Annotated in this window: 53 protein-coding genes (1 of these 53 running past the window's edge); 25 read left to right on the top strand and 28 right to left on the bottom strand. The window is 50.3% G+C overall.

Going from position 1 to position 57,671, the window contains the following annotated elements; translation table 11 throughout:
- Together addA and EKM70_RS07115 are read right to left on the bottom strand one after the other, a co-directional pair.
- Positions 1–1,999: the 5' portion of a helicase-exonuclease AddAB subunit AddA gene (addA, locus tag EKM70_RS07120; RefSeq protein WP_125546532.1), read on the bottom strand. 1,772 nt of this gene lie to the left of the window's left edge; 1,999 of the gene's 3,771 nt are visible here — the first part of the coding sequence; the start codon lies at positions 1,997–1,999; its stop codon lies off the left edge, out of view.
- A complete protein-coding gene (locus EKM70_RS07115; protein ID WP_125546530.1) occupies positions 1,992–5,600 on the bottom strand; it encodes a PD-(D/E)XK nuclease family protein in 3,609 nt (1,202 codons plus the stop codon). The genes addA and EKM70_RS07115 overlap by 8 nt, the downstream gene beginning before the upstream one ends.
- A 189-nt stretch (positions 5,601–5,789) precedes the next feature.
- Here EKM70_RS07115 and EKM70_RS07110 point away from each other — a divergent pair, with 189 nt between their 5' ends.
- On the top strand, positions 5,790–6,932 hold the full coding sequence (locus tag EKM70_RS07110) for an ArgE/DapE family deacylase (protein WP_125546528.1): 1,143 nt from the start codon (positions 5,790–5,792) through the stop codon (positions 6,930–6,932).
- 72 nt (positions 6,933–7,004) lie between these two features.
- Here EKM70_RS07110 and EKM70_RS07105 read toward each other — a convergent pair whose 3' ends face one another.
- The 3 genes from EKM70_RS07105 to EKM70_RS07095 all read right to left on the bottom strand — a co-directional run bounded on the left by EKM70_RS07105 (position 7,005) and on the right by EKM70_RS07095 (position 9,196).
- Complete coding sequence (locus tag EKM70_RS07105) at positions 7,005–8,018, bottom strand: polysaccharide deacetylase family protein (protein ID WP_225416398.1); 1,014 nt, start codon at positions 8,016–8,018, stop codon at positions 7,005–7,007.
- A 121-nt stretch (positions 8,019–8,139) separates the two neighbouring features.
- A complete protein-coding gene (locus EKM70_RS07100; protein ID WP_225416397.1) occupies positions 8,140–8,517 on the bottom strand; it encodes a hypothetical protein in 378 nt (125 codons plus the stop codon).
- Between the two features lie 76 nt (positions 8,518–8,593).
- Positions 8,594–9,196 (bottom strand): NAD(P)H-binding protein, encoded by a 603-nt coding sequence (locus EKM70_RS07095; RefSeq protein ID WP_125546522.1) that lies wholly within the window; start codon positions 9,194–9,196, stop codon positions 8,594–8,596.
- Positions 9,197–9,516: 320 nt separating this feature from the next.
- Between EKM70_RS07095 and EKM70_RS07090 the strand changes: the two genes are divergently transcribed.
- Positions 9,517–10,827, top strand: a complete 1,311-nt coding sequence (locus EKM70_RS07090; RefSeq protein ID WP_125546520.1) for an NCS2 family permease — start codon at positions 9,517–9,519, stop codon at positions 10,825–10,827.
- A gap of 119 nt (positions 10,828–10,946) precedes the next feature.
- Here the strand turns inward: EKM70_RS07090 and EKM70_RS07085 are convergent, their stop codons facing one another.
- Both EKM70_RS07085 and cls read right to left on the bottom strand, forming a co-directional pair.
- Positions 10,947–14,036 (bottom strand): YfhO family protein, encoded by a 3,090-nt coding sequence (locus EKM70_RS07085; protein ID WP_125546518.1) that lies wholly within the window; start codon positions 14,034–14,036, stop codon positions 10,947–10,949.
- A 374-nt stretch (positions 14,037–14,410) separates the two neighbouring features.
- The gene (gene cls / locus EKM70_RS07080) at positions 14,411–15,868 is read right to left on the bottom strand and encodes a cardiolipin synthase (RefSeq protein ID WP_125546516.1); all 1,458 of its coding nucleotides are present in this window, start codon (positions 15,866–15,868) and stop codon (positions 14,411–14,413) included.
- Positions 15,869–15,987: 119 nt separating this feature from the next.
- Between cls and EKM70_RS11385 the strand changes: the two genes are divergently transcribed.
- Complete coding sequence (locus EKM70_RS11385; protein WP_164506349.1) at positions 15,988–16,140, top strand: hypothetical protein; 153 nt, start codon at positions 15,988–15,990, stop codon at positions 16,138–16,140.
- 109 nt (positions 16,141–16,249) lie between these two features.
- Here EKM70_RS11385 and EKM70_RS07075 read toward each other — a convergent pair whose 3' ends face one another.
- Positions 16,250–17,086, bottom strand: a complete 837-nt coding sequence (locus EKM70_RS07075) for a DNA/RNA non-specific endonuclease (RefSeq protein ID WP_125546514.1) — start codon at positions 17,084–17,086, stop codon at positions 16,250–16,252.
- A gap of 262 nt (positions 17,087–17,348) precedes the next feature.
- Between EKM70_RS07075 and EKM70_RS07070 the strand changes: the two genes are divergently transcribed.
- The 3 genes from EKM70_RS07070 (at position 17,349) to EKM70_RS07065 (ending at position 18,515) form a co-directional block, all read left to right on the top strand.
- Entirely contained in the window at positions 17,349–17,891 is a 543-nt protein-coding gene (locus EKM70_RS07070) for a hypothetical protein (RefSeq protein WP_125546512.1), read from the top strand.
- Between the two features lie 73 nt (positions 17,892–17,964).
- On the top strand, positions 17,965–18,132 hold the full coding sequence (locus EKM70_RS11380; RefSeq protein WP_164506348.1) for a hypothetical protein: 168 nt from the start codon (positions 17,965–17,967) through the stop codon (positions 18,130–18,132).
- Between the two features lie 77 nt (positions 18,133–18,209).
- Positions 18,210–18,515 (top strand): transposase, encoded by a 306-nt coding sequence (locus EKM70_RS07065; RefSeq protein ID WP_125546510.1) that lies wholly within the window; start codon positions 18,210–18,212, stop codon positions 18,513–18,515.
- A 79-nt stretch (positions 18,516–18,594) separates the two neighbouring features.
- Here EKM70_RS07065 and EKM70_RS07060 read toward each other — a convergent pair whose 3' ends face one another.
- The 5 genes from EKM70_RS07060 to lepB all read right to left on the bottom strand — a co-directional run bounded on the left by EKM70_RS07060 (position 18,595) and on the right by lepB (position 22,653).
- On the bottom strand, positions 18,595–19,134 hold the full coding sequence (locus EKM70_RS07060) for a TetR/AcrR family transcriptional regulator (protein WP_125546508.1): 540 nt from the start codon (positions 19,132–19,134) through the stop codon (positions 18,595–18,597).
- A 96-nt stretch (positions 19,135–19,230) separates the two neighbouring features.
- Positions 19,231–20,562, bottom strand: a complete 1,332-nt coding sequence (locus EKM70_RS07055) for a C1 family peptidase (RefSeq protein WP_125546506.1) — start codon at positions 20,560–20,562, stop codon at positions 19,231–19,233.
- A gap of 187 nt (positions 20,563–20,749) precedes the next feature.
- Positions 20,750–21,205, bottom strand: coding sequence for a MarR family winged helix-turn-helix transcriptional regulator (locus tag EKM70_RS07050; RefSeq protein ID WP_125546504.1), 456 nt, complete (start codon positions 21,203–21,205; stop codon positions 20,750–20,752).
- A 59-nt stretch (positions 21,206–21,264) separates the two neighbouring features.
- A complete protein-coding gene (locus EKM70_RS07045; protein ID WP_125546502.1) occupies positions 21,265–21,936 on the bottom strand; it encodes a YczE/YyaS/YitT family protein in 672 nt (223 codons plus the stop codon).
- Positions 21,937–22,068: 132 nt separating this feature from the next.
- A complete protein-coding gene (gene lepB / locus EKM70_RS07040; protein WP_125546501.1) occupies positions 22,069–22,653 on the bottom strand; it encodes a signal peptidase I in 585 nt (194 codons plus the stop codon).
- Positions 22,654–22,921: 268 nt separating this feature from the next.
- On the opposite strand from lepB, the gene EKM70_RS07035 reads away from it, so the two are divergent.
- Both EKM70_RS07035 and EKM70_RS07030 read left to right on the top strand, forming a co-directional pair.
- The gene (locus tag EKM70_RS07035; RefSeq protein WP_225416396.1) at positions 22,922–24,118 is read left to right on the top strand and encodes a multidrug effflux MFS transporter; all 1,197 of its coding nucleotides are present in this window, start codon (positions 22,922–22,924) and stop codon (positions 24,116–24,118) included.
- Positions 24,119–24,484: 366 nt separating this feature from the next.
- A complete protein-coding gene (locus EKM70_RS07030; protein ID WP_164506347.1) occupies positions 24,485–26,200 on the top strand; it encodes a DUF5776 domain-containing protein in 1,716 nt (571 codons plus the stop codon).
- Positions 26,201–26,245: 45 nt separating this feature from the next.
- On the opposite strand, the gene EKM70_RS07025 is transcribed toward EKM70_RS07030, so the two are convergent.
- Complete coding sequence (locus EKM70_RS07025; RefSeq protein ID WP_125546496.1) at positions 26,246–27,457, bottom strand: phthiocerol/phthiodiolone dimycocerosyl transferase family protein; 1,212 nt, start codon at positions 27,455–27,457, stop codon at positions 26,246–26,248.
- 157 nt (positions 27,458–27,614) lie between these two features.
- Here EKM70_RS07025 and EKM70_RS07020 point away from each other — a divergent pair, with 157 nt between their 5' ends.
- Positions 27,615–28,139: an acyl-CoA thioesterase gene (locus EKM70_RS07020; protein WP_125546494.1), complete on the top strand. Its 525-nt coding sequence runs from the start codon at positions 27,615–27,617 to the stop codon at positions 28,137–28,139.
- A gap of 159 nt (positions 28,140–28,298) precedes the next feature.
- Here the strand turns inward: EKM70_RS07020 and EKM70_RS07015 are convergent, their stop codons facing one another.
- The 4 genes from EKM70_RS07015 to EKM70_RS07000 all read right to left on the bottom strand — a co-directional run bounded on the left by EKM70_RS07015 (position 28,299) and on the right by EKM70_RS07000 (position 32,254).
- A complete protein-coding gene (locus tag EKM70_RS07015) occupies positions 28,299–29,795 on the bottom strand; it encodes a zinc ribbon domain-containing protein (RefSeq protein ID WP_125546492.1) in 1,497 nt (498 codons plus the stop codon).
- A gap of 17 nt (positions 29,796–29,812) precedes the next feature.
- Positions 29,813–30,253, bottom strand: a complete 441-nt coding sequence (locus tag EKM70_RS07010) for a zinc ribbon domain-containing protein (protein ID WP_125546490.1) — start codon at positions 30,251–30,253, stop codon at positions 29,813–29,815.
- An 18-nt stretch (positions 30,254–30,271) separates the two neighbouring features.
- Positions 30,272–31,390 carry a TcaA second domain-containing protein gene (locus tag EKM70_RS07005; protein WP_125546488.1) on the bottom strand — a complete coding sequence of 373 codons (1,119 nt, stop codon included), beginning with the start codon at positions 31,388–31,390 and terminating at the stop codon, positions 30,272–30,274.
- 318 nt (positions 31,391–31,708) lie between these two features.
- On the bottom strand, positions 31,709–32,254 hold the full coding sequence (locus EKM70_RS07000; protein WP_125546486.1) for a GNAT family N-acetyltransferase: 546 nt from the start codon (positions 32,252–32,254) through the stop codon (positions 31,709–31,711).
- Positions 32,255–32,381: 127 nt separating this feature from the next.
- Between EKM70_RS07000 and EKM70_RS06995 the strand changes: the two genes are divergently transcribed.
- The 3 genes from EKM70_RS06995 (at position 32,382) to EKM70_RS06985 (ending at position 34,929) form a co-directional block, all read left to right on the top strand.
- Positions 32,382–33,032 carry an NAD(P)-dependent oxidoreductase gene (locus EKM70_RS06995; RefSeq protein ID WP_125546485.1) on the top strand — a complete coding sequence of 217 codons (651 nt, stop codon included), beginning with the start codon at positions 32,382–32,384 and terminating at the stop codon, positions 33,030–33,032.
- A gap of 103 nt (positions 33,033–33,135) precedes the next feature.
- Entirely contained in the window at positions 33,136–34,473 is a 1,338-nt protein-coding gene (gene brnQ, locus EKM70_RS06990; protein ID WP_164506346.1) for a branched-chain amino acid transport system II carrier protein, read from the top strand.
- Positions 34,474–34,656: 183 nt separating this feature from the next.
- A complete protein-coding gene (locus EKM70_RS06985) occupies positions 34,657–34,929 on the top strand; it encodes a hypothetical protein (protein ID WP_125546481.1) in 273 nt (90 codons plus the stop codon).
- Between the two features lie 60 nt (positions 34,930–34,989).
- Here the strand turns inward: EKM70_RS06985 and EKM70_RS11375 are convergent, their stop codons facing one another.
- A complete protein-coding gene (locus EKM70_RS11375; protein ID WP_164506345.1) occupies positions 34,990–35,154 on the bottom strand; it encodes a hypothetical protein in 165 nt (54 codons plus the stop codon).
- A gap of 102 nt (positions 35,155–35,256) precedes the next feature.
- Here EKM70_RS11375 and EKM70_RS06980 point away from each other — a divergent pair, with 102 nt between their 5' ends.
- On the top strand, positions 35,257–35,943 hold the full coding sequence (locus tag EKM70_RS06980) for a YjjG family noncanonical pyrimidine nucleotidase (RefSeq protein WP_125546480.1): 687 nt from the start codon (positions 35,257–35,259) through the stop codon (positions 35,941–35,943).
- On the opposite strand, the gene EKM70_RS06975 is transcribed toward EKM70_RS06980, so the two are convergent.
- The 8 genes from EKM70_RS06975 to rpmH form a co-directional block, all read right to left on the bottom strand.
- Complete coding sequence (locus EKM70_RS06975) at positions 35,940–36,149, bottom strand: hypothetical protein (protein ID WP_125546478.1); 210 nt, start codon at positions 36,147–36,149, stop codon at positions 35,940–35,942. The genes EKM70_RS06980 and EKM70_RS06975 overlap by 4 nt on opposite strands.
- A 17-nt stretch (positions 36,150–36,166) precedes the next feature.
- Positions 36,167–36,547: a hypothetical protein gene (locus tag EKM70_RS06970; RefSeq protein ID WP_125546476.1), complete on the bottom strand. Its 381-nt coding sequence runs from the start codon at positions 36,545–36,547 to the stop codon at positions 36,167–36,169.
- 285 nt (positions 36,548–36,832) lie between these two features.
- A complete protein-coding gene (gene mnmG, locus EKM70_RS06965; protein WP_125546475.1) occupies positions 36,833–38,743 on the bottom strand; it encodes a tRNA uridine-5-carboxymethylaminomethyl(34) synthesis enzyme MnmG in 1,911 nt (636 codons plus the stop codon).
- Positions 38,744–38,800: 57 nt separating this feature from the next.
- On the bottom strand, positions 38,801–40,195 hold the full coding sequence (gene mnmE, locus EKM70_RS06960) for a tRNA uridine-5-carboxymethylaminomethyl(34) synthesis GTPase MnmE (protein WP_125546472.1): 1,395 nt from the start codon (positions 40,193–40,195) through the stop codon (positions 38,801–38,803).
- Positions 40,196–40,406: 211 nt separating this feature from the next.
- Complete coding sequence (jag, locus tag EKM70_RS06955) at positions 40,407–41,195, bottom strand: RNA-binding cell elongation regulator Jag/EloR (protein ID WP_125546470.1); 789 nt, start codon at positions 41,193–41,195, stop codon at positions 40,407–40,409.
- A gap of 148 nt (positions 41,196–41,343) precedes the next feature.
- Positions 41,344–42,177 (bottom strand): membrane protein insertase YidC, encoded by an 834-nt coding sequence (gene yidC, locus EKM70_RS06950; protein WP_404819863.1) that lies wholly within the window; start codon positions 42,175–42,177, stop codon positions 41,344–41,346.
- An 11-nt stretch (positions 42,178–42,188) separates the two neighbouring features.
- Complete coding sequence (gene rnpA, locus EKM70_RS06945) at positions 42,189–42,545, bottom strand: ribonuclease P protein component (protein WP_057878224.1); 357 nt, start codon at positions 42,543–42,545, stop codon at positions 42,189–42,191.
- A 98-nt stretch (positions 42,546–42,643) separates the two neighbouring features.
- Positions 42,644–42,778, bottom strand: coding sequence for a 50S ribosomal protein L34 (gene rpmH, locus EKM70_RS06940; RefSeq protein ID WP_011668979.1), 135 nt, complete (start codon positions 42,776–42,778; stop codon positions 42,644–42,646).
- A gap of 536 nt (positions 42,779–43,314) precedes the next feature.
- On the opposite strand from rpmH, the gene dnaA reads away from it, so the two are divergent.
- From dnaA to gyrA, 6 genes are all read left to right on the top strand, one after another.
- The gene (gene dnaA, locus EKM70_RS06935) at positions 43,315–44,688 is read left to right on the top strand and encodes a chromosomal replication initiator protein DnaA (RefSeq protein ID WP_125546468.1); all 1,374 of its coding nucleotides are present in this window, start codon (positions 43,315–43,317) and stop codon (positions 44,686–44,688) included.
- Between the two features lie 269 nt (positions 44,689–44,957).
- Positions 44,958–46,097 carry a DNA polymerase III subunit beta gene (gene dnaN, locus EKM70_RS06930; protein ID WP_125546466.1) on the top strand — a complete coding sequence of 380 codons (1,140 nt, stop codon included), beginning with the start codon at positions 44,958–44,960 and terminating at the stop codon, positions 46,095–46,097.
- A gap of 355 nt (positions 46,098–46,452) precedes the next feature.
- On the top strand, positions 46,453–46,680 hold the full coding sequence (gene yaaA / locus EKM70_RS06925; RefSeq protein ID WP_057878221.1) for a S4 domain-containing protein YaaA: 228 nt from the start codon (positions 46,453–46,455) through the stop codon (positions 46,678–46,680).
- The gene (gene recF / locus EKM70_RS06920; protein ID WP_125546464.1) at positions 46,680–47,834 is read left to right on the top strand and encodes a DNA replication/repair protein RecF; all 1,155 of its coding nucleotides are present in this window, start codon (positions 46,680–46,682) and stop codon (positions 47,832–47,834) included. Before yaaA ends, recF begins: the two co-directional genes overlap by 1 nt.
- Before the next feature lie 3 nt (positions 47,835–47,837).
- Positions 47,838–49,784 (top strand): DNA topoisomerase (ATP-hydrolyzing) subunit B, encoded by a 1,947-nt coding sequence (gene gyrB / locus EKM70_RS06915; protein WP_125546462.1) that lies wholly within the window; start codon positions 47,838–47,840, stop codon positions 49,782–49,784.
- A 75-nt stretch (positions 49,785–49,859) separates the two neighbouring features.
- A complete protein-coding gene (gene gyrA / locus EKM70_RS06910; RefSeq protein ID WP_404819862.1) occupies positions 49,860–52,349 on the top strand; it encodes a DNA gyrase subunit A in 2,490 nt (829 codons plus the stop codon).
- A gap of 50 nt (positions 52,350–52,399) precedes the next feature.
- Here gyrA and EKM70_RS06905 read toward each other — a convergent pair whose 3' ends face one another.
- A complete protein-coding gene (locus tag EKM70_RS06905) occupies positions 52,400–53,803 on the bottom strand; it encodes an aminotransferase-like domain-containing protein (protein WP_125546458.1) in 1,404 nt (467 codons plus the stop codon).
- A gap of 120 nt (positions 53,804–53,923) precedes the next feature.
- On the opposite strand from EKM70_RS06905, the gene thiD reads away from it, so the two are divergent.
- The 6 genes from thiD to rpsR all read left to right on the top strand — a co-directional run bounded on the left by thiD (position 53,924) and on the right by rpsR (position 57,338).
- Positions 53,924–54,721, top strand: coding sequence for a bifunctional hydroxymethylpyrimidine kinase/phosphomethylpyrimidine kinase (gene thiD, locus EKM70_RS06900; protein WP_125546456.1), 798 nt, complete (start codon positions 53,924–53,926; stop codon positions 54,719–54,721).
- A complete protein-coding gene (locus tag EKM70_RS06895; RefSeq protein WP_125546454.1) occupies positions 54,718–55,221 on the top strand; it encodes an ECF transporter S component in 504 nt (167 codons plus the stop codon). The genes thiD and EKM70_RS06895 overlap by 4 nt, the downstream gene beginning before the upstream one ends.
- Positions 55,222–55,234: 13 nt before the next feature.
- Positions 55,235–55,792: a TIGR01440 family protein gene (locus EKM70_RS06890; RefSeq protein ID WP_125546452.1), complete on the top strand. Its 558-nt coding sequence runs from the start codon at positions 55,235–55,237 to the stop codon at positions 55,790–55,792.
- 376 nt (positions 55,793–56,168) lie between these two features.
- Positions 56,169–56,465, top strand: coding sequence for a 30S ribosomal protein S6 (gene rpsF, locus EKM70_RS06885; protein ID WP_125546450.1), 297 nt, complete (start codon positions 56,169–56,171; stop codon positions 56,463–56,465).
- Between the two features lie 41 nt (positions 56,466–56,506).
- Complete coding sequence (ssb, locus tag EKM70_RS06880; protein ID WP_125546448.1) at positions 56,507–57,073, top strand: single-stranded DNA-binding protein; 567 nt, start codon at positions 56,507–56,509, stop codon at positions 57,071–57,073.
- 28 nt (positions 57,074–57,101) lie between these two features.
- Positions 57,102–57,338 carry a 30S ribosomal protein S18 gene (rpsR, locus tag EKM70_RS06875; RefSeq protein WP_057878211.1) on the top strand — a complete coding sequence of 79 codons (237 nt, stop codon included), beginning with the start codon at positions 57,102–57,104 and terminating at the stop codon, positions 57,336–57,338.
- The last annotated feature ends 333 nt before the right edge of the window (positions 57,339–57,671 follow it).

Raw genomic sequence — 57,671 nt, 5'->3', positions numbered from 1 at the left:
GATTAATCCGCAACAACGCCAGTTCGTTTTCGTCGAGACCCACGATGGGTGACCGTAGCACAGCGGCGAGTGGAATATCTTGGTAAGGATTGTCGATTACCTGTAGGAGCGCCATCATGATCTGAATTTCAGTCGTCTTGAAGTAATTCTGCGCATCATTGACCACGACCGGAATCCCCAATCGACGGAGTTCATCCGTGATAATCAGGTTATTACTCCGAGTGGGTGTCAGTAGCGTAATGTCCCCATAGGTCATGGGCCGAATACACTTTTTATCACGATCATAGATCGGCGTTTCGTCAGCGATGAGGGCTTGGATCTTCTTCCCAGTCATCAAGACTTCTCCTTGATGTTTATCGTCCACCTGGAAGGTCTCGTCCATCGCCTCGCCATCTTGGTCGTCCGACTCAGTACCCCCGGTCAGATAAACCAATAACTCAGCGGTACTGGTGACTTCTTCCGGATAGTAGGTAGCTCCAAAGGCCAACTCAGCATCCCCGGTATAAGCCACTTCCCCCAGTTCGCGATTCATCAGTTGTTTAAAAATTAAGTTCGTAAAATTATCAACATTTGCCATCGAGCGGAAGTTCTCGGCTAGGGTAATTAATTCCCCCGCCTGCGGATCCTGACCGTAGTGGTCGGCTTTACCCATGAAGAGCGTTGGGTCGGCCTGTCGGAAGCGATAGATCGATTGCTTCACGTCCCCTACCATGAAGAGATTCCCATGAGGTGCTGGATCGGCAATCGCCGTTAAAATAGCTTCCTGTAGCCCATTAGTATCTTGGTATTCATCAACCATAATCTCGGCGTACTGCTGGCGAAGTCGCTCCGCCACCTGCTTGGACTGTTCCGTTTTGCTAGCCAAGATTTGTAAGGCAGCATGTTCGATATCCGCAAACTCTAAGACGTGCCGGCGTTCCTTTTCGACCCGGTAGGCTTCACGATACGCCCTTACGACGCGTGATAATTCCGTGATCAGTTCTCCGGAACGTTGCATGACCGCAACCAGTTGATCCTCTGGTTGGGCGAAGTACTTGTCGCAAATTTTCTTGAGTTCATCCTTAGCCGGTTCATAGTAGGCGGTCCTGAGATCGTTATAGGTTGGGTAATCCTCACTCTTTTTTGAAATGCTAGGAATCCTTCCCCAACTAAAGTCCTGGATTGCCGCCCGTAAATCATTCCAGCTCCCATGGGTCACTAATCCTTCCACTTGAGCCAACGACTTCAAGGCTTTGGACATATGATCGGCCTGTTTCTTCAACTCATGCTGTGTTGCAAATGCCTGGGCACTGGTCAAGTCCGCCTTAACTTGGTTTAATTTGCTCGTTAACAGTGGTTGAACCTGCTCTTGATAGAACGTCGTATCCGTTAACTTCGATGCGTCCAATTGATAGGCCACCGGTAGCTGCTTCAACCAAGCAACGGGATCGGGCGTGGCATTGGCGAAGGTATAGGTCCGTTGAACCAATTCGGCCAACCCATCATCGCTCCGGTCATTAGAGAAGTTTTCAGTTAACCGGGCAAATCGACCCGACTCGTCATCGGCATAAAGTTCTTCTCGCAAGTCGGCCCAAACGTCATCTCGAAGTAAACCGACTTCCGTCTTATCCGTAAGTTGGCGAAAGACGGGGTCCATATCAATAACGTAATAGTAGTGTTGCAAAAGGTGTAAACAAAAGGCATCTAGCGTGGTGATATCAGCCACTGGCAGTTGATTTAACTGGCGTAAATAGAACTGTTGTTGCTGTTCGTCCTTCGCTTCTGTCAATTCCTTACGCAACGCCTTTTGAATTCGATCCCGCATCTCGGCTGCTGCGGCATTGGTAAAGGTCACGATGAGGAACTCATCAATTCCAGTACCTTCTTTCAGTCGTTCGATCACGCGTTCTACTAGAACACGGGTCTTCCCGGAACCGGCCGAAGCCGATACTAAAAGGTTATTCCCATGTTGATGAATCGCCTGATCTTGACTCGGGGTAAATGAAAAGCCATTACTCATGATGGTCCTCCTTTCTAGTTGCCGCTGCCTGCTCGTCTTGAATCAATTTAAAGACCTCATCACGTTTGAGTGATGCCAAATCATGATAGTTATTCATGGGGAGCAAGGGGTCAAACTGCATAATAGCCTTGTACGGCGTGTACTGCATAGCCGTTTTATTCTGGCTCTTTTCTCTGACCGGAGCCAGATCCGTTTTCCCGGATAGGATCCCATTGGCCGCGCGCTTAATTAGCGTTTCCGTATGAGCTAATAGTAAATCCAATTCAGCCTGAGTGACTAACACGCCACTCCTCGAATAAAAGCCCCCAGCCTTTTTCTGGGCAATACTCTTAAAGAGTTGTGAGCTAACGCTGTAACCTTCCTGACTAAATAACACATCAATGTTCTTCAGCAGATCGGGATCGTTTAACAGCAAGCCTTGATATCTCTCGGCTTTCAACAAGGCCCCCATTGGATCAGTTGATTTTAAATCAGCCGGCTTCAAGATTGGATTTTGCAGGTGAAGATAGACAGCCCCCGCCAATTCGGCGACCTGAGCATCCTCATCCTCTAGATATTCCGATAAGTTTTGCTGAACGGCATCCAGATACGTCAGCATTTGCATAGATTGGCCGTAAAAGGCCTCCTGGAAGCTAAATTCATGGTCCGAACTCTTGTAGTCCACGATACCCAGGTAAGTCTTTCCCGCCGCTTGGAGGCCATCCAACCGGTCAATTCGCCCACGAACAGTCACCTGGCGTCCATTGTCCAGATCAAAGGACAACCCCGTCCGTTCATTCTTGGTTCCAAATTGAACCTCCGTCTTCCAGGGCCGTAACTGAGTTCGCTTACTCTGTTCCCAGAGCGTCTCGGCCATCTTCTGCATGGTCTTCTCAAGCTGTTGTTGGATGTACGTCATTCGATGAGAGCTCTGCAGAATGGCAAACTGGGGGTTCACGTCGGTATCCAAGACGTTGGCCATGACTTCCGTTGCTAACTCATGGAGTTGTTGTTGATCCATCTTGGCCAGATCCAAATGCTGGTCATGAATTTTGCGAATCAACCCATCCATCGTGGCATGGAAGAACTCCCCGGTGCTAGCCGGCGACAACTCAAAGACATCCCGTTCCTGCAGCTTCAAGCCATATTTCAGGAAGTAGGCGTACGGATTGGCATAGTATTCTTCCAGCTTCGAGATCGAGGTACTGATATGAGTGCCGTAGAGGTCGGTCACAATCTCTGGTTTTAAAGCCTTCGGGACATTGCGGTAATTCAGACTGCCCAATAATTTCACGGTCAAATCGCCATACGTCGGATCGTCCTTCAACAGGCGGTAAACCGTGATCCAGGCCGGCGACAGTGGTTGTTGCCGTTCCTGACTATCATGACTTGCCTGAACTAGGTGACGGAGCGTGGTGCGCCGAGTGCCTACAAAGGACCCGATCCCCGTTTGTTCAGCCTGGGGTGCTGCGGCTGCAATAATCGGTTTCAAATTAAAATGTTGTTGAATCCGGGCCACATAAGGTGAGACCTGCAACGTGTTGTCGTCATCACTGGTAACCGGATAACTGAAGATCACCTGTTCACTAGCACTCATGAAGGCCAGATAATTTAGATAAGGTTCTCCAGCAAGCTGCGTGGCCGCATCGTCTCTGAGGTAATGGGTCTCATCCGTTGCCTGCAATTGCGTACTCAAATCTTGACGATCATTATCCGCTAACAACGTGGTTGGCACCTGATCATCTGGCATGTTATCGGCGGTCGCGCCCATCAGGAAGGTTACCTTCCGATTGTTGGCCTGAACCAGCCCACTTTCGGAAATGGACACCTGATCCAAGGTCGACGGAATCTGGCTGTACTTGGCCCCGGCAAAACCGGACTGTAAGATCGCCTGGAAAGTTGTCTGGTTAAACGACATACTTCCTAAGATATCGTGGCATTCGTCCAGCATCTGACAGAAGGTTGACCAGGTCTGCTCGGGTTGCCCCGCACGCATCAGATCACCCTCATCGATCGCCTGATCACGCCACGTCATTAAGCGATCTGCCACGCCCGCATGATCCAAAAATTGGTAGAGAATCGCGGCGGCATCCGTATAGGTCTCGGCCTTTTTAAGCCGCTGAAAGAGCGGTGGCAAGGTGTTGCTGACAAAATGGCGAATTAAGTTAATCTGGCGAGTAATGCGTTCATCTTGTGTTGTCTGGACCTGGTCAGCGACAGAAGCGAACCGGGTATAAACCCAATCCTTCTTCTGCGTCCAGCGATGCTGACCCTCATAGCCATTTTTCAAAACCAGATTCTCCGTTAGGGCCAACGCCTGTCGATAGGTCTGTAGATCAATTGGCTGGCCTTCTGAATTTTTAGGTAAGAGGAGCTCCGATTTCAGGACCCGAAAGACATCGGCATACCGATAATTACGGCGATCGACATCAAAGAGCGCATTGATTAACTCCACAAAGGGATGATCGGCCATTTGAACATCGGCATCATCAAAGTAGGGAATCTCTTGGGACTTGAAAATGGGATCGATCACCGTTTGGTAGGCCTCGAGGTGCCGCGCCACAACCAAGAAATCCTGGTAACGATAGTCCCCAGTTGCCACCATTTGACGAATCTTAATGGCAACCTGAGCTACCTCCACGTAACGATTGGCCGCTTGTACAATTTGAATATTCGCCGGTGTTTTAACGGGTTTCGTCGGGGTAGTCATGAGTGAATTGGAGGCCTGCCAGTAAGCATCCAGCGCCTGTAGGTCGGCTGAGACTCGGGGCTGTTGCGTGAATTGGTCGGGTTCCAACCGCACCTGAGCGGCCGCGGCCACTTGGGCCAATTGAAAGTATAGCCGCCCTGATTGATAGAACAGGTTGGTGGCGTCTGGCTTCTGATTGCGGTAAGGCCGATCGAGATTTAAGGCCACGGTTACACTAGCGGCGTGTTCAATTAAAACTGCCACCAATCGGCGTTCCTGAGCACTCAACTGGGAGAAACCTTCCAGGTAGAAATGGGCCTGGCTGAGGTCGACCTTATTGGCAAGAAAGTCCGCCAACTGATTAAGCAGATCGGTATTTTCGACATACTTCCCCAGCATCTGTTGTTCAAAGGCCTCATAAATAATCATAAGGTCGTGAAGTTTGGCCTGGAGATCGGCATTAACCGTATCCATCTGTTCCACGGCCGTCATCAGATCAACTGCGGTTACCTGTCCCACCTTGAGTTCGGCCAGCTGAGCCGTCAGTTGGCTGACAAAGCCCGGACGATCAACCTCCCCACGAAAGATGGTCAACTCATCCGCATGACTTTGAATAATTTGATAGATCAGCATATTGAGTCCCGCTTTGGAGATCCGCGGTAATTGATAGACCGGTTCATTCTTCATAAAGAACCAAGCCAACCGGGTAAACGAAAAGACCTGGACCTGAGACTGGGCGAACAGTCCCTGATCCGGTGCCAAACGAGCCTTTAGAGCCGATAAAACATCGACTTCCGTTTCAAATTTAATATGGTTGGGAACCAAATAATAGTCCCGATCTTGGGGATGATCCGTCACCTGCTGAGCTAAAGCACTCACCATGGGCGTTCGGTGATCCTGCCCCGCGCTTCCCAAGACGAATTGTAAACTCATATGCCAACCTCCTATGTGATTTTTACTTGATTATAGTCTAGCACACCTTACACCAAAAGCGAACAGACGTTTGGTTAAAGTGCCAGCTAATGCCGATCTTTTTTGCTTGATCCGTCTCCATTTCGCCAAAACCGTGCTACACTAGGACTTAAATATTAAAAAATGGTGAGAAAGCGAGTTGAGTCTTCTATGCAAAAAAGCGAACAAGTTGAAATCCTACAGCATTTAATTCAAATTAACTCCGTCAATGGGAATGAGGCGGCCGTGGCCGACTATATCCAAAAACTCTTCACCACCCATGGCATTCAATCCCATCAGGTCCCTTACGCTGAGGGTCGTCACAACCTCGTTGCCGAAATCGGCAATACCGACAGCGATCGCGTTCTGGTCCTATCCGGTCACCTCGATACGGTCGCCACGGGTGACCTGAGTGACTGGAAATTCGATCCTTTCGCTGCCCACATCGAGAATAACCGCCTCTACGGCCGGGGGAGTGCCGACATGAAGAGTGGCCTCGCTGCGATGGTCATCACCTTCCTAACCCTGGCGGATGCCCAGACACCCCTCAACGGTCGCCTACGTTTCATTGGCACTGTGGGTGAAGAAAATGGCGCCATGGGATCACGGATGCTGACCGAACAAGGCTTGGCGGATGATATCAGTGCCATGGTTATTGGTGAACCGACCGGCGGCAATATTGTCTATGCGCACAACGGCTCACTCAACTACCATGTTTACTCAAAGGGGGTGGGGGCTCACAGCTCCATGCCAGAAAAAGGAGTGAATGCCGTCACCAACTTGGCAAAGTTCATTACCGCCGAGGCGACCGCCTTCGACGACGCCCCAGTCAGCCCCGAACTGGGGCCGCTGGTCCACAGTGTCACCGTCTTCAACGGTGGCGATCAGGTGAATAGCATTCCTTCTAAGGCCGAACTTCAAGGGAACATCCGACCAATTCCCGAATTTAATAATGCGGCTGTGATCGCCCGGTTGAATGCCGTCGTTGATCAATTAAACCAGGAGCCACAGGAGCAGTTGACCCTCCACGTGGATTACAGTTTCAAACCAATCATCTCCGAACAAACGTCACCCTTGGTCCAACTAACTAAGAAAATTGCGGATGTTGAATTCGGTCATCCGATCAACCTGCAGGTCATCCACGGCGCCACGGATGCCTCTGAATTCACGAAATCTAGCAATGAATTCCCCGTCATCGTTTACGGGGCTGGCGACTGGCGTGATGCTCACGCCTTGAATGAATCCGTCGATCTGGACCAATTCGTTCACGTACAACACGTTTACCAACAACTGGCAGAACAATTTCTCGCATAACAGGCCTGTCCATTAAAAATATAGCTAGCTAAAGGGGTCGAGACAATGTCTCGACCCCTTTTCACGTCCCAATTATTTGCCGGCCGTCCGATAGTCATGCGCCCCGAAATACTGTAGCCCGGGTAACGCTTGATAATTCAACAACTGACTCACTGTCACCAGCTTATATCCCTTGGCTTTAAGCCGCCTGATAATCGTTGGGACCGCCGCCACCGATTGTGAGTGAATATCATGCATCAGCACGATAGACCCACCCCTAGTGGCCTTCATTACAGAGTTAATATCCTTTTGCTTGTTCAGATAAGCCCAATCACGTGAATCAACCGACCAGCGGACGATCGGCTGTTCGATAGCGCGACCCTCAGCAGCCGTGATGTTCCCATAGGGTGGCCGAACGTACTGTGGCAGCGTCCCCGTAGCCTTGTAAATCGCCTGGTTAGTCCGCATAATCTGACTCTTAGTCTTAGCTGTTCCAATCGCATTGAAATCGGGATGATTCCAGGAATGGTTACCCAATTCATTCCCCCCGGCCAGCACTGCTCGTGAAATCTTGGGGTAGCGACTGACACTCTGACCAACCTCAAAGAAGGTCGCATGGGCCTTGTACTTCTTCAGCGTTTTTAAGAGACGTGGCGTGAGCGTCTTATCAGGCCCATCATCGAAGGTCAAGGCGACCAACTTAGAGGTTTTAACCGTCTTCGTCCGTTGGGCCTTTGGCAGGTAACGATTACGAATCTTACCCTTCAACTCTTTGTAAGGTACCGTCACTGTCTTCAACTTAAACGAGTTCTTCCGTAAACTAACCCGCAACCCCTTAGTGGTTAGTTTGCCCTTCTTATTCATATGGTAGGGTAGGCCAACCTTGTAGACGGCCTTAACGCGACTACTCTTGGCCTTCGTCTGCTTAAGAATCTGTTGCCGCGTCGCCTGCCGAATAGCTGCAAGCCGATGGGCCTTGTTATTAGTGAGCTTACCGTAAGAGACGGATTTGGTGGTCGCCGCTTGACCAGCAACCGGTACCCCGACCAACCCAAAGGTTAATAAGGTTACCAATACCCCACTCATCATCAACTTTCCTTGTTTCATCATAACCCCTCCTCAAGGGTAATCCCCTAAACTTACCTCCATTTTACCAGCCTTGGCTGTCGATCAGGACCCACACGTCTTACAAAATTGGCAATAAAAAAGTAGACTAACCGAAGTTAACCTACTTGCTCGCAGCATCCTCTGGTGGATTGACCGCTTGATGATTCTCTTTTAACACTTCGTTGGTATAGTACTCCAAATCGGCGAGAACCGTTTCGCCGTTCGTCTGCTGGGCCGCCATATTTTCGGCAACTGCCCAGCGAGCTAAAGCATCCGTAATCGGCACAATGTCCTGAATAACCGTCATTTCGGAATCAGCCGCATGCTGCTCTTGAATGGTGCGAAAACTTTCGATATCCGTAATCAGTCGCAGGACCTTTCCTGTTTCCTTTTCAACCGATTGAAAGATCACAAAGTGGGCCTGTTGGTTCGCTTCGTCCATCCGTTCACGAATTGCTTGAAGTTGTTGATCGTCTATTTTAATTGCCAATGCCTTCACCCCACTGCCCTTATTCTAACAAACTATGCGCGTGAGCAAACCCTTTTCCCTGAAAAAAACTAACTTTGTGTCGTATTTAGCAAATTGCAATCGACTGATAATCATACCCGCCGTTGATCAGGATATCTGTTGCCACGGCCGCGACGCTTTCTCTGGCAACCTGACCCACGGGAACCGGATGGCCCTCCGGAATAATCTGAGCATCCTCTTCGGGCCGATCAACCATGACTACCGGCCGCAAGATCGTATAAGGAAACTCTGCCTCATCCACCAACTTGGCTGCATAACGCTGTTGGTTCAGATACTCATCTGTCGCCGAAATCCCGGGGTAAGTCAGCTCATCTTGAACCTCGTGATCCACGCCAGCGGTGCTCAACATGACGAAACGCGGATAGGTTAGCCGTTGATGATACTGAGCATCGAATAACGCTTCAAATGCCAGATCAACGTCCATCCCCGTTAATGCCGAGAAGACAACTGGTTGACCCTGCAACGGCGCTTGGTAAGTGGCCTCTTTTCGCAGATCTCCCGTGTACTCCGTCACTCGGTTTGCCACACTGGCCACTAAATGTTCCTGTGGTGTGTGCAGGAGACGAACCGCACCCGCATTGGCAGCCAATAGCCGCTCAGCCACGCTTTGGCCCACGGCCGTCGCCCCAACAATTAAGAAAGTTGTCATCAATTCTCGCTCCTTTTTACTTGCCTCCCAGTGTACCAGAAAGCTTCACTAAGAGATAACGACCTTACCGATTTTTCATAAATTTTCAAGATTTACTGGCGCTAAGGACCGGTTATTTTCCTTACAGAACGCCATTTCTGTTTATCCAAAAGGCATTCACCATTAATCCGAACATTATTTTTATAAAATAATTGTTAATTCGTGATTGCTTCCAAAAGTGAAAAATGTTAAGCTCTTTAAGGAGTGTTTACCGATAAATACACGAACGTTCGTTGCTAATGTTCGTCTTTTAACCAAAAACTGCTAAGGAGTGCTGATTCATGCAAAAGATTGCCAACTATTTTCACTTTGATGACTTAAACACCAACTTTAGAACTGAAATTCTAGCCGGACTCACCACTTTCGTTTCAATGGCCTACATTCTTTTCGTTAATCCCCAAGTTCTTGGGGCCTCCGGCATTAGCCAAGGTGCCGTATTCACGGCGACTGCCTTTGCTTCCGCCTTCGGGTGTTTCGTCATGGGAATCATGGCCAACTACCCCATCGCCATTTCAGCCAGCCTAGGGATCAACGCCTTCTTCGCCTATTCCGTCGTTATTGGGATGAAGGTGCCCTGGGAAACGGCATTGGCTGGGGTCTTCGTGGCCTCACTACTCTTCATGGTTTTGACCGCATTCAAACTCCGTGAAATGGTGGTTGACGCCATTCCTCGAGACCTTAAGATGGCCATCAGTGCCGGAATTGGCCTATTTATTGCCTTCATCGGGCTGAGTCAAGGTGGCCTCGTTGCCCCCGACAAGTCTACTGTTGTGGCTCTCGGTTCCTTACAAGTCGGTAGCACTTGGCTAACCATCTTTGGCCTTTTAATTACCTTAATTTTAATGAGTGCCAAGGTTCCCGGGGCCATCTTCATCGGGATGGTAGCCAACTCTATTCTGGGTCTGCTCACCGGCCTGATTCCATTACCCAGCCACCTGATTGCGCCAATTCCAAGCATCCACTCCACCTTTTTAGTGGGTTTAACTCATATTGGAAGCATCAACTCGCTCCAACTCGTCGTGGTTGTCTTGACCTTCTTGTTGGTAACGTTCTTTGATACCACCGGAACCTTAGTCGGCTTGGCCGAACAAGCCGGTTTAGTTAAGGATAACAAGTTACCGCGGATTGGTAAGGCCTTGATGGCCGACTCCAGCACGATGGTCGTGGGTTCCTTACTGGGAACCTCTCCCATGGGGGCCTTCGTTGAATCATCCGCCGGAATTGCCGTGGGTGGTCGAACCGGTTTTACAGCGATCGTCACCGGAATTCTCTTCATCTTCGGGGCCTTCTTCTCCCCATTACTGGCCGTGGTGACTAACCAAGTCACAGCACCAGCCTTGATCATCGTCGGCGTTCTCATGGCCCAATCCTTAAAGGGCATTCACTGGGAAAAGTTTGAAGTCGCCGCACCAGCCTTTCTGATTGTCTTGGGAATGCCCCTGACTTACAGTATCTCCGATGGGATTGCCTTGGGCTTCATCACTTACCCACTGACCATGATCGCCGCTAAGCGTGGCAAGGAAGTGGGTCCCATGATGTACGGACTTGCCGTGGTCTTCGTCGCCTTCCTCTGGATTTTAAATGCCGCTTAACTCGTACTTAAAAAGGGAGAGTGAACAGTCGTTGAAGACTGCTCACCCTCCCTTTTTCTATGGCTAATCCCCTTAAAATAAGCGGATCGTCACTTAATTTCCTGGGTTATAGTTGAATGCTATTCCCGCCGATAACGCCGCCAGCCCTGGATTACCAGCCCGCTAGCCAAACTCAAGCCACCAATTATGGTCAAAATCCAGCCGACTGCAAGTCCCGGTGTCTGGTAGGTCAGTTCGATATGGTGTTCACCAGCCTTTAGGGGGGCACCGACGAAGCCATCGTTAATAACCTCCGTCTTGACTGTCTTCCCATCGACTCGTAGCCGCCACCCGGTCGAGTAAGGAATCGAGGTGGTCAGCCAGCTTGCCTGCGTGTTCTCAACCGTCCCGGTAACGCGGTTATCTCGCACCGTTGCGGCCCGCATCCCATGATATTGCACCGCATGAATCTGACGATCATAGGCTTTTCCATAAGGCATAGCGATCAATTTAACTTTTTTAAAATCGATCTGCCGGGTCGCACTGAACGTGACATCAATGGTCTCCCGCCGTTGCTTTGAATAACCGAGATTCAAGAGAACATTGTGCTTAGGCTCATAATCCGACAGGTTGTCAATGCCAAATTGAGAGAAGCTGTTGCGGCCATTCCGCGTCTTGGCTGTGACCCAATAATCCCCCAGGTCGGGGGTTCGAACGGTCTCCCGCCACGAATCCAGCTTCGTTAAGGCGGAAAGGGGGGTATTCCCCAAGATGCTGGAATTTTCTTGTTGTTTCAGTTGTTGGCGCGTCGACTGGCGCGTGGCACTGATGCCATCAAAGGCCAGATACAGTTCCGTTCCCTGCGCCTTCTTTGGCCGCTGGATCGTCAATGTATACTGAATCGGCTGCCCCTGAACGTCACTCGTCACCTGATGCAGTCCCGTCGCGTTCGCCTGAGCATTCCGCAAGACAATCCGCTGGTTGGCCTTGAGTACCCGCGCAAGTGCCGCCTGATTCTGTTTAATCTGAACGATCGGTCCATAGGTTTGCTCGTCACGCTGGCTCATGAGACCGTTCTGGTCCAGCGTCAATTTCGGAGACTTTAACGTTTGACCAAAGGTGGCAAGTTGTTTGTCGTTGAGGGCCTTCTTCTGCCCCACCTCGGCCTGTTTCAACCGATATTGAATGACCTTGTTGGGACTGTCTAGCACGGGAATCGTGTTAGCCGTCACCGTGTAAGCCAAGTTACGAGCCGGCGACTGATAGGTGGCCTTGGCCGTCTTGGCAGACGTATCCGGCACCACCGCGGCCTGCGTTAGACTGCGCTCCCGATCAACGGCAGACAAGTACCGCCATTGGCGTTGTGACAGAACATGTGACTGCGTATAGACTAATGGAAAATTCAACGTGGTTGTTAGACGCCGCGTCCCCGTACCATTTGAGAGTCCATAAACTGATTCTTCTGGATAGATCCGTTTCTCGGCATGATAACCATAAGGTAAGGCTGCCCCATTTTGAATCTGATCATCTCTAGCGAAAAGGGTTTTCACCCCCAGTATCTGATTCAATGTCGTCCGCCCGTCTAATTGTCCCAGGGGCGAATTCATTGCATACTCAGCATTCTTGACGTCTTGACTAAACTGACCAAGGTGCCCATTTTGGACGGAGAAGTAGGACATCACGCCATTTAAATTGTGCGCCATGGTCATGTTGTTTCCCACTGTCCGTTGTAAGTTAAAGTTAGGTGCCGTGTTCACCCGACTAAATGGCGTTTGACTGAGCCCCTCTTGGGCCCCATCAAAGTACGCCGTGATATAGCGCGTGGCATCCTGATTTCGTAGCTGTTGCGTGGCCTGTACCCCCGCATCTGGATCATAGTATCCCCAGGCATTACTGATCAGATTCAACCCAACCAACGTCCCAATTAGACCCACGACCCAACGACGCGACCATTGACGGCCCCCCACAACTACCACGACCAGGGCCAAGAACAGCCCATAGGTAATCAGGTTTCGCCGAGGATTACTGAAGATAAAACCATTACTAGCGTAGACCACCAGAATCAGCCCCGCAGCCAAGCCCGCCAGAAAACGCCGATCACCCTTGGTCAGGCTAAACAAGTGATCACCCAGAACCATCGTCGCTAAGTTAATGGGAACCGCCGCTAGAAGGAGCCAACGATTCGACGGGGTCGACAAGACGTTAAAGAAGGCCGCCACTGCTGGAATCGCCAAACCAATCACAATGAGTCCCAGAGTTAATGCCAGATAACGGTACTGACGCCAGTGACGCAACGTGTACCCACACCCTAGAAAGGTCAGCCCACTCATCCCTAGAATTGCCCAGTAATTGAGGACGTTCCCGGTAGTCAAGACAGCATTTCCCAGCGTCAGGTAATAGCTCGCTGGATAGACCAGCAGGCCGTTAGCAAAGGTCGATAGTGTTCGCGTTGACTGAAGCATCATGACACCAGCCGGTACTAACAGCACCCCCGCCAATAGGAGGCCCGTGACCGCGGCAACGACCAATTGCCAGCACAACGTGCGAAATTTAACGGCTAAGCGTCCCTGAGCGCGTAAGCTAAAGTACCGGATGACGGCATAGCAGAGACTACCCAACCCTAATATGTAAGCAAAGTAGAAGTTACTTAAAACGGCGAGTCCCGTGAAGAGGCCCAGCCACCGCCAGCCTTTGCCGGCAAAGACCCGTTCGATTCCCAGTAACAAGAGCGGGAACCAAAGCATCGGCAAAATAAAGAAGGGATGGTGTACGCCAATCATCAGCGAATACCCTGTGAAGGTATACGTCAGCGTCCCCAGCAAGCGACTGCCTGGCGTCACCGTGTAACACCGGCTAAAGGCTAGAAAGGCCAGTCCGGCGGCGTACAGACGCAGAATAACCATTAACCCGTATCCGCCCTCCATCAGATGCAGTGGGAGCAAGGCTAACACGTAGGCAAAAGGATCGCCCAAGACATAGTAAGCGAGTGTCGTTAATTTATCGGCTCCTAAGCCGAAGGTCCAGGACCACCCAGCTACCCCTCCTAACCCTTGGCGATAGAGGATCTGATGAAACGTGCGCATCAATGGATAGTGTTGATTGACGCCATCCATGTTCCAAATCAACGTCCGGTTGGCCAGCGCCAACACCCCAAAGCTCGCCGCCGCAATCACGGCAAAGGCGATTGTATACAGTAGCCATAGTGGCCAACGATGTCGCGCAATCTTCATCTTGTCTTCTCCTCCAATACTCCCGGTACCTTGCCGTTACGAACTACCGCCCGCTCCGGCGCCCCAGCTTTTAGCGGGTAGTCTAATTCATTTTAACCCACCCATTTTAAAAATTGATTTTACCAAATCCGGATTAAAATCTGCTGGGGAATAGCCAGGTTCAACTCCACAATTTTATTCTCCCAACAAATACGTCCGAGAACCCAAAGAGGCGAGGACCTGCGTCCCCGCCTCTCACACATACTACCTATTGCTGCTGTGGGTTTGCCCTGCCAACCGACCGGTTCAACCGGCCTCAATCCGGCGGCTAGACACCGCGACTTTCAGCGACCTCATCATACCACCCATCCCCCGTCAATCACTACCGAAGTGGCTTATAAGATTGGCGATAGCAAGCGAGATGCCGTTTGCTTGAATTTCAGGTAGGCCGACTGTTGGTCGAACATCTCTGGCGTAATTAACTCGCTGTGGCGGATATCCGTTTCATAGATCGCCGTCAGTTGCTGGGCAATCTGTTCATCATAAATAAAAGCATTGATCTCAAAGTTCAATTTGAAGCTCCGGTAATCCATGTTAGCGGACCCCACGGAGGAAATCTTCCCGTCAATGACCATGGTCTTGGCGTGAATGAACCCATTATGGTAGTAGTAAATCTTGACGCCGTCATCCGCCAGCTGCCGCGCGTAGTACTGCGTAGCCCGGTAAACGAAAGCATGGTCCGGCTTATCTGGAATCATAATCCGCACATCAATCCCGGCCATGGCTGCAATCCGCAGGGAGTCCAAGACACTATCATCAGGAATCAAGTACGGTGTCTGAATCCACAGACTCTTTTCTGCCGTCTGAATCAGCCGCATGTAGCCCATCTTAATCTGTTGTAAGTCGGAGTCAGGTCCACTAGACACGATCTGCAGGCTCGTGGTCCCTTTGACCTTCGTTAAAGGGAAGTAATGCGAATCAATCCGATCATCAGCGAACGGATGGTCCCGGTCGGTGGCATTCCAATCCAACATGAATCGTGCCTGAAGAGAGAACACACCGGAACCCACAATCCGCAGATGCGTATCGCGCCAGTTACCAAATTTCTTCTTGCGGCCGAGGTATTGGTCGCCGATGTTAAACCCACCGACGTAGCCCACCTTGCCATCAATCGTCACAATCTTTCGGTGATCCCGGAAATTCAGCCGGAAGTCAATCACGGCTGAACGAACGCCCAGGAAGGGTTCCACGTGTCCGCCGACCGCCATCAGAGGTTTGAAGAATCGTTTCCAAGTTCCCATGGAACCCCATGGATCATAGATCACACGAACCTCGACCCCTTCGGCAGCTTTTTTAACCAAAAGGTCCAGGATGTCATTTCCGATCTGATCGTTGTAAAAGGTGTAAAATTCGATATGAATGCTAGATTGGGCGCCTTCGATATCCTCCATCATGGTATGGAAGAGGTCGTGCCCATCGGTGAAAATGCGTACTCGATTCTTACGGGCCAAGAAGGCCTGGTCAGTCTCCATAAACATATTCACCATATTAATGACCGAATGGCTAATCTTATCGGCGGGCATGATTTCCGTCCCCAACTGATCACGTTGCTGGTCTAACCGTTCGTTTAGCTGAACGGCTACCTGCCGTTGCAATCGAAACATTCGATTCTTCGGTAGTTTCCGCCCGATGAAGGCGTAAGCGATAAACCCAACTACCGGCAGTAAAACTAACACTAACATCCAGGCCCAAGTTGCTGCGATGTCGCGTTTCTCCCGGAAGACCGTCACGAAGGCTAACGCCGTGTTTAAGATGACGATAATATCTAGGATCAGCACAAAATTCACGTTCACCAGTAACCCTCCTCGTTAAACATTTTCTTTTTTCATCATACGCCAATCCGTGTAAATGTCTTTAGTTTTCTTTAACTTTTACCGACTTACCCCGAAAAAAATTTAGGAGGTCATGCACCATGTCCAAACTCTTTACCCTACTTGGCGGTCTACACGGCACGGGAACTTTCCGCGCGATTCGCTGGATCTTCCGCGACAATCCCACGGTTGGTCTGATATTACTGGCCGGACTAGTTCTCTACCTCATTTACCGCTATATGAATCGTCGTTAACGGCGCGCGAGACAACAGCCCGCTACCCTTTGACGCACGCTTCGGCCACAGAAGTTTGGCGATACAAAGAAGAGTCTGGGATTTTCCCCAGACCCTTCTTTAATTCCGGCTAAAAAGCTGCTGCGGGATCGCCAAGTTGGCTACTCCCGTTATTATAGTTAATCTTGATGCCAGCCTGAATGTTAAAGATGTAGACATTGTAAGAGATGCCTTGATCTTCGACGGATTTGGCCTGCATGTGCACCCCACGCGCCACCAGTTCATTTCCCCGAAAGACGGGCTGCACCTGGTAACGGATATGATTACTAGGATGAGCTTTCAGGTAGCTCGCCACTGGATTCTCGTAGGCCGTCATCCCCGGATCATTCAAAGACCGGGTCCCGGTCATCAGATTCTTCAAGTTGTTATTCTGACCGGTCAGCTGATACCCAATCAAATGGCTCCGATTGTAGAGATAGCCCCGTTTACCATTAACTGTGTAGGGTTTATTTCGCCATCCAGTTGGATTGACGTACAAGGGCTCCCGCTTAGCCGTAGGCATCGTTGACTTACTTAGCATGGCATTAGCCGTCGTTACCCGGTTAGCGGTGTCTAGCGCCCCGTATTTGGCCCAGGCGCCCTGTTTGAGGGACAGATCGGCCTTCGTAAAGGTTGGTTGATTGTGGTTAACCGCCACGATCTGTGTCCCCGTATACTTCAGCTCTGCTAACTTCTTGGTCGCCACGGACTGCTTAGGCGCCTGGGTTCCCCCATTTTGACTGGACTGACTGCTCGACTCTCCCGTAATCTGAGTGACCACCTCGCTGGCGGTCTGGGTGAGCTTCTTGGCCGTTGGGTTCCCTTGTGAACTCAGACCCCCGATGGCCCCAATGATAATTAATAGGATCGCCGCCACAATTGAGGTCCGTCCTCGCCGGCGCCCCCTGTGATAATGTCGCTTGCTCATTTCTAAATCCCCTCTCTCAATGCCGTTCAAACTCTCTGTCACATTTTACCAGAAAAACATACGTTCGTCTGCTCTTTTCAGAAATAACTGTCAACCCAATTTATTCTGATTGCCCGCCGCTATTCCCATAACCTTAACGTTTTTTTAACGGCCCACAGCTCATTTTCCCGCAGCGGTCATGCTATACTATGGGTGGATAAAGCGGCGCCATTTGTACGTTACCGTGAAAACTGTTATCATTTTTAGATGAGGTGATTGGATAATGAAGAAGTCCCGGATGTTCGCTGCTACCCTAGGTCTATTGGCGATCTTAACCATTGGCCTGGCGGGTTGCAGCAGTAAGAGTAGTGACTCAGGCAACACCCAACAAGCAAGCTTTAAAAACAAAACAACTAAGAAGGCAGACGTCAAGTCTACCTTAACCCAGTCGAAACAACTCTGGTATGTGACCGGTTCGGTCAACGCCAAGAGTAATTCTGGCTTAGAAGCCTATAAGTTTAACAAGAACGGTAAGGTTACCGTTTACAACGTCAACAAGTTCTACAAGACTTTCAGCGCGGCTAAGAAGGCCGATGCCCTCAACAAGGAAGGGACGCTGGCTACAACGTTTAAGACCAAGGGCAACAAGACTGTAATCTCTTTTAAAGGGAAGTTGTCGGATATTCCGATGACGCAAAAGTTTACGGTTAAGAAGACCCTGACCGGCAAGAACAAGGCAACGCACTTGAAGGTTGCTGGCTACCACATCGCACGTGACGTCGATGAAGACGTGACGAAGGCCGTGTTGGTTAAGGTTGCTGAGTAAGTCAATGAAGCGTTAAGCCCGGGATATTTCCGGGCTTTTTTCGTGACAACGATTGAAGGAGGTTCCCGTTAAGATGCAAAAACTATTGGCCTGGATCGGTGGCGTTCTGATTACGGGGAGCATCCTCGCCTATGAATACTACCGTCATCTGGGGATCATCCCTATGCTGGAGACAGTTGTCCTAGGAATCGCGGCCGTTCTCAGTATTTTACACCTTCTGAGTTACTGGCACCGACGTTAGTGATGTTTCACGTGGAACAGGTTGGCTGACAGGCACGCGCCTTTGGGTTATGATGGGTCAAAGGAGTGTGATTGCTGATGTTAAAGCATAGACTGATCACGGATGTCGCCGAACCACTAGCCGCTCACCACGATGATATGAAAACCCTCGTGACTGAGAATCCTTGGCTGATTCCTGCGACCCTGTTCATGGAAGTTCTGCCCGCCACGGTAATTATTCACGGTTATTGGAAGAATCGTCAACTCAAGAAGCAACTCCAAATTGAACGAGAACATACGAAACAGCTCCAGCTGGAACAACTTAACCAGCTACGTCCTGGCCACCACGCCGACGGCCGACCTCGGCCATTAGCCCATCACCGGCCATTCCATCACGACGTCTAAACCTAAAAATTAATTTCAAAACGGTCAACATCTCTGGATAAAACCAGATGGTGTTGACCGTTTTTTATTGCCGCCTTGACTAAAGGCCCTTTTCAATTAACTGCCAGATAGCGTTAAACCGTTGCGCATAGTCCGGCTCATTCCACGTTTCTTTAAAACTCGGCACCGTGAAGACAGCGAAAGCGGACATGATCGCCTCGGCCTTTAAATTGGTGGGGTCAGTACACCCTAAAATCGTGTTGATTTGCGCATAGGCGCCTTGCAGGAGTTCACGCAAGACCAATGGCCGTTCATCAATATATTTGGTATTTAGGGCAAACATCCGCGGGTCTTGCTGGTAGATCTTCTTCTTAAGGGTCACGAACTGCCACAGCCACTCCCTTAACGCCACCTTAGGGTCTGCGATATTCTGAGCGACATCAATTCGATTAAGGACCTCATCGGTAAACCACTTCGTCAAGACAGCTGTCCAAAGCTCGTCCTTATTTTTAAAATGCTTATAGAGTGCCGGATGGGTAATGTCTAATTTTTCTGCAAGCGTAGCGAGCGTCACCCTCTCGTGACGCTTTAACAGCTCCTCGGCCGTTTTAATAATGGTGTCATTGGTTACACGAGCCATCCTGTCACCTTCTTACTCTTTTCCTTTTAGTGTAGCACATGACACACCGCACAGAAAAAGCGATAACCACCACTTGGGCAGCCATCGCTTCATTTATTATTGTAAGGAATCCCAGGCAGGCAGAACCTCTGGCGTTGTCGCCAACAGGGCTTGTTGGTCAGCGGTCAGGAAGCGTTTGTGCACGACTACCTCGTAGACGAAATCATCCATCCACTCGTCGGTCATGACAAAGTACCCTTTGTCGCCATTCTTCTCGCCCCAGCTGTTTTCAACTTTCCAGCGGGTTGCTTCATCGTTGACTAGGTCAACCCCGGTCAGCGTCATCGCGTGCGTCACCTCGGCCTCATGGGTTGCGAGGCGATCGGCCTTGCTCAGACTCAGGTCCACTCCGAAGAGTTCCGCCGTCCGGTAGAGCTGGCTATCCAGAAAGCCCCGTTCCCGACTCATCTGTTGCAGGACATCATTCCCAAACCACACAGCTTCTCCGGCTTGGAGTTGGGCACTAGCGGCCCGCTTCAGAACATCCATTGGCTCGTTAAGGAAGGTAATGTTTTTGCCGCCAACCACGTTGTCCTGGCTAGGCAGGCTGTAGAAATGATCAAATGGCTTGTCAGGTGAGTTGGACAGCACCACGTAGTCATCTAAATCGACGTCGAAGTACTGGTCGAAGAAGTCCTTAGGCGTGAGACCCGGAACCCGGTGGTAGCCCTGCTTGTCATCTTTATACTCTAAATCAAAGGTGGTCGGTGGTTCACCGAAGGCATAGGCCGCCATCCGGTACACTTCTTTCAAAGCTGCCTGCCGTGCGGCCGCGATGTCGGCTTCGCTGGCATCATCAGCGACTAACTGGCGCAGGTGTAAGGCGTCTTTGCGGAGCTTCAAGTTTAAGGCTGCCGCGAAAGCCGCCGTATTGTTGGCACTGAAGGATTCCGGCATGACACTGGTTGGCACCACCCCGTATTTTTGAACCAGTGCCGCACCCATGGCCCATTGACCACCGTCATCGTCTGGACGGCTGAGGTAGTAAGCCACCTCACGATCGTCGAGGGGGCGGTCAGCCGTCTTCAAAATATTGGCGTAGAACATGTTGGCCCGTTCCACTTTGTCCCAGAAAAAGAGATAACTCTGAGATAACTCGAAGTCTTTCACGTTGTACTGTGCCGCGAATTGGTGCCGAATCGTGTTCAACACAGAGAAGAGCCAGCAACGACCAGAGTGTTTCTGGTTGGCGACTTTCCCGGTATCAAGTTCAACGGAAAAGGTCCGGTTTAACCGAGTGACTGCCTGCGGATCCTCGGCGGCCGCTAAAACCCCATTTTTAATGACGGCGCGCCCAATGACATCGTGGGCGGGTTGGGCCTGTAAATCAGCGTGTAAGGCCGCAATCTCGGTCGCCGTTAAAGGATAATTCGTTTGCGTTTCTGGCATAAAATAACTCCTCTCTCCTGCTTCATGAGAAATCTCATTAAAATCTCATAATAAAACATGAACTCATTCTACCGCTTTCCGGTATCAGACGCAACGGGGAGTTACCCGCCTTTTTCACACGCTACGATCAGCGGGAAACGCAAAAGAAAAGAGACCCGGACAGTTGTCCCAGTCTCCATACCACAACTTAATCTTGATCCGTGACCGTTTCATTATCCACGGCTTGTAAGGCCAATTGCCGAACAGCCGCGACCAGATCGTCATGCTGGTCCCCGGGGAACTGCGCCATTAGATCATCCGCCACCGTCTGACGCAAGCGTAAAATTTCGGGGTAAATTCGCTCCCCCTTTTTAGTCAACGACAACTCATAAATCCGTTTGTCAGCCTTAGACTGCCGCTTACGGACATAGCCCAAGCTTACCAGTTGGTTGATTGCCCGCGTCACGTTACTGGGATTCAGGTAAGTCATGCTGATCAGCTTGTCCTGCGTCAGGCGGGGTTGCTCGTACAATCTCAAAATATAATAATACAGACTGGCATTCAGGCGATATGGCTGTAAACACCGGTCTAATGCAATTCTCGTATAGCGATTGGCAATCGACAGCCACTTAATAATATCCGAATCATTTTCCGTGGTAGCCATCGCCACCACCTCCCTCTCTCCAATTACGTGCGCAAGCATATTCTAAATGTCCTTAAAAGTCAAGCTGCTGAATGAGGCGTCATCCCCGTCGATTTCGTCTGAAAATTATGATGAAGCCGTGGCCAAACGAGGCGATCAGCCAGGCCAATCAAAACGCCGTTGAAAATTAACGTAAACAGCGTTCCCCAGTTCACGGCGTACAATTGATGGGTATTCAGCCAACTCACCAGAATAATCGCTACGGGTGGCGTAAAGCTCAACAGCTGCGCCTTCACCACATTCCCATGGCAATACAGAAATCGAAGAATATTGGTGGTGTCATCGTTGGGATGCATCACCAAGTTGGCCCGTTGATAAAGCGAAATAGCCGTACAGAAGATACAGATCCCAGTGAGAGCCAGTAGCAGGCGAACCCCCGCATTCAATCGCATGATGCCCAGCCGATCGAAGAGCCCAACGAAGAGATCCACGAACGAACTAAAGAAAAGAATGAACCCAATCTCGCCAAACAACCGACGGGGGTCCCAACGACGAATCAGAAATTGATTGACAACCGCCGCTAAACTACTAATAATGGCGATCCATAGACCGACGCTGCCACCGAGCCAGTGACTCAAGTTAACCTCAGACGCCGTCCAAGGACTAGTCCCCATATTTGAGGCTACCGAGAGGCCGTTGCCAAAAGCATTGACCACTAGTCCCAGAATCAGCGCCAACCAACGTTGTTGCATTGAATTTTTAATGACGACACATCTCCAAATTTCAAAGCTTATACGCGATTAGTTTAGCCCCACCATTGGCTTGACGTAAAGTGGTAAAACAAAAAAGGCGCTCGGAATTTTCCGAACGTCAACGTTTTACATTTAGTAAGCTAGTGAATTCACATTAGCCCGCTTCGTCTTGCTGGAAGCCCAGACAGGCACCTTGACCACACCTAAAACCTTATCCTTGTTCACAAATCCCCAGTAACGAGAATCGTTGGAAACACTCCGGTGATCCCCTAAGACAAAGTACTTGCCCTTAGGTACCACCGTGGTCCCACTGCCCCAGTGATAGGTCTTCTGCAGGCTAGCCAGCGTCCAATTTCCAGTGCCGGCAGTCCGTTCGCTATCGCTAATAAAGGACTGCTTAATCTTCTTGTTATTGACGTAAATGTACCCGTTCTTGCTGGCAACCTTGTCACCGGGTAAGCCAATCACCCGCTTAACATAGTTGGTCTTGACCTTGGCCGATGGGTCTTCACCATGAGCATCGAAAACGATGACACTCAGGTGCTTCACCTTGGATTGCTTCAAAGCAAAGACCTTCTCGTTGTTGTTTAAGTTAGGCTCCATCGAAGGCCCATCCACTCTGACACGGGTAAACACAAATGCTTTCAGTGCTCCAGCAATGGCTAACCCAATGATGATGGGGATGAGCCAACTGGCAACTTCCTTAAAGACTTTCATACTGGCACTCCTTATTTTCAACTAAATTATATTTGTTATTATCATACACCACCCCGGGGCTTTGTCCCATCTCCCGGTTTAGCGGTCGCTTCTAATCTTACCATTTACCCAGAAAAAATACCCCTGCTTTCCGCGAATTTAATCCATTTGATAAGGAATTGCCAACTGACCGTAAGAACCGCCTTGCAAATTCCCGAAATTCCGTCAATAATGAAGCATACGTGTCAACTTACATACTAACCACGACTATATGAAAGGGCTGACTTATTTGAATCCTACTCTTACTCGACGCCGACAGCTCTGGCTGACCCTCCTTTTGGGGACGGTCAGTGCAACTGGTCCATTGGCGATCGACCTCTATCTGCCGGCCCTGCCCCAGATGCGTACCCAATTCGCCACCAGTGCCTCGCTCATGCAACTCAGCATCACGGCTTGCCTGATTGGCCTAGCACTAGGCCAACTGATTGCTGGCCCCTTATCGGACCAATATGGGCGACGTCGGCCACTCATTGCGGGCTTTATTATCTTCGGCCTGGTCTCGCTGGCTATGGCCTTTATTCAGTCGATTACGTTACTTATTATTCTCCGCTTCATTCAAGGATTAGCCGGGGCAACCGGCCAGGTCATGGCTAGAGCCGTGGCCCGCGACCTCTTCTCGGGGAAACGGCTGACCCGCTTCTATGCCCTGCTCAATACGGTGAATGGGGTGTTCCCCATCATCGCCCCAATTATCGGGGGCTTTATGATTCACTACGTTGACTGGCAAGCCATCTTCATGTTACTGGCCGGAATTGGATGGGTTATTGCGTTGGCTGTCGCCCTAGGACTCAAGGAATCTCTGCCAGTTGACCAGCGTCAAACTGGTGGCTTCCACGCCTCACTGACGTCGATGGCCCAACTCGTGGTCAAACCCGCCTTCTGGCCGTTGATTCTCGCGACCGGACTGGTCTACGGGGCCCTCTTCAGTTACATCTCGGCTTCGACGTTCGTCTTTCAAACCGGCTTCGGCATGGCACCACAGATGTTTAGCCTGCTGTATGCCTTTAACGGCCTGGGGATCGTCGTCGGCAGTAACCTGCCAGGACAGCTGGCCAAACGCTTCACCAACCGCCAACAGGTAACGCTCTTCCTATCACTGGCCTCAGCATTCAGTGCCCTGCTGGTAGGAACGTTGCTGTTCCCAGCCAACGTCTGGGTCGTCAGCATCTTCATCCTGATTTTAGTCGTCCTCATCGGGGCACTCCTGACCCTCACGGTAACCCTCATCATGGACCGCGCCACCAGCAATGCCGGTGGGGCTTCGGCTGTGATTGGCCTGGCACAGAACGCCTGTGGGGGTCTTGCATCCCCATTGGTCGGCCTGACCGGTCAATCCTATGCGGCCATGGCTATCATGCTCTTCGTTTGTTCCGAAGGAGCCTTGGGTCTGGTCACCTACCAGGAAAAACATACCCCGGAAGTTTAATGATTCTATGAAATGGCTCCCTGAACGATCACCGCTTGGTGGTCGTTTTTTATTTGGCATTATAGTCAAATTTGAATATAATTCAGTCTCAAATTTCAGCTGACTACTGCCATAGTCTCTATTTGTGATCCACATAACAATCTCTGGCATCTGGATTAATTGGCATGCTAAGGTTAGTTGTGTAAGCGCTTTTTTAGCCATTATTAACCGACAACGATTAAGATTGAGGGGCTATTTATGAAAATACAAATGAAGCTTCGGTCATTTCTCTTAAGTCTTACTCTTATTCTTGGCATCTTCAGTTTGCTTTTGGTGGTCATACCTCCACGAGCAAAGGCCGCCACGGACCCCGACTATGCCGGACGTATGTCTCGTATCAACGCCAGTGGCACACCCGTTTCCTGGACCCTAACGGATGGGACGCTGACGCTAAATAGCGGGTTTCTAGGCGACTATGACAACAGTTCTGTCGCCAATGAGACGAGTGGACAGCTTATTAAAAATCTAAAAAACTCGACCATGACTGGTGGAACGTCATTGCCAGTTGACGAAGACGGTCATCCAGAAACAAATCTGGTTGGCACTGACTTCACTGATATGATTGATGCCATTACCAAGATCAAGTTGGCTGGTCCCATTCATTTAGGATTTAAAGGAACTAGCGATGGCAACTACGCTAGCTATCTCTTTGCCGGACTCCCCAACGTCAAGACTTATAGTGGCTTAGACAATCTTGACCTCTCTACTGTAAACGATAATACCGGACTTCAGTATATGTTTGCCAACAATCCCAGTCTAGTCACCTTTACGGCCCCGGAATTTAACGTCACGGTGGATCATAGCATCACGCAAATGTTTTCCGGAGACACCTCACTAAAGTACGTTGATCTCTCCCAAATGAACACCCAAAACATCACGACTTGTACAGGTCTCTTTCAGGGAGATACAGCCCTAGAAACGGCCAATCTAGCTAATCTTGTAACGCCCTCTATTCAAAAACCTACGCAAATGACAACCGCCTCAATGTTTAGCGGTAACAGTAAATTACGTAACCTCACATTGAGCCCACAAACTCACTTTGCAGCTTCTGTCATGGTTTCACCTAAACTAATTCCCGATTTTCTCCCTCAAGCCGACTTCACCGGCACCTGGCAAGCCGTAGGTTCCGGCAAGGTCGACTTTATTAACAACGACCCGACCCAAGGCTATCTCAACTATGATCCCCAAGGAGAAAAAGATATTTCTAACGATGACCTCCTGAGTCGTTATACCGGAAGCGGGACTGGCATCACAACCAATATCACTTACGTCTGGCAACCTGTTACCCCAACCATCGCGCCCGTCTCACCAGGCCCATCGGCACCAGAGACTGAGCCGGACCAGGGCGTTGATCTGGCACCCTATTATGTGATCGCCACACACAAGATTGGCCTGTATCGAACCCGTAATTTCACGGCCGCTTCCCGGTTACATTGGTTCGCGAAGAAACCACAGATGAAGCGCCCGACCTTTACCATTATTGGAACCGCAACTTCCGTCAATGGCAATCCCCGGTATCAGGTCCGAGACACCAACCGCGGGTCCAGTACCTACGGAAAAATCGGCTATATCACCGCCAAACCAGCGTTTGTTAGTCCTAAATTTATTCAAAAAGCGCCGGATCACATTACCGTGATCTCTATCAAAGGGATCAATGGTTACAACAACGCCCAGCTTGCTAAGAAGCAGATTCACTATACCCAAGGGACCGTCTTAACAGTTAAACAGGTCGTCACAACGGGGCACGTCACCCGCTTCCGTTTGGCAAATGGTCACTACATCACCGCGAACCGCCGGCTGGTCACGACTAGTAAAGTTAAGCTGCCAACAAAGGTCAAAAACAAGGCAACCATCAATCGCTACACCAATGCCAATCTAACTACGCGTAACCACCACTACTCGCGCAAGGCTCCTCACGTGTTCAAGATTCTCGGTTGGGACTACTCCCACGGCTCGAGTACCAAGGTTAGCGGCACGTTACGTTACCGCGTTGCTGGCGGATACATTACCAGTAATCCCAAACTAGTTACCACGCTTAAATAACCAAAATCAGGCTAACCGCTTCGCTTAACGGTTAGCCTGAATTTTTTATTTTTCCTGGCCCCACTGGGTCAGCTGAGTCACCATATTCTTTAAAATTTTAATTCCCAGTTGATAATCCGGCTCAGAACCTAACATTCGAAAGGCTAGTGTCCAGGCGTCATGGTAGGCGCTCACGGTTAACTGGAAATGCGGCATCGTTTTGTAGGCGCCGGCAAAGTAAATCTGTGTGACCGCAATCTCGCCAAAGTTGAGTCGGGTCTGATCCACGTGCCCAAAGTTGGCAAACGAGACCGCCCCCGGCTGACGACGTTTCGCAGCCAGCCGCCGGATCATTTCCGGTGAGAACGCGCGGCTCAACCGTTTAACTTCCATCAGTGGCGACAGATAAGCCCGCGACTGGCGCAGGTCACTAATCGTCTGCTGGGTTCGTTGCGCCACCGTTGCCAAGGTATCCCCGTCACTCACAGTTAATGGAATCGGCATCTCACCAGTCAGATTAGCTACCTGAACCACGTTAGCGGCCGCCACTGGCCCCTGAAGGCGAAGGTCCACCTGGTAGGGGATGACGAGCTTACGTTCTCCCGTAAGGGCAAACAGAGCCAAGGCATACGCCGATAACAGCACCGCATTCATCGTGACACCTTGTTGCCGAGCTCGTTGTCGCAGGCGTTTACTGGTGGTTCGCGGAATCAGCGCTTCACCACGGTGATGGTGAACATCCCCCGCGAGTTCCGGAATCGCCTTCTGACTGGCCAAGGCCAGATCGGCAAGGCGGCCACGATCCGGCCGTCGCAAATGCGTCAGAATTCGACGGCTACTGCGTTCATTCACATATTCTGATAAGTCCGCGCCATCATAAGCAGCCGCCAGCAGGTACAGGTAGTGTTTAAAGCCCTCCCCATCCGTCAACAAACGACTCATGATCAGCCGTAGCTGATCGTAGTCCCCGTGATGGATAACCTGAATCTTCAATTGGGGGCCATGCAACACGTCCAGCCGACCGCGCCCCGGATCATGACTCGCCGTAAATTCTTCAATCACTTGGTCACTAGCCAAGCCATCCACTTCAAACCGATTTTTTCGTAAATTATACCGTCCCAGGACTTGGGGAACGACCGTCTGAGTTGCCACAACAGCAGCCTGCAACCGATCCACATCAACTGGCTGCACCAGACTCAACGTACATTCCAGTAACGGATAAGTCTGGGCCACGTCAAAAGTAGGCAGTAGGTCCATTGGTTCACCACGATAATTCAAACGATCACCCCTCCATCCTTAATTATGCTAAGTATAGCAAATCGGCTCCGCCACCCCTACAAGTTCGTCTAGATATTGCGAAAAATTAATAATCCTGTAACGTGGCGGTCTGTTACACTGGAGGCATAACTTAAATTCAGATGAGGTGACCGATTCTATGGCTGATTCAAGGAAACCCGTATCCTGTAACGCAACGCTCATTATGACCACCCACCGGGTCTTTCAACCCGATTTAAACGAGCACCAGTCCGTCTTTGGTGGCAAAATTCTGTCACTGGTTGACGATAGTGCTTCAGTGGCCGCTGTTCGCCTAACACACAAGACCGTTGTGACGGCCACATTTGACCACGTCAGCTTTCTCCGGCCTTTCCATCTCGATGACTCTATGATTCTGACGGCCTATGTCACCGGAACCGGAACCCGGTCCCTTGAGGTGTTCGTCAAAATCGTCGGGGAGAACCTGACCACTGGCGAGCGCTTCGTTGGCTTCACCTGCTTTATTACCTACGTCATTGACGACAAGCGCGTCACCACGCCTTTACCTGAAATAACGCCGGTAACCGCCGAACAACGCTACATCTGTTCTGGTTACAACCATCGTCACGATCAACGGGCCGTCCGGCGGCAGGAACAACGTGAGCTCAACAGTCACGTCACCACCGACTCCCCGTGGACCGAATAATGTTTCATGTGAAACAACTGGTCTTAAAAAATCGGCTGGCTTAATGCCAACCGATTTTTAAGTTAAATGAACCGATTATCGCGTGACTACAGATAGCTAACAATTGGCCACCCACCAGCATTAACCAGCTAATATCGGTCATCGTTACTGTATCTCTCTTTACTCGTCTTCATGGCGGTCATCAGTCTTAACCGCATGACCGTACTTCACCAGTTCATAATTTTGTGACGTATTATCATTGCCAGCTGGCTGAATCGTTGCGGTATATTGGAAATCCTGAACATGATCGTAATCATAGTCGGTCAATCCAAAGGTATACTCAACCGTAAAGACCACTTCGCTGGTCCCATTCGGCCCTGGTTTGACAGATGACACACTCGTATCCATGTCAATCGTATCGAGATCATCATTATCGTAATAGCCCTTGGCCATCTTTTTCAAGTCTGTGTAATGAGCATTGCTTTCCCCATTCACAAAGAAGTCCGACATGGCATCACCATCATCATCAGTAGCGTCGCTCATATCACCATTTCGAGCAAGGTTTCCAGCCGCTTCAAATAAGTTGGAAATGAAATCATCCGCATCATCTTCACTCATCATGTCCTTAAAATCTAAATCGACCGAGCTTTGATCATCGTTCTTATGTAACTTGACGGTTGAGGTTGTAGCTTTCCCGGCACTAGATGTGTAGGCCGCATAGACACTCATATCCGACGTCCACGGTTCGTTTTTAATCTGATAAGTCCCCGAGCTGTCCGCCGTCCCAATCTTCCTGCCATTCAGGTAAATCGAAGAGTCTGGAACCGTATCTAATTCCACCGAGATCGTTGTCAACTGCAAATCGTAAGTTTGGCTCCCCGTAATGTGATAGTCACTACTGTTCGTCAGATTATGACCACCAATCTTCCCTTTGGCTTGCAAGTGATATTCTCCTGGAACCATTGCGGGCAGCTTCTTCGTAAACTCATCGCTCGTGGCCGTCGCGATCTTTTTATTATCTAACGTTATAACATTACCCGTATGATTCGTGGTAACGGTTGGATAAACGGGGCTCACACTAATCTGATAATTCGGGAAGAATAGCAGGTGATGGCCCTTCTTTTCGTAAACAAAGTTGCCATCCGTGCTACGGCCACTCGTCGTTAAATCTGCCTTCAATTTGCTTAAGGCTCGCGCATGGTCGCTATAGTACCGGTTAATCGGTAATAATTTTGCCTTGCTTAATGTCAGATCTGAACTGGCACTACTGAAGTCCGCCGTCAGATGTTTGCCACTCTTGATATCATCAATTGTCCGGTTCAAGGTTGCAGCGCGTGAATAATGCTGGCTACCCCAAACGAAGAAGCCGATCAGCGCAGCGGCCGCAACACCCGCACTCCACCAAATTCGCTTTTTATTCTTAGACCACGGCTGTCGCGGTGCACGACCGGGTCGTTGTTGCGGCGCTACCTGTTGAGACTGAGGTTGCTGTGGCTGGACACCCCGTTGATCCGGTCGTGATTGTCCTGGGTCACTCTGATCCAGCTGGAGATTGTACCCACAGTTTTCGCAAAACATATCAGTGGCCGAGACTGGTTGCCCACAGTTAGGACAGAAATTTGTCGTGGCACCGCCAGGTTGGTTATTAGCTGGTGCGGCATAGTTAGTCAAATGCATCATGAAATCCTCCAATACTAATGTTGAGTATCAACAATTAAAGCTTCGCCATACAGACAAAGTTGACTGGGTTGCATCGGTTCCGGCTGAATGGAAACCCGCGTCACACCCGCATATCCTTTGGCCAGTAACAAGCAGTAAACGTGTTTCATGAGGTCTTCCCAAGCTGCCTTGGTACCGGCTCGCGGCGTAACCGCACTTTCCGCGAAGATTAACCCTGCCGACCGGTAGCCAGCCGGGATATCACGATCTGCTGTAATCTTGAAATTCTTAGTTTGCGCCACCTCATCCGGTGTCAACGCCAAATCAACCAGCGGAAATGTCTGATCAGCTGCATGGGGAATCAGTGTGTATTCGTCGGCCGAAGATAGCGTCGTGCCGCACTTTAAACAGAAGTTAGCATCCACCGCATTGGGGTTCCCACATTTGGAACAGATACGATAATACGTTTGCTTCATTAGAAAACCTTCCTTCCCTTAATCATCGAAGTCGACTTCTTCAAATTTCCCCTTAGAGGTGTCATATTCGGCCAAAATATCATGGACATCATCATAACGATAAGTGCTGTCATGGTCGCCGGAATCGGCGTCGTACAGCTTGATCTCAGTCACATGCGCCTGTGGTGTCGATTCTTTGTAAGTGTAGTCGTCCGTATCCAGATCACCATTTTCACTCAGTTCATCCAGTGCGGCTTGGGCTTCGAGCGATAAGTCAGCGTAACTGTCACTAGAAGCCGAGTCGTTATCACTAGTCGTATTATCCTCAACCTTACCGCCAGTCGCGTCAGTTACCGTTGACTCATCTTCATTCTCATTTACCACGTCATGACCATCCTTCGTCGCTTGAACAATCAAGTCAATATGTTTATTGACCGTATTACCCGCCACTAAATCGGTTGTTGCACTTTTGTGAACACGGCCGCCTGACAATTTAAACGTATATTGGCCAGGGAACAACGGACCCGCTTTATAAGAATAGTGATCATTCTTAGTGGTTACCAGCGCCTTCCCATTGGCTAACAACGTTGCATTGGCCACATTACTCGTCAAGACTGGATGCATGGTCGTCACTTGTAACTTATAAACTGGAAAAACCAAGAAGTTATGGCCAGCTTTTTCCAACTTAAAGGTGTGATCCCGAGTCTCGCCTGACTTTTGCAGATCCGCCTTCATAGCCTTCACATACTTGGGATGCTTCCGCGCGTAATTAAAGAAGGGCTGCACCGTGTCGCCATCAATTTTTAAGTTTGGATTGTCACTAACCATCTTTTTGGCGAAATCGTTGCTCTGATTATCCGTAATATAATCCGTAATCGTCGCAATCTGCTTCTCCTTACCAGCTTGTTTATTATAGAAAGATCCAGCCAGTACAATGACCACAATTGCAGCAACAGCTAAAATACACCAGATCCCACGACTGAGCCATTTAGGGTTCTTTTTCCTCGGTGTGGCGGACTGACCATTTTTACGGTGCCGTCTTCCTCGACGCGTCTCGGTGGGCGGCGTAACCGGGGTCGTCCGCAAATCAAAACCGCAATTCTCACAGAAAGTACTCTCGGGCGCCACCGGTTGATGACAGTTCGGACAAGTCTTCAATAGAGTTCACTCCTCAGAGTGGGGTATTAGGACCTAGAAATGGCCATAGCTCACAACCCGTGATCCTTCCACACTAGCTCGACCAAACAGACTAATCAACGTTAGATTATATGTGCTATAAAAAGGCAAATAGTCAAACAGTTGCTACCCAATACCCTACTAATTTATTAAGTTTTTGCTACGTTTATTATTATACGCTAATCCCTATTTAGTGGAAGGACCGTTTAGTCAATTAGCCTATCGGCACACGATTAATCATCTGCTATGTATGAAAACTCAATTAAAAGCCCTCGCAGATTGAAGTCTGCAAGGGTTCTCTTATTGTTGTCGTTGCCACCACTCATCAGCCAGGATGCCGTACTGGTAGAGATCCAGCCACTGACCATCTTGAAAAACAGCCTCTCGATTGATGCCTTCGCGGACAAAGCCCACCGCAGCATAGGCGTGAATCGCTGGTAAATTATTGGCGTTGACGTTTAATGTTACCTTATGGAGACCCAACTCGTTAAACGCAAATGACAGAATGGTATCCAACGTATCGGTTCCAAAGCCTTGACCACGATCGCTGGCGACTGGCAAGGCAATCCCCAGGTCGGCTCGCCGATTTTTGAATTGAACATCGTCAAGGATGACCCAGCCCAACAAGCCATCGTCGGCGTTCGCCCGTACCATGAAAAAGAACTTATCATCGCGGTCGGGTTCAGCCGCCAACTCAGCGTACTCTGCGGCCGTCCATGGGTGAAAGGCATCCGCAGACAGATTTCGCAGTAATCCCGGCTCCCATTGCGTATCTTGCAGCCACTCCGCATCCCCATCACGCATTTCCGTTAAATGAACCAATTGTCCTTGTACCACATCTTTCATCCGACAGGCCTCCCATTTCTTTGCTCTAACTCTACCATAGACCACCATTGCGAACCATATTAATTGGCAGTCCACTTAAAAACCGCTATACTGATCGCATTGCAATGAATAAGGGAGGAAACTATCTATGAAAATCACCATTATTGGCGCCACCGGAATGGCTGGTAGTGCCTTGGTCACTGAAGCTTTGCGGCGCGGCCACCAGGTCACAGCCTTGGCACGTTCCGAGGAAAAATTAGCTAAGTTACCAATTGACAACCCCGCTTTAACCACCCGCGTTCAGGACGCCTTTACCTTAACCCCCGCGGATCTTCAAGCAACAGACGTCGTGATCGATGCCTTTGCCACTGCACCTAGTCTTGCCTTCCAACACGTCGATTTAGCGGCACAGCTGGTTGCACAGCTCCGTGAAACGACCAGTCCTCGCCTAGTCTTCATCCTAGGCGCCGGTAGCCTCAAAACCGGGGATGACCACCATCTGTTCGTTGATGATATCGCCAAGGATCCGAACGCTACAAGCTTCATCCGTATCCCTCAAAGTCAATTGAAGGAACTTAACTTCTTGCGCGATGTCGATAACGTTAACTGGGTAGGGATTTTACCCGCAGCTAACTTCCACCCTGGAGATGCCGTGCCAGCCTTACTGGGTACGGATAACTTACTCTTCAATGCGAAGCAAGAATCCGGGACTTCGACCGGGACCATGGCTGTGACCATTCTCGATGAAATCGAGCAACCACAACATCATCAAACTCGTTTCACTGTTGCCGATAAATAATCAAACGATCTCGAGTTTCGGGCTTTTGTCCGGAACTCTTTTTTGGTATGCTTACCGGGTGCTAAAATCTGAAATTTAACTTTAAGAAAGTTGCGATGCCATCTTGAAAACACAATTGAACCGACGAGAGTTGCTCTTCATTGGCATGATGCTCTTCGGACTGTTCTTCGGTGCCGGCAACCTGATTTTTCCAATCTTCTTGGGACAACAGGCCGGTTCCCACGTCGGCTGGGCAGCCGTGGGCCTGCTACTCGCCGGAATTGGAATTCCCCTGCTGGGAGTCACTGGGATCGGACTCACTCACAGCGAAGGCGTCTTTGATCTCGCAACGAAGGTCAATCGCCCGTTTGCCTACCTGTTTACGATCCTGCTCTACCTGACCGTGGGACCATTCTTCGCCCTCCCTCGGCTGGCCACGACATCGTTTCAAATCGGCCTCGTGCCCTTTATCGCCCCGCACCATCAGCCACTCGCCTTAGGCCTCTTCTCAGTCGCCTTCTTTGCCCTTGCTTGGTGGCTAGCCCGCCGACCCGGCAAACTGATGACCTACGTGGGCAAATGGCTCACACCGTTATTTCTTGTTCTCCTAGGTGCACTGATGCTCGCAGCCTTCCTGAAACCCATGGGCGGTCTGGCGGGCATTCCGGTCCGCGGGCGTTACGTTCATGCTCCCATTCTAAGTGGGTTCATGGAAGGCTACAACACCATGGACGCCTTAGCATCACTAGCGTTTGGTATCGTGGTGATCGATAGCATTCGCGACCTAGGCGTCACCGAACCCGGTCAAATTGCCAAGGACGTGATCAAAGCTGGAACCATCAGCATTGCCCTCATGGGCGTCATCTACACCTTACTAGCCCTCATGGGTACCATGAGCCTGGGACACTTTCCACTGGCCGCCAACGGGGGAATCACCCTGGCTCAGATTGCCAACTACTATTTTGGTACTTGGGGAACCGGTCTACTGGCATTGATTGTGATTATCGCATGTTTGAAGACCGCCATTGGCCTCATTTCGGCCTTCGGTGATGCGGGCCACGCGCTCTTCCCCCGCATCCCCTATGCCGTACTCATTGGCATCGCCAGTGTACTCCCTTGTCTTTTTGCCAATGTGGGACTCACCAAGCTGATTGCCGCTTCGACACCGATCCTGCTCTTCCTATATCCCTTGGCCATCGTCCTAATCCTGTTAGCGGTCTTATCCCCACTGATTGGGACATCTCGTTGGCTCTTCGGCACTGCGATGCTCTTCACCCTTATTCCAGCTATCTTCGCCGGACTCACAGCGCTACCAACGGCCATCCAAACTAGCGCTTGGTGTCGACCATTATTGACACTTAATGGCTACCTCCCCTTAGCCAGCCAAGGCTTCGGCTGGGTTTTCCCTGCATTAATTGGCGCCGTGATCGGCTGGATTTGCGGTCGCTATGTCCAAAAATAAACGTTAGCCATCACTGGTGATGCCCATCAATTTCCGCTTGATGAGCGTCACCTTTTTTAGTCCGATCGGTCGTTTTACAATTCGAGTAATTTAGACCCCCACTGGCGGGCATTTTCTGGTATCATAAAGCCAAGATATAATTAAATTCTCATATTCTCATTTAATTCAAACGAGGTGAACCTAATGACTACCACACGTTACCCTTTGAACGTTGCAAAGATTTTCGTGCCAATTATCACAGTCGTTCTGTTGCTACTGATGTTTACCGTCAGTGACCGAATAATCGTTGCCTTCTTATGCTTTAGTTCCCTGATCACGACGATGATGCACTTCAACGTGTTCGAGGATACTAGCGACACGCATCCGTTGAATCGGATTGATTTGGTCCTTCAAGTCGTTTTTCTACTCGCATCTTTCTTCCGGGCCTTCGTTTTAGGCTCGGCCGATTACCACTAATGGTCTTAGCCCGGTTGTCAGTTGGACAACCGGGCTTTTTTTAATCCCAAATCTAGCGGATCAAGGTTTCGTTTGATCGCTCATCAGGGCCAGAAGCACCATCACACCCCCCAAGACCAACGAGATGCTCCCCAGAACCAGATCACGATTCGGTCGAAGAAAGAGGATTAGCCCCGCTAGGAAAAACAGCCCCGCATTCAACAAATAGGCTTGCTTGCGGCTCATACCCACACCTCCCCAAGATTTTTCACCCTTCAGCCGTAATCGCGGTGGTAATCGCGCATTCGTGGTAAACTTTATAAAAACCACGAAGGGGTTCTCCTATCCATGAGAAAATACATCATTCTTGATCTTGACGATACGCTCCTCGACTTCACACGCGGCGAAATCGAAGGGGTCACCACCTTACTCACTGAACAGGGTGTCACCGATATCGCTCACGGGCTACAGATCTATCAAGCCATCAATACAACCGTCTGGCAACAGATCGAACAGGGGGCCCCGCGGGAGCCCTTACTGAATACCCGCTTTGCCAAGGCCTTCGGTGCCCTTGGAATTCAGGTCGATGGTGTGGCACTTGAGCGTCGTTATCACGCTATGCTCGACCATAATTTCTACGTTCTCCCGGGCGCCCGAGACTTTCTGAATACTCTTCAAAACCGGCAGTTCACCTTAATCGCCGGGACCAACGGAACCAAAACCATCCAGCTCAATCGGCTCGAGGGCTCCGGTATCGCTGGCTACTTCGATCGCTTCTTCATCTCACAAGACCTCGGGGTCGATAAACCCGATCCGGCCTTCTTTGCGGCTATCTTTGCCACCTACCCAGACATGACCTCGGACAATACCATCATGATCGGTGATCATCTTGCCTCAGATATTCAGGGTGCCCTGAACAGCCACTTGGATAGCATCTGGTACAATCCGCACCACGACGCCAATCCCGCTGGTATCTTACCAACCTACGAAGTGGCCTCTTATACGGCGGCCGAGCATCTTTTATGGAACAATTAGCCCCACTTTACCTCGCCCAAGTACGCCTCGAGGTCCTGCGCCTTGGCGGCTTGTAAAACATCCCAATCCTGCTTGGTGATAAGAACGATCGAATCCGCCTCATGCCCATCTGTTGGCGTCACGACCACCGTTTCTCGGCCATCGCGGACCTCAGCTAAAATCTCCATCAAAGCCCGTTGGGCCGCTGTTGGTGAATAACGCTTCATGCTTGCTCCCCCTCTAATTATCCGGCTAACTCTGCCAAAATTCCGGCCAAAACAATTGCCAACAATAACTGGCTCAATAACAGGTACTGGGTCTGTCGGCGCCACCACAGTTGCTGGTCCCCTGAAAGCTGACGGCGTCGCTGAATCCGTAAAGCCACGACACCTGATAACAGATCCACTAATAGCAACAACCAAACCACCCGCTGGTTCGTCCAAGCCGGTTGGCTGACCGCAATCGCAGCATAAGCCAACCCGAGGTAGAGAAAACTATGGCACATGATCTGATGGCGACTCAACCGCCATCCATTGGCCGATTGGACGCGTTTTAACAGTCGGCGATGCCACCACAGACTCACTAAGGCCAACCCAATACCCAGACCTAACAGAATCGTTTGCACGTTCAAGACTCCCTTATCCCGAGGCCGGCAATTTCCAGCGACCGTATTCGGCGTTCCGCTTGTCTCATCTCATCTTCAAGATTAACAAGACCACGTATTGTTGCTGCAAAGAATATGTAAAGATTACGTGTTCTAATTATTAACTATCGAATAACTACGCAACCATCACTATGTTGGTAGGCCAACTGTCCCTAGTAATTATTTATCTTTTAAAAATTAATTATTAATAATTAAAAAGAGGTGTTCCCCGGTGATCAACACCGTGAGGACACCTCTTTAATTTTTCTACTTCACTTTCGCAATCTTGCCCTGTTCAACGTAAACACTCAGGATAGCGATATCGGCAGGGTTAACCCCACTGATTCGGCTGGCCTGGGCCAACGTCTCAGGTTGAATCTTTTTGAGTTTCTGGTGCGCTTCCGTTGCCAAGCCATCGATAGCATCGTAATCGATGTTTTCGGGAATTGCCTTGGCTTCCATCCGCTTCAATTTCGCCACGTTGGCCTCGGCCTTCTTGATATAGCCGGCATACTTCAACGAGATCTCAATCTCTTCGACAATGTGACGATCCAGGGGTTGTTCTGGCGCCGGAATGAAGTCGAGCAAGGTCTGGTAGTCCACGTATGGCCGACGCAAGAATGCTGCCGCCAACACACCGTCTTGCAACGGCTTGTCACCGTGAGATTCAACGAAGGCATTGATGGCCTCGTTAGGCTTGATCCGGATACTATTTAACCGATCTAGTTCAGCACGAATTGCCGCCTTCTTAGCCAAGAAGGCTTCATAACGGTCATCGCTGATCAGGCCCAACTCGTGGCCCTTGGCGGTCAGCCGCAGATCCGCGTTATCGTGCCGTAAGATCAACCGGTATTCGGCCCGGCTGGTCAACAACCGGTAAGGTTCCTTGGTTCCCTTGGTAACCAAATCGTCTACCATAACCCCAATGTAGGCATCCGAACGCTTCAACGTAAAACCAGGCTTGCCTAAGGCCCGTAAACCGGCGTTGATTCCCGCCAGCAGACCTTGACCCGCTGCTTCTTCGTATCCTGACGTTCCGTTGGTTTGCCCTGCCGTGAAGAGGTTCTTCAGTGGCTTGGTTTCTAACGTTGGCCGTAATTGGTAAGGCGAAACCACATCGTATTCGATGGCATAGCCCGGACGCATCATTTGAGCATCTTCAAGACCTTGGATGGAGTGCAAAATCTTCTGTTGCACTTCTTCTGGCATCGACGTTGAAAGTCCCTGAACGTACCATTCATCAGTCTTGCGGCCTTCTGGCTCCAAGAAGAGTTGGTGGCGTGGCTTGTCGGCAAAACGAACGATCTTGTCTTCGATCGATGGGCAGTAACGTGGGCCCACCCCTTCGATGACCCCGGTAAACATCGGCGCGCGGTCAAGGTTTTCCCGGATAATCTTGTGGGTCGTTTCATTCGTGTAGGTTAACCAGCAAGAAAGCTGGTTTTTCAAGGCCAGGTAGTCGCTATCGGGGGTCGTAAAGCTAAAGTGGTTCGGCTCTGCATCCCCAGGCTGTTCCTCGGTCTCATCATAGTGGATGGTGTTCCCGTCCACTCGTGGTGGGGTCCCGGTCTTAAACCGCTCGAGGTCAAACCCATACTTTGGCAGGTTGGCCGTCAGCTTGTTGGCTGGTTGAGAATTATTAGGGCCAGATGAGTACATCAATTCCCCAATAATAATCTTCCCGCGAGCAGCGGTCCCAGCAGCAATCACCACGGCCTTAGCGGCGTAGCGGGCCCCAGTGTTCGTGATAACCCCTTTGCAGGCGCCATCTTCAACGATGAGATCATCAACGATTCCCTGACGCAACGTCAGGTTGGGTTCGCGTTCGATCGTATGCTTCATTTCCGCGTGGTAGGCGTGCTTATCGGCCTGGGCACGAAGGGCCCGGACAGCCGGTCCCTTACCCGTGTTTAACATCCGCATCTGCACGTAGGTCTTGTCGATGTTGCGGCCCATTTCGCCACCCAAGGCGTCGATTTCGCGAACAACGATCCCCTTTGCGGGACCCCCAACCGATGGATTACATGGCATAAATGCCACCATGTCCAGGTTGATCGTCATGAGGAGTGTCTTGTTTCCCATCCGGGCGGCGGCTAAGGCCGCTTCGCTACCGGCATGACCGGCACCCACGACGATGACGTCGTAGTCCTGGCCGGGATATTCTTTTACTTCAGTCATGGTTTCTTTCCCTCCATGTCGGGTCACGGAACTGCCCGCGGCCAAACGGTTTATGCGTTATTTTCCTAAACAGAATTGACTAAATAATTGATCGAGTAACTCGTCTTGGTAGCTATCCCCGGTAATTTCACCCAGCAGATCCCAGGCCCGCGTCATGTCGATTTGGACCAGGTCCACGGGCATCCCCGCGGCAATGCCACTCTGGACGTCATCCAAGGCATCACTCGTCTGGTGTAACAACCCAATGTGTCGGGCATTGGTGACCATAACCGAGTGCGAGCTTGACTCGATCCCTTCGTCGAAGAAGAGGTGTGCGATCGTCGTTTCCAGTTTATCTAAACCGGCTCGTTGCAAGATTGAGGTCTCAATGATGGGACTCCCATTGGCCGCCTGTTTGACGGCGTCCAAGTCGAGCTTCTGCGGCAAATCGGTCTTGTTTAAAATCAGAATCCGCTGCGTGTCGGCCGTGGCCTTCAGTAACGCTTCATCCTCGGCGGTCAGTGGTTCGCTAGCATTTAACACCAGCATCACCAAATCAGCGGTATTAATCGCCTTGCGTGACCGTTCCACCCCAATCTTCTCAACCTTATCGGTGGTGTCGCGAATCCCCGCGGTATCAATCAGTTTCAACGGGACACCCTTAACATTAACGTATTCCTCGATCACGTCACGCGTGGTCCCGGCAACATCGGTCACGATGGCCTTGTCTTCGTGCAACAAGTGGTTCAACAGGCTACTCTTGCCAACGTTTGGCCGCCCCACAATTGCGGTAGCCAGGCCTTCCCGGAGAACCTTCCCTTGTTTGGCCGTCGCCAAAAGGGTCTTCACTTGCTGCTGAACTTCTTTAGACTTTTCCAATAACATCTTGGTCGTCACGGCCTCAACATCATCGTATTCCGGATAGTCAATGTTCACTTCCACTTGGGCCAGAGCATCCAAAATATCCTGACGCAGGTGGCGAATCAGGTGGGAGAGATCCCCATCCAATTGGTTTAAGGCAACCTTCATGGACTTGTCGGTCTTGGCTCTGATCAGATCCATTACGGATTCCGCTTGAGTCAAATCAATTCGACCGTTTAAGAAGGCCCGCTTAGTATACTCACCGGGCTCGGCCAGGCGTGCGCCATAGCTCAGGCACAACTGAAGGATCCGGTTGGTCGCCACGATCCCGCCGTGACAGTTGATTTCAATAATATCTTCCTTGGTGTAGGTCTTCGGGGCCCGCATCACGGTCGCCATAACCTCATCGACCTCTTCACCGTTCTCAGGATCGACGATGTGGCCATAATGAATGGTATGGCTGGCGGCCTTGCGCAGGTTGGCCCCCTTAAAGAGCTTGCCGGCGACATCAAAGACCTCTTCGCCGCTCAGTCGAATGATGGCAATTCCACCTTCACCAGGTGGGGTCGAAATTGCTGCAATCGTATCAAATTCTGTGGTTGTGACTGCCATGAGCCATCCTCCTTTTAAGTCTGTCAGTTGGTTCTTACCCCTGTTTACGCGGTCTAACGCCCCGGGCGTATCATTTTACGCCATAAAAAAAAGCACCCACTCCACGCCACCTAACTGTGCGTGGATAAAGTACTTTCACTACTTTATCGTAAACTTGATAAGAATGATTGTCTTCACTATAAGGGGTAAAGACGCTTTTGTCAAACGAAACTTAGTCCGGTTCAATCACCACGGCCCGGTGGGGTTCTCTCCCTGCCGAGTAGGTGGTGACGTAGCGATTCTTCGCTAAAACTGCGTGGATCTGCTTGCGTTCAAAAGCCGGCATCGGGTCCAAATAGATCGGCTTTCCGGTCGCCACAACCTCACGCGCCGTGCTCTCGGCCAACCGGTTCAACGTGGCTGCTCGCCGTTCACGATAACCGGCAACATCCAATTCAACCATGACGTGAGCGGCCCCATGATGGTTCAAGAATAGCTGCGCCAAACTCTGCAACGCGTTGATGGTCCGACCATGTTTTCCGATCAGCAACCCCTCTTTCTCCGTGGTAAAGGCTAACTTAACCTGCCGCCGTGCGGTCGACGCCACATCCAACGTGGCATCAATCCCCAGTTGATCGACAATCGTTGCCAGATAGTCCTGAACGTCCTCAATGGCCGCCTCGCGACGTTCTCGTCGTTCCTCTGGCGTTGTTTCCGGTTGCGTCGGTTGAGCGGGCTCAGCCGCCTTAGGGGTGTCAGCCACGACCGCTACCGGCTTAGTTGCAGGCATCAGCGGCTGAACTGGCACAACCGCCTGTTTTTTAGGCGCCATTTTAGGCGTTTCACTAGGTTCAACGGGCTTTAAAGCCACGTCTACCATTGCGTCTCTCTGGCCGATTCCCAGCCAACCCTTACGTGGCGTCGTGACCACTCGGGTTGTCACTTGGTCCAACCGACAATTCAGGGCGGTCAATCCTGCCTGAATCGCCGCCTCTTCCGTTTTCCCCGTAAAGATTGTCATGTCGTCCATTCCTCCAATATGCTTTCAGTCATTTTTCAGTATACCATAGAACTTTCCGCGTCAACTTATCAGCCGTCACACGGTGCCCAGATAGAAAAAACCGCCCCACCATTGCGGGACGGCCTAAAATGCATTTATTTAGCTTGATTTACTTGCGGCGACTCTGTTTAGCGCGACGCACGGCCTTCTTCATAGCACGCTCGTGATTGGCTTTTTCTTTGGCCTTTTCATCACGTTCGGCTTGAATCTTCCATGGGTTTTGTAACAACAGCGTTTGACCGACTTGGAATACATAGGACACGGTCCAGTACAATGACAGTGACGAGGCCACGTTTAAGGCGGTAAAGAAGACCACCACGGGCATCCCGATAATCATCATCGTATTCATGGAACTCGTCTCCGGTGCCGACTTGGTGGTTAACCACGAACTCAGGAACGTGGCAAATGCCGCCAACAGTGGCAGAATGAAGTACGGGTCCTTGTGGCCCAATTGTAACCACAAGAAGGTTCCGGACCGCAGAACGGCTGTCCGCCAAATAGCTTGGTACAAGGCCCAAATGATGGGGAGTTGTACCACCGCTGGTAGACATCCCATTAAGGGATTAATGCCGGCTTCCGAATACAGCTTTTGCTGTTCCGTCTGCATCTTCTGCATCGTTGCTCGATCTCGTGACGAGTATTTCTTCTGTAAAGCCTTTAATTGGGGTTGAATCTCCTGGGTCTTCCGCATGCTGCGCGTTTGGAAAACCATCAGAGGTAGTAAAATAATCCGGATGATAATGGTAAAGATGATAATACCAACACCATAATTTCCACCGAAGAAATGCGCCAACCAGATGATTGCACGCGAGAAGTTCAGGACGATTAACCCGTCCCAGATCCCGGTACTTTGGTTCGTGATTGGCTTATTGCTACAAGCGGAAAGGATTAAAGTCAAACCCACAATGCCAAGCATCAGTAGGGTACGTTTGTACTTTTTCACGTTTTTCACGTTTATTCCTCACTATAGTTGGAATCCAGCAGTTTTGCCAGCTTCAGGACATGGATCAGGCTGCTCTTCGCATCGGGCATCGAGATGCCATCGGCACGCGGACGCGCGATAACTAGGAAATCCACATCCTGCTTGAGGTGTGGCTTCAGCTCGAGTAAACTCTGCCGAATCCGCCGTTTCACCCAATTACGATGAACGGCGTTTCCAATCTTCTTCCCGACCGAAATCCCAACCCGAAAATGCGGTTGATCCGGCTTCTCCATTGAATACACCACAAATTGCCGGTTAGCGACTGAATTTCTGGTTTCAAAGACCTGCTGAAATTCCGCTTCTTTCTTAATGCGGTAAGATTTTCGCATGGTGCATCTCCAAAATTCTCATATATGAACAGGCCGCGAGGGATTGGGGTCCCAGTCTCCTCGCAGATAAAATAAAAAGACCACTGACAGTCAGCGGCCTATGCAGACAATACTTTACGTCCCTTTTGACGACGACGTGCTAATACTTGACGGCCATTGCTAGTGCTCATGCGCTTGCGGAAGCCGTGTACACGTGAACGGTGACGTTTCTTTGGTTGGTAAGTGCGCTTCATCGTGACACCTCCTTGAAATTTTTGAATTTTTTTCATCTGGGTAATTCCAGACAAATACTAAATGCATTTCCTGAACATATTAGCATAAATTTCGAACGAATGAAACCGTTAGTTGAAAATATCCAGAAAAAGTTGTCCCCGGATAAATTTGTTTCATGCACTTTGACTGTGGATAACTTGTAGATTCAGAAAAAGTTATGCCGGGCTTTCCCACCAGGTTATCCACCAATCCACAGCCTGTTTATTTTTAAAAAAGCATTCCTGTTATTTCTGTGGATAACTTGTGAAACACTTATTCTTAAGCCATCTGGAGTCCACATCCATCTGTGGACAACTTAAAATAGCATTTATTATCCACAAGTTTCACCCTATCTGTGGATAACTTTATTAACTCCCTGTGAAACAATTATGCACAGCGTCCAATACCCTGTGGAAAACTTTTTTTCTTCATGCTACACTGGACTTACGTTTTCGTTTGGGCACCGTCCGTCCAAACCCACGATTACCATAATCTTAAATTTAGGGGGGCTACATCAGTGCCAGATATGTTAACTTTGTGGGCTGATATTACAAAATTACTCAAGCAAAACCTTGATCCGGCAACGTATGCGACCTGGATCGAAGCAGCTAAGCCAATTTCCCTCGTCGGTAACAAACTAACGTTGGAACTTCTCTCACCCCTACACCGTGACTACTGGACTCGGCGCCATCTCGATCAACAAGTCATCGAATACGCCTACCAGGTCACACATGAAGATATTCAACCTATTCTCGTCACCAAGAGTGAACTTCAACCAGAGGTCTCCCGCAGTAAAACGGGGAATGGCGTGGTCACGGAGGAAACCGGTATTGCCGATGCTCCCGACGCAACGCCCACTTTTATGAAGGAAAATGCGTTGAACCCACGCTATACATTCGATACCTTCGTGATTGGAAAAGGGAACCAGATGGCCCACGCAGCGGCCTTAGTCGTTTCTGAGGAACCGGGTGTCATGTACAATCCACTCTTCTTCTATGGGGGTGTCGGTCTGGGTAAGACCCACTTGATGCACGCCATTGGGAACAAGATGTTGGAGGATCACCCGGATACTAAGGTGAAGTACGTCACCAGTGAAGCCTTCACCAATGACTTCATTAATTCAATTCGCACGCGGACACAGGAACAATTTCGCCAAGAGTATCGTGACGTCGACCTCTTAATGGTTGACGATATCCAGTTCTTTGCCAATAAGGATTCGACCCAGGAAGAATTCTTCCATACTTTTAACTCCTTATATGACGACGGCCACCAGATCGTTTTGACTTCCGACCGATTACCTAATGAGATTCCGAAGCTCCAAGACCGCTTAGTCTCTCGGTTCGCCTGGGGGTTGTCCGTCGATATCACACCGCCCGACTTGGAAACGCGGATCGCCATTCTCCGTAATAAAGTCGATGCCGATCAGATCGATGCCCCGGATGATACGCTCAGCTATATCGCCGGTCAGATCGACTCCAACGTCCGAGAATTAGAGGGCGCGCTGTCCCGCGTTCAGGCCTATCATAACCTGACGCATAAGCCGATCACGACTGATCTGGCTGCCGAGGCTTTGAAGAGTCTCAACCTGGCAAATGCCAACGATGCTATTACCATTCCGGTCATTCAAGACCGGGTAGCCAGTTACTTCCACATTTCAATGAAGGATTTAAAGGGGAAGAAACGTAAGAAATCCATCGTGACGCCGCGCCAGATTGCCATGTACCTCTCGCGTGAACTAACGGATGCCTCGTTACCACGGATTGGGAATGAATTTGGCGGTAAGGACCACACCACGGTCATTCACGCCTACGATAAGATCGGAGACGCACTAAAGACGGATCCTGAACTGCAAAAAGATATTGACGATTTAAAAGAAGAATTACGGCGCTAGTCCTTGGCCGTCTCCGGGGACCTCTGAGTAGGGGTGTCCGAGGCGGTTTTTTGGGCCCAACTGCGGTATGATTAAAAAAGAACACCACAACGTGTGTGGACAAAAAAGAATAACTCCTCGAGTTTTCCACAAGTTATCCACAGGTGGAAAAGTGCCTACTACTCATAGTTTCCCAAAGTTATCCACATTACCCACCGCGCTACTACTTCTTCTATCTTTTTTCTTTTAATTAAGTAAATTACGCATCAAGTAAAGGAGTGTCATCACTAATGAAATTTACGATTAACCGGGCAGCCTTCATAAAAGAACTGAATAACGTTTCCCGTGCTATTTCTTCCAAAACGACGATTCCCATTTTGACGGGACTCAAGATCGTTGCCAGTGACGCTGGGTTACTTTTAACTGGATCAAATGCTGATATCTCGATTGAAACCCTGATTAGAGCGGACGATCCTGATATTGGCTTAACCATTGACGAACCAGGAGCCATTGTTCTGACGGCTCGCTTCTTCAGTGAAATCGTCAAGCGGTTACCAGAACAAACGATGACGCTCACGGTTAAAGAGGGTTTTCAAACTGAAATCACCTCTGGTTCTGCGGCCTTCAACATCAATGGGCAGGACGCGAACAACTATCCACACTTACCAGAAATCGACGCAGCTGATTCCGTTGTGCTTTCCGGTGCCGTTTTCAAGGAATTGATTGGCCAAACGGTTATTGCCGTGTCTAATCAAGAAAGCCGGCCGATCTTAACCGGGGTGCACTTCGTCTTGGCCAATAACCAATTCTTAGCTGTGGCCACGGATAGTCATCGGCTGTCACAACGGCAGATCGAATTGCCAGAAACTACCGACGCGGCGTTCGATGTGATCATTCCGGGGAAGAGTTTGACCGAATTGTCCCGGATGATCGGTGATGATGACAGTAACGTCAAGATGCAGTTCTCCGAAAACCAAGTTCTCTTCTTATTAGGTGACACGTCGTTCTATTCGCGTTTACTGGAAGGCAATTACCCCGATACGTCGCGGTTGATTCCTAAGGAAGCCTCCACAACGGTCGAATTCGAAGCGCCAGAATTATTGGCGGCCGTCGAACGGGCTTCGCTGTTATCTCACGAATCACGGAACAACGTGGTTAAGCTGACCTTGACGCCAGCCGAAAACCACGTCACGATCTTCAGTAACTCGCCGGATGTCGGGAATGTTGAAGAAGCCTTGGATCCCAAGGAATTAACGGGGGAAGATCTCGAGATTTCCTTTAACCCCGACTACATGAAGGATGCCCTCAGATCGTTTGGTCAAACCACGATCCGCGTGGCCTTTACCTCCGCATTGCGGCCATTTACCTTGGTGCCAACCGAAGATACCAGCAACTTTATTCAACTGATTACGCCGGTTCGAACGTTCTAAAGTTAAGTACCACAAAGTGTTGTCCCTTGGGGCAACACTTTTTTTGCAATCTGGTCACTGGTCTGGTTATGAAAACGGGGGAAAATGACGGGCAATTTAGGCCATTTTGTAGAAAATGCGTGCGCAAATAACCGGACTTAGAACGCAGATCACCGTTGTGGGTCGTCTAAACGGCTAAAAAACAAATAATTCGCTAAAAGACCGCTATTTTCGAATCTGAGCAAATTTACCGTCTTTTTACCAAAAATATCAAAAACACCCCAGATAGCCTCAGAACGCAAAAATCAAGGTGATCGTCTGTACTTTTCCCTAAAAAGCGGTATAATATAAGAGAAGAATATTAAGGGGTGAAATTGTGAAAAAAGACGTTTTCATTGACACGCCCTACATTACTTTAGGCCAGTTACTCAAAGAAGAATCCGTCATCAGCACTGGTGGCCAAGCCAAATGGTATTTACGGGAAAATACGGTAAATATCAATGACGAACCGGATAACCGGCGGGGCCGCAAGCTGTATCCTGGCGATACAGTGGCAGTACCTGAGGCAGGATTATTTTTTATACGCTCAAAGCAGGGTGAATAATGTATTTGCAAGAGTTGCAGCTGCAGCATTTTCGGAATTATCCCGAGGCCGATATTCGGCTGGGTCGGGGGATTAACGTCCTCCTCGGCGAAAATGCACAGGGCAAGACCAATCTATTAGAGGCCATCTACGTGCTTGCGTTAACGCGCAGTCACCGGACAGCTAACGATCATGACTTGGTGAACTGGCAGGCCAAAACGGCCAAAGTCAGTGGCCGCGTCGTGAAGTCGGCGGGAACGGTGCCACTGGAGTTAACGTTCTCACGCCAGGGCAAACGTGCTAAAGTCAATCACCTTGAGCAGGCTCGGTTATCGCAATATGTGGGCCAGCTCAATGTGATTTTGTTTGCCCCGGAAGATCTCGCGATTGTCAAAGGCGCCCCGAGTATTCGGCGGCGCTTTATGGACATGGAGTTTGGCCAGATGAATCCGCGTTATTTGTATAATTTAAGTCAATATCGGACGCTGTTGAAGCAGCGAAATCGCTATCTGAAGGATCTGCAACATAAACAGAAGCGTGATCTGCTGTTCCTATCGGTGCTTTCAGATCAATTGGCGCTATACGGGGCGGAAATCATCGCTCAGCGGCTGCGGATGTTACATAAGCTGGAGCACTGGGCGCAAGTCATTCACGCCGAGATCTCTCAGCAACGCGAGACGCTAACGTTTCACTATGCGACCCAGGTGCCTGATGAGGCGTTGACCGACGCCAAGAGCATCCAGGCCGCGTTGAGTGCGCTATATGAAAAGCAACGGGACAAGGAGCTTTACCAGGGAACGACGCTGGTGGGGCCCCATCGTGACGACCTGCATTTCCGGGTCAACGATAAGAATGTTCAGACATTCGGATCCCAGGGGCAACAACGGACGACCGCACTGAGTGTGAAGTTGGCCGAAATTGACCTCATGAAGGAGGAGACCGGGGAGTATCCGGTCTTGCTTCTAGATGATGTCCTTTCAGAACTGGATGATGCCCGGCAGACGCATCTGCTGACGGCCATCCAAGATAAGGTACAGACGTTTATCACGACCACCAGTCTGAGCGGGATTACCCGCCAGTTGATTAAGGACCCGACCATTTTTCACGTGGCCGATGGGACCGTGGTGGCGGATGAATCGCCCACTAGTGACGATTCGGCAACAAAGGAGGATTAAGCAGTGGCTGAAAAAGAACACGAAACCAAGGCGGAACGGGCAAGAGAATATGATGCCAGCCAAATCCAAGTTCTTGAGGGCTTGGAAGCGGTACGTAAACGTCCCGGAATGTATATTGGATCAACGAGTGCCCAAGGTCTCCATCACCTCGTGTGGGAAATCGTGGACAACGGGATTGACGAAGCCTTAGCAGGCTTTGCTGACGAAATTCACGTGACGGTTAACAAAGATAACAGTGTGACTGTCACCGATAATGGTCGGGGAATCCCGGTTGACATCCAAAAGAAGACGGGGAAGCCCGCCTTAGAAACGGTCTTTACGATCCTGCATGCCGGTGGTAAATTCGGCGGTGGCGGATACAAGGTTTCCGGTGGTCTCCACGGGGTGGGGGCTTCCGTTGTAAACGCGCTGTCCACCGAACTGGATGCCCAGGTTATCCGTGAAGGCAAGCGTTATTCCATCACCTTTGATCGGGGTCACGTGGTGAAACCAATGACTGTGGTTGAAGAGGGCCTGCCTAAGGAAAAACACGGGACCATCGTGCACTTCCTGCCGGATCCAGATATCTTCAGAGAAACGACCACCTTTGACATTAAGACGCTGACCACTCGGATTCGCGAACTGGCCTTCTTGAACAAAGGTCTCCGGATTACGATTCGTGACGAACGGCCAGAGAAGCCAACCGAAGACGATTTCCATTATGAAGGTGGGATTCGCCACTACGTTGACTATTTAAACGAAAACAAAACGACTCTTTTTGAACCGCCAATCTATGTGGAAGGTGCCGAAAACGGGATTACGGTGGAAGTTGCCCTGCAATACACGGATGACTACCACAATAACCTGTTGACGTTTACCAACAATATTCACACCTATGAAGGTGGGACCCACGAAGAAGGGTTCAAACGGGCCTTAACACGAGTGGTCAACGACTACGCGCGGACCAACAAGTTGATGAAGGACAACGAACCGAACTTAACCGGGGATGATGTTCGTGAAGGGTTGACGGCCGTGGTTTCCGTCAAGCACCCGGATCCTCAATTTGAAGGCCAAACGAAGACTAAATTGGGGAACTCCGATGCCCGAACGGCCGTGGATCACACGTTTGCCGACCACTTCATGCGGTTCTTAATGGAACATCCCGATATCGCCCGCAAAGTGGTGGATAAGGGGACGTTAGCTTCCAAGGCACGGGTTGCCGCTAAGCGAGCTCGTGAAGTTACCCGAAAGAAGAGTGGGCTGGAGATCAGCAACCTTCCCGGGAAACTGGCCGACAACACGTCTAAAGATCCTGCGATTTCCGAATTGTTTATCGTCGAAGGGGATTCCGCCGGTGGGTCTGCTAAGCAGGGGCGTTCGCGGTTGACGCAGGCGATCTTACCCATTCGGGGGAAGATTTTGAACGTGGAAAAGGCCTCAATGGACCGGATTCTAGCGAACGAAGAAATTCGCTCCCTGTTTACCGCCATGGGGACTGGATTTGGTGACGACTTTGACGTTGCCAAGGCCAACTACCACAAATTAATTTTGATGACCGATGCCGATGTCGACGGGGCCCATATTCGGACGCTGTTGCTGACACTGGTTTACCGCTATATGCGGCCATTGTTGGATGCCGGGTACGTCTATATCGCTTGCCCACCACTCTATCGCGTGCGGCAAGGGAAGATGCAACGCTACCTGGATTCCGATGATGAATTACAAGAATTATTAGGCCAATTACCACCCGCACCGAAGCCGCAGATTCAACGGTACAAAGGGTTGGGTGAAATGGATGCCGAACAACTCTGGGAAACGACCATGAACCCCGAAAACCGGCGGCTCTTACGGGTCGATGCCAAAGATGCCATCAACGCTGACCAAGTGTTCAGCATGTTGATGGGAGACAAGGTGGCGCCTCGACGCGAATTTATCGAGGACAATGCGACCTTCGCCGAGTTGGATGTTTAGTGAAGAACGGAGGGTAAAGATTTGGCTGATCAAGACTATATAGGTCGGGTTACCGACGTTGATCTCTCACAAACCATGCGAACATCCTTCTTGGATTACGCGATGAGTGTGATTGTCCAACGGGCCTTACCTGACGTGCGGGACGGCTTAAAGCCGGTTCACCGTCGGATTCTGTATGATATGCATGAGTTGGGGATTACACCCGACAAGCCATTCCGGAAATCTGCCCGGATGGTCGGGGACGTCTTGGGGAAGTACCATCCCCATGGTGACTCCGCCGTGTACGAATCCATGGTACGAATGGCACAAGACTTCTCATACCGCTACATGTTAGTAGATGGTCATGGGAACTTCGGGTCCGTCGATGGTGACGGGGCCGCTGCCATGCGGTATACCGAAGCGCGATTGAGTAAGATCGCGATGGAAATGTTGCGCGACATTAATAAAGATACGATTGATTTTCAAGATAACTATGATGGTTCCGAAAGAGAACCCGTGGTGCTCCCATCACGCTTTCCTAACCTGTTGGTTAACGGGGCTTCCGGGATCGCCGTGGGGATGGCCACAAACATTCCGCCACATAATCTGACGGAAGTGATCAGTGCCTTACACATCTTGATGAAGAACCCTGATGCCAGTCTGGCTGAGTTGATGGAGGCCTTACCTGGCCCTGACTTCCCAACCGGTGGGATCGTGATGGGCAAGGCAGCCATTCGCCGGGCTTACGAGACCGGGAAGGGCACCATTACCTTGCGTGCCAAGGTCGATATCGAAGAAGAGAAGAACGGGAAGCAACGCATTGTGGCCACGGAGATTCCATACATGGTCAACAAGGCCAAGCTAATCGAACGGATTGCCGAATTGGCCCGTGACAAGCGGATCGAAGGGATCACCGACGTCAACGATGAAACCGACCGAACCGGGATGCGGATCGTCATCGACGTCCGGCGTGACGCCAGTGCCGAGGTTATTTTAAATAATCTCTACAAGATGACGTTGATGCAGACGTCATTTGGGATCAACATGTTGGCAATCGTTAAGGGTGCCCCTAAGGTCTTAGGCCTAAAGGCTATCCTGCAGTATTACTTGGACTTCCAGCTCGAAGTTATTCAACGGCGGACTGCCTTTGAATTGCGGAAGGCCGAAGCCAGAGCCCACATCCTGGAAGGGCTGCGGATCGCTCTGGATCACATCGATGCCATCATCACCATCATTCGACAGTCTCAGACCGCCGAAGTGGCGAAGAATGAATTGATGACGCGTTACAGCCTCTCCAACAAACAATCGCAAGCCATTTTGGATATGCGGTTGGTTCGGTTGACCGGACTGGAACGTGAGAAGGTCGAAAAGGAATACAACGACGTCATGGCCAACATCAAGGACTACAAGGAAATCTTGGCGTCCCGTGAACGCCAACAGAGTATCATTTATGATGAATTGTTGGAAATTCAAAACAAGTTTGGGGACGATCGGCGGACCGAATTAATGGTCGGCGAAGTTCTCAGCTTGGAAGATGAAGACCTGATTGCCGAAGAAGATGTGATCATTTCGCTCACACATAATGGTTACATCAAGCGACTGCCAACGTCTGAATTCAAGGCGCAGAACCGTGGGGGTAAAGGGGTTCAAGGCATGGGCGTGCACGATGATGATTTCATCGAACACCTCGTGGCCACCTCGACCCATGACATGTTGTTGTTCTTCACTAACACCGGGAAAGTTTACCGGATGAAGGGGTACGAGATTCCTGAATATGGTCGGACGGCCAAGGGAATTCCCGTTATTAACCTGTTGGGGATCAATAACAATGAACACGTTCAGGCGGTCATTAACGTTTCGAGTGCCGGGAAGAGTGAGGAACGCGACTTGTTCTTCACCACGGTGCAGGGGACGGTTAAGCGCACGCCAGTCGACGAGTTTGCCAACATTCGGAGCAATGGTCTGAAGGCCATTAACCTGAAGGAAAATGACGAGCTGATCGACGTGTCAATCATTGATGACACGGCCAACATTATTATCGGAACCCATCTTGGGTACGCCGTTAGTTTTGCGGCTAAGGACGTTCGGTCGATGGGCCGATCGGCGACCGGGGTTCGGGGCATTCGTCTCCGCGACCAAGATTACGTCATCGGTGCCAGCGTGTTGAAGCCTGACAGCCACGTGTTTGTCATTTCCGAAAAGGGTTATGGGAAACAAACGGCCGCCGAAGAGTACCCAATCAAGGGTCGAGGCGGTAAGGGAATTAAGACCGTTAACGTGACCGCCAAGAACGGGCCGCTAGCGGGATTGACGACCGTTGATGGTGATGAAGATATCATGTTAATCACCGACAAAGGGGTCATGATTCGCTTTAGCGTCGCGGATGTTTCCGAGACTGGTCGGGCGACCTTAGGGGTTCACCTGATTCGTTTGGGTGATGACTCTGAGGTTGCGACGATGGCCAAGGTTGCTAAGGAAGACGAGGACTCTGAGGATACGGATGCACCTGCCGGAGACCCCGACAAGCCAGCCGATACGCCAACGACACCAGATTCCACCGCACCAACGAACCATTCTGAAGACTAATGAATAGACGAGAGGCTCACTGTCAACTTGGCAGTGAGCCTCTTTTTTGTCTAATTTTTGAGTCGATCGCGGAGTTGCTGCTGCTTCTCAGTGTCGATGCTGGCGAAGTTAAACCGGAAAGAGCGTTTGTCGGTGCCGTAGATGGGGCCGGGTTTGACCAGGATCTTCTGATTCAGGAGCTGGTTAAAGATATCGGGATCATCTTGCGTGACCCACAGGTAGAAACCGCCTTTGGGGGTCGTGAACCGCCAGTCGGGTCGATACTTCCGGAAGATGGCGGTGACCTGATCACGGCGATGGGATAACTGGGTGGTCAGCTTAGAAATTTCAGGTTCAAATGAGGCATTGTTGAGGGCTAAATTAGCCATGACCTGGGCCAACATACTTGGGACGATGTCGAGTTTCTTTTGGACCTGTAGGAGACGTTGCCCGATGGCTTGGGGCGCCACGATCCAGCCGATCCGGGTGCTCGACCCTAAGAGTTTGGAGAGGGAGCTCAAGTAGATGACATTTTCCGGAGCCAGAGATTTGAAGGTCGGTACCTCATCTTGCTTGGCGACGAGCCAGCCAAAGACATCATCCTCGACGATGGGAATCTGGTAACTTTGGCATAACTTTAGAATGCGCTGGCGCTGTTCCAGGGTCAGGATGCTCCCAGTTGGGTTTTGGAAGGTAGGATTCATAATGAGGAGTTTAATTCGGTGCCTTAAGATGGCGTTTTCGAGGGCCTCGAGATCCAAGCCGTCTGGCGTTAGGGGCACGGGATAGGTGTGAATCCCCGTGGCCTGGAAGATGGCGCTCGAGTTGAAGTAGGATGGTCGGGCAAAGGCCACGGCATCCCCCACCTGCAGGAGACTTCTGAGCACCAATAGGAGGGATTGCTGAGCCCCACCAGCGATGATCAGGGTCTGGTTAGCCAAATGAAATTGCTTCTTATCGGTGTGAATTTGCCCGATCGTATGAATCAGGGGCTGATAGCCGGCATCCTGTTCCTGCTTTTGCGCCAGGAGAAAACCGTGCCAATCCATCTGTAAGGCTCCCAGCTCGGGGATGAGACCCATGGGGAGCTCGTTGGCGGCACCGTCGATTAGGGTGCCGTGGTCTAAGGCCCTGGCCTGCAAGAGCCGCTGTTGATAGGCTTGGTCGCCGCGAGATTCCGTATTTTCCAAGAAGAGATTCCAGTTGACCTTGTCGGCTTGACTGGCGATCTGCGGCAAGGTAGAGACGTAGGTTCCACTCCCCGTCTTTTTAATGAGGAGGCCGTTAGCCGTCAGCTCCAGGAAGGCCCGGGTGACCGTGGACCGGTCGACCTTTAGGAGTTGGGCCAGTTCTCGTTCGGCCGGGAGTCGTTGTCCCGGCAGGAGTTTATCCTCTTCAATGAGGCGTTTGATAAGTTGGGTAATGGCGCGGTACTTGGGCTTGATGGGTGGTAGATCCGCGTACCAGTTAATCATGGGTAATCCCTCCAATTGGTTTCCTCCAGTATAATAATTGGCTGGGTTAAAAACAAGCCAATTGGATGTTGTGATCTGGTCGTGGAGGGGCAATACTAGAGAGTGTTGGAGGGAGCGCTCATGGAAAATGTTTTAACCATTGCTGGTTCGGATAGCTTGGCAGGCGGCGGTATCGAGGCCGATCTCAAGACGTTCGAGGAGCTAAATGTGTTTGGTCTTAGCGCGCTGACGAGCGTGGCCAGCATCACCCCCGAAGGAGTGAATCTAAGCCAAATTCCACCGACCGTCATCGGTCAGCAGTTGGATTCCATTTTGAGTCAACTGCCGGTTCATTTTGCCAAAACAGGGCTCTTGGGTAGTCAGGCGGCATTGACGATGGTCTGCGACAAGTTACAAGCCACTAAGCTCAAGTTGGTGGTCGATCCCGTCCTGGTCTTCAAGGAGGGCGAGACGCAGCTACACACGACTTACATAGACGCAATGACCCATAAATTATTGCCTCTTGGTTACGTAACAACGCCAAACTTGGATGAAGCGCGCCAGCTGAGTGGCCTCGCTGACATCACTAATCGCGATCAGATGCGTGAAGCCGCCTTGCGGATTCAAGCCTTTGGTTGCCCTAATGTGGTGATCAAAGGGGGGAGCCGCCTCGCGGGTGACGTGGCACTGGATTATCTCCGGGCCGTGGATCAGGATTACTGGTTTACGGGACCGAAGATTGACCGTCAGACCACGGATGGTGCCGGTTGTACTTTTTCGGCGGCAATTACTGCCGAATTGGCAAACGGACAATCATTACCCGCCGCGGTAGCCGCAGCTAAGACGTTCGTTCGGTTAGGCATTACCCATGGTGTGGCGATCAGTGCGACGCTCGGGAGCGTTTGGCAAGGGGCAAGCCGACAGGAGGAAACAAAATGAAAAAGGCAAAGGATCCAATTAAACAGATGACGTTAACCGCGGTGCTGACGGCGATGACGGTGGCTATGTCGTTATTGGTCATCATCCCGGTTCCAGCAACCAAAGGCTTTGTGACGCTTTGTGAAGTGGGGATTTATGCTACGGCGATTCTCTTTGGGAACCCCATGGGAGCTGTTGTTGGGGGAACCAGTGGCTTTCTGATTGACCTGTTATCCGGTCATCCCGAGTGGTGCCTGTTCTCACTGGTGATCCATGGGGCGCAAGGCGCCGCCGTGGGTTTCCTCACCCCCGAGCACAAAACAATTAAAACAACTATTTTTCCTTTATTAGTTGGAAGCGTTATTATGATAGTTGGATACTACTTTGCGACCGCCCTACTTTTCGGTTGGGCAGCCGGATTGGCCTCGATTTTTGGTAACATCGTTCAAGTCGGGTTTGGGATGGTCGTAACGCTTTCCATCGTGGAAAGTCTTGTGAAATTCAAACCTAATTTAGTTTAAGGAGTGACATTTGATGGCAGTAGATACGAGTAAAATTGAAGCTGACCTGAACGTCATTGTTTCTGACGTTTTGGATGCAGCTCACTTACGTAAAGGTGATTTGTTTGTTCTAGGATGCTCAACCAGCGAAGTCGTTGGTGGGCACATTGGTAAGGATTCCAACCCTGCAGTGGGGATGGCAATTATCAAGACCTTAGTCGCCAAGTTACGCCCACTGGGCATTCACTTGGCGGTACAAGGGTGTGAACATATTAACCGGAGCTTGGTGGTTGAACGCGAAGTTGCGGAAAAGAATCACTTTGAGATTGTGACGGTAGTGCCAGCCTTACACGCCGGCGGGGCCGCTTCAATCGCTGCCTTCAAGCAGTTCAAGGATCCCGTTGAAGTTGAACACGTTGTGGCCCAAGCAGGTCTCGATATTGGGGACACGGCCATTGGCCAACACGTCAAGTTCGTTCAGGTTCCGGTACGGCCTTCATTGAAGGAATTGGGTGGCGCTCACGTCACGGCCTTACGTTCTCGTCCAAAGTACGTTGGGGGTCCACGAGCAAACTACGATCCAATTAAATAATTAAATTAGAAGAACGGCGCGAGTCGTTCTTTTTTTGTGGATTCGGCTGGCAGACCCGTTCAGAGAGCCATAATGTCCGCTGATGGAAGGCTAACGGGAATTTCGATTGGTGAGTAGCTGAGAAGTTAATAACGCTGAGAGTGGCCGTGAGGCCGGCTCAATACATTAGAAAAAAGTTGGGGAATTTAAAATAATGGCGCCTAAGATCCGGAATTAACCTTGTAACGTAAACAACACCCATCGGTCGGCCCCGATTTGCTTAACATTTTTGTTTATGCTATACTACTAGCTTGTGAGTATCTGGCTTACGCTAGTGTCTCTCCTTGCTTCCGCATTGTAGCGGGGGCCTGAAGTCCATAAGGAGGTGTAATGATTCATGGAAACTACTAAATACGAAATTACCTACATCATTCGTCCAGATCTTGACGATGGCGCAAAGACCGCTTTGGTTGAACGCTTTGACAAGGTTGTCACGGACAACGGTGCAGAAGTGATCAGTTCAAAAGACTGGTCCAAGCGTCGTTTTGCTTACGAAATCGGTGGCTTTAACGAAGGTATTTACCACATTATCACGTTAAATGCTTCTGACGACGAAGCCTTAAACGAATTCGACCGTTTAGCTAAGATCAATGGCAGTATCTTACGTCATATGATCGTTAAGCGCGAAGATTAATTTAACTACAGACTTTTAAATTTGAGAGGAGTTATTCAGCAATGATCAACCGAGTAGTACTTACTGGCCGACTGACACGGGATGTTGAGTTACGTTATACCCAAGGCGGTGCTGCTGTTGCCACATTTACTTTGGCCGTTGATCGGCGGTTCACCAACCAGCAAGGTGAGCGGGAAGCTGATTTCGTTAGTTGTGTCATTTGGCGCAAATCCGCGGAAAATTTTGCGAACTATATGCACAAGGGGTCTCTTTGTGGCATTGAAGGCCGCATCCAAACCCGGAACTACGAAAACCAGCAGGGTCAACGAGTTTACGTGACTGAAGTTGTCGTCGAGAACTTTTCGTTCTTGGAACCACGTTCGAGCAATCGTAACGCGAACGCCAATGGTGGAAATGGAAACTATGGTGCACCCGTGAATAATGCTCCTCAGAATCAGAATCAAAATGCCAATCCATTTACGAGTGGGAACCCAACTTCGAGTGCCCCAGCTCAAAATCAGAATCCAAAACCGACAACGCCAAATCAGAACGCCGGCAGCAATGCTAGCGACCCATTTGCGAATACCGGGGATTCAATTGACATTTCCGATGATGATTTACCGTTCTAAACACTAAAAAACGAGGAGGGAATTTCTCATGGCAGGACAACGTCGTGGCGGCCGTCGCCGTCGTAAGGTTGACTTTATTGCAGCCAACCACATCGAATACATTGATTACAAAGATACTGACTTATTACGTCGGTTTATCTCCGAACGGGGTAAGATCTTACCTCGCCGGGTTACTGGCACTAGTGCCAAGAACCAACGGAAGTTAACTATCGCTATCAAGCGTTCACGGATCATGGGCTTAATGCCATTTATCGGTGAAGAATAGTTTTTAAAAGCCATCCCTGCGGGGGTGGCTTTTTTACGCCTAAAAATTGGACTATCACATGCGAGGGAAGATTGTTACAATTGAGCCACAGTCGTGTCCGCAACAGGAAAGGATGAATGCTTATGCAATCTCGTTTGATTCCCAGTCTCTCATTTACCAGTGCTAAGGAGGCTCTTGCGTATTATCAAGAGGTCTTTGGTGCGCAAGATGTTTATCGGTTCAGTCGACGAATTGTCAAATCAAGTGCAACGTTTTCCCATAGAACACTTCAGATGGAGTTTTCCAGCCTAAGACCTTGCGTGGACGATTATTCAACTCTTTAACAAAGTTGCT

This window comes from Levilactobacillus lindianensis, from assembly GCF_003946095.1.
In the GTDB taxonomy this organism is placed as follows: domain Bacteria; phylum Bacillota; class Bacilli; order Lactobacillales; family Lactobacillaceae; genus Levilactobacillus; species Levilactobacillus lindianensis.
The sequence above is the reverse complement of the archived record's forward strand: the minus strand, read 5'-3'. Positions and strand labels throughout refer to the sequence as shown.

Bases quoted from the DNA above. Each gene is read 5' to 3' on its own strand.
- ssb (WP_125546448.1), top strand. From the start codon at position 56,507: ATGATCAACCGAGTAGTACTTACTGGCCGACTGACACGGGATGTTGAG.
- EKM70_RS07050 (WP_125546504.1), bottom strand. From the start codon at position 21,205: ATGGCTACCACGGAAAATGATTCGGATATTATTAAGTGGCTGTCGATT.
- EKM70_RS07090 (WP_125546520.1), top strand. From the start codon at position 9,517: ATGCAAAAGATTGCCAACTATTTTCACTTTGATGACTTAAACACCAAC.
- EKM70_RS11385 (WP_164506349.1), top strand. From the start codon at position 15,988: ATGTCCAAACTCTTTACCCTACTTGGCGGTCTACACGGCACGGGAACT.
- EKM70_RS07015 (WP_125546492.1), bottom strand. From the start codon at position 29,795: ATGCATTTGACTAACTATGCCGCACCAGCTAATAACCAACCTGGCGGT.
- EKM70_RS07000 (WP_125546486.1), bottom strand. From the start codon at position 32,254: ATGAAAGATGTGGTACAAGGACAATTGGTTCATTTAACGGAAATGCGT.
- EKM70_RS07020 (WP_125546494.1), top strand. From the start codon at position 27,615: ATGGCTGATTCAAGGAAACCCGTATCCTGTAACGCAACGCTCATTATG.
- lepB (WP_125546501.1), bottom strand. From the start codon at position 22,653: ATGAAAGTCTTTAAGGAAGTTGCCAGTTGGCTCATCCCCATCATCATT.
- EKM70_RS06905 (WP_125546458.1), bottom strand. From the start codon at position 53,803: ATGATTAACTGGTACGCGGATCTACCACCCATCAAGCCCAAGTACCGC.
- EKM70_RS06980 (WP_125546480.1), top strand. From the start codon at position 35,257: ATGAGAAAATACATCATTCTTGATCTTGACGATACGCTCCTCGACTTC.
- EKM70_RS07095 (WP_125546522.1), bottom strand. From the start codon at position 9,196: ATGACAACTTTCTTAATTGTTGGGGCGACGGCCGTGGGCCAAAGCGTG.
- dnaN (WP_125546466.1), top strand. From the start codon at position 44,958: ATGAAATTTACGATTAACCGGGCAGCCTTCATAAAAGAACTGAATAAC.
- EKM70_RS06975 (WP_125546478.1), bottom strand. From the start codon at position 36,149: ATGAAGCGTTATTCACCAACAGCGGCCCAACGGGCTTTGATGGAGATT.
- EKM70_RS06985 (WP_125546481.1), top strand. From the start codon at position 34,657: ATGACTACCACACGTTACCCTTTGAACGTTGCAAAGATTTTCGTGCCA.
- EKM70_RS07060 (WP_125546508.1), bottom strand. From the start codon at position 19,134: ATGGCTCGTGTAACCAATGACACCATTATTAAAACGGCCGAGGAGCTG.
- mnmE (WP_125546472.1), bottom strand. From the start codon at position 40,195: ATGGCAGTCACAACCACAGAATTTGATACGATTGCAGCAATTTCGACC.
- EKM70_RS07075 (WP_125546514.1), bottom strand. From the start codon at position 17,086: ATGAGCAAGCGACATTATCACAGGGGGCGCCGGCGAGGACGGACCTCA.
- EKM70_RS07045 (WP_125546502.1), bottom strand. From the start codon at position 21,936: ATGCAACAACGTTGGTTGGCGCTGATTCTGGGACTAGTGGTCAATGCT.
- EKM70_RS07065 (WP_125546510.1), top strand. From the start codon at position 18,210: ATGTTAAAGCATAGACTGATCACGGATGTCGCCGAACCACTAGCCGCT.
- gyrA (WP_404819862.1), top strand. From the start codon at position 49,860: ATGCGAACATCCTTCTTGGATTACGCGATGAGTGTGATTGTCCAACGG.
- EKM70_RS07115 (WP_125546530.1), bottom strand. From the start codon at position 5,600: ATGAGTTTACAATTCGTCTTGGGAAGCGCGGGGCAGGATCACCGAACG.
- EKM70_RS06890 (WP_125546452.1), top strand. From the start codon at position 55,235: ATGGCAGTAGATACGAGTAAAATTGAAGCTGACCTGAACGTCATTGTT.
- EKM70_RS07010 (WP_125546490.1), bottom strand. From the start codon at position 30,253: ATGAAGCAAACGTATTATCGTATCTGTTCCAAATGTGGGAACCCCAAT.
- EKM70_RS07055 (WP_125546506.1), bottom strand. From the start codon at position 20,562: ATGCCAGAAACGCAAACGAATTATCCTTTAACGGCGACCGAGATTGCG.
- EKM70_RS06895 (WP_125546454.1), top strand. From the start codon at position 54,718: ATGAAAAAGGCAAAGGATCCAATTAAACAGATGACGTTAACCGCGGTG.
- rnpA (WP_057878224.1), bottom strand. From the start codon at position 42,545: ATGCGAAAATCTTACCGCATTAAGAAAGAAGCGGAATTTCAGCAGGTC.
- mnmG (WP_125546475.1), bottom strand. From the start codon at position 38,743: ATGACTGAAGTAAAAGAATATCCCGGCCAGGACTACGACGTCATCGTC.
- EKM70_RS07030 (WP_164506347.1), top strand. From the start codon at position 24,485: ATGTCTCGTATCAACGCCAGTGGCACACCCGTTTCCTGGACCCTAACG.
- EKM70_RS07085 (WP_125546518.1), bottom strand. From the start codon at position 14,036: ATGAAGATTGCGCGACATCGTTGGCCACTATGGCTACTGTATACAATC.
- jag (WP_125546470.1), bottom strand. From the start codon at position 41,195: ATGACAATCTTTACGGGGAAAACGGAAGAGGCGGCGATTCAGGCAGGA.
- EKM70_RS06995 (WP_125546485.1), top strand. From the start codon at position 32,382: ATGAAAATCACCATTATTGGCGCCACCGGAATGGCTGGTAGTGCCTTG.
- rpsR (WP_057878211.1), top strand. From the start codon at position 57,102: ATGGCAGGACAACGTCGTGGCGGCCGTCGCCGTCGTAAGGTTGACTTT.
- EKM70_RS07110 (WP_125546528.1), top strand. From the start codon at position 5,790: ATGCAAAAAAGCGAACAAGTTGAAATCCTACAGCATTTAATTCAAATT.
- EKM70_RS11380 (WP_164506348.1), top strand. From the start codon at position 17,965: ATGCAAAAACTATTGGCCTGGATCGGTGGCGTTCTGATTACGGGGAGC.
- recF (WP_125546464.1), top strand. From the start codon at position 46,680: ATGTATTTGCAAGAGTTGCAGCTGCAGCATTTTCGGAATTATCCCGAG.
- EKM70_RS07105 (WP_225416398.1), bottom strand. From the start codon at position 8,018: ATGAAACAAGGAAAGTTGATGATGAGTGGGGTATTGGTAACCTTATTA.
- rpmH (WP_011668979.1), bottom strand. From the start codon at position 42,778: ATGAAGCGCACTTACCAACCAAAGAAACGTCACCGTTCACGTGTACAC.
- EKM70_RS07070 (WP_125546512.1), top strand. From the start codon at position 17,349: ATGAAGAAGTCCCGGATGTTCGCTGCTACCCTAGGTCTATTGGCGATC.
- EKM70_RS11375 (WP_164506345.1), bottom strand. From the start codon at position 35,154: ATGAGCCGCAAGCAAGCCTATTTGTTGAATGCGGGGCTGTTTTTCCTA.
- thiD (WP_125546456.1), top strand. From the start codon at position 53,924: ATGGAAAATGTTTTAACCATTGCTGGTTCGGATAGCTTGGCAGGCGGC.
- rpsF (WP_125546450.1), top strand. From the start codon at position 56,169: ATGGAAACTACTAAATACGAAATTACCTACATCATTCGTCCAGATCTT.